This window comes from Methyloceanibacter caenitepidi, from assembly GCF_000828475.1.
GTDB classification, from domain to species: Bacteria; Pseudomonadota; Alphaproteobacteria; order Rhizobiales; family Methyloligellaceae; genus Methyloceanibacter; species Methyloceanibacter caenitepidi.
Genome location: NZ_AP014648.1, coordinates 2046567 through 2103386 on the forward strand (window position 1 = coordinate 2046567; position 56820 = coordinate 2103386).

At 61.8% G+C, this 56820-nt stretch carries 56 protein-coding genes, 1 tRNA gene and 1 pseudogene (2 of these 58 running past the window's edge); 43 read left to right on the forward strand and 15 right to left on the reverse strand.

The genetic code is table 11. The annotated features are described in order from the left end of the window. Together GL4_RS09480 and GL4_RS09485 are read right to left on the reverse strand one after the other, a co-directional pair. On the reverse strand, positions 1–420 hold the 5' portion of the coding sequence (locus tag GL4_RS09480; protein ID WP_045366932.1) for an arginyltransferase. It extends 336 nt beyond the left edge of the window; the window shows 420 of its 756 coding nt (coding positions 1–420); the start codon lies at positions 418–420; its stop codon lies off the left edge, out of view. A gap of 112 nt (positions 421–532) precedes the next feature. After that, positions 533–1036 carry an RDD family protein gene (locus tag GL4_RS09485; protein WP_052464329.1) on the reverse strand — a complete coding sequence of 168 codons (504 nt, stop codon included), beginning with the start codon at positions 1034–1036 and terminating at the stop codon, positions 533–535. A 168-nt stretch (positions 1037–1204) separates the two neighbouring features. Between GL4_RS09485 and GL4_RS09490 the strand changes: the two genes are divergently transcribed. Beyond that, positions 1205–1843 (forward strand): 3-keto-alpha-glucoside-1,2-lyase-like domain-containing protein, encoded by a 639-nt coding sequence (locus GL4_RS09490; RefSeq protein ID WP_045366934.1) that lies wholly within the window; start codon positions 1205–1207, stop codon positions 1841–1843. Positions 1844–1858: 15 nt separating this feature from the next. Here GL4_RS09490 and hemB read toward each other — a convergent pair whose 3' ends face one another. Beyond that, the gene (hemB, locus tag GL4_RS09495; RefSeq protein ID WP_045366936.1) at positions 1859–2875 is read right to left on the reverse strand and encodes a porphobilinogen synthase; all 1017 of its coding nucleotides are present in this window, start codon (positions 2873–2875) and stop codon (positions 1859–1861) included. A gap of 199 nt (positions 2876–3074) precedes the next feature. Further along, positions 3075–4457, reverse strand: a complete 1383-nt coding sequence (locus GL4_RS18025) for an extensin-like domain-containing protein (RefSeq protein ID WP_244462599.1) — start codon at positions 4455–4457, stop codon at positions 3075–3077. Positions 4458–4576: 119 nt separating this feature from the next. Between GL4_RS18025 and GL4_RS09505 the strand changes: the two genes are divergently transcribed. The 14 genes and pseudogenes from GL4_RS09505 (at position 4577) to GL4_RS09570 (ending at position 18490) form a co-directional block, all read left to right on the forward strand. After that, positions 4577–5653, forward strand: coding sequence for an enoyl-CoA hydratase/isomerase family protein (locus GL4_RS09505; RefSeq protein WP_045366940.1), 1077 nt, complete (start codon positions 4577–4579; stop codon positions 5651–5653). Between the two features lie 153 nt (positions 5654–5806). Beyond that, on the forward strand, positions 5807–6316 hold the full coding sequence (ldtR, locus tag GL4_RS09510; protein ID WP_045369885.1) for a transcriptional regulator LdtR: 510 nt from the start codon (positions 5807–5809) through the stop codon (positions 6314–6316). Positions 6317–6660: 344 nt separating this feature from the next. Then, on the forward strand, positions 6661–8037 hold the full coding sequence (locus tag GL4_RS09515; RefSeq protein ID WP_052464331.1) for a L,D-transpeptidase family protein: 1377 nt from the start codon (positions 6661–6663) through the stop codon (positions 8035–8037). A gap of 250 nt (positions 8038–8287) precedes the next feature. After that, positions 8288–8605, forward strand: a complete 318-nt coding sequence (locus GL4_RS09520) for an ArsR/SmtB family transcription factor (protein WP_045366942.1) — start codon at positions 8288–8290, stop codon at positions 8603–8605. Positions 8606–8634: 29 nt separating this feature from the next. Further along, positions 8635–9153 carry a rhodanese family protein gene (locus tag GL4_RS09525; protein ID WP_045366944.1) on the forward strand — a complete coding sequence of 173 codons (519 nt, stop codon included), beginning with the start codon at positions 8635–8637 and terminating at the stop codon, positions 9151–9153. A gap of 361 nt (positions 9154–9514) precedes the next feature. After that, positions 9515–10795 (forward strand): serine hydroxymethyltransferase, encoded by a 1281-nt coding sequence (gene glyA, locus GL4_RS09530; RefSeq protein WP_045366946.1) that lies wholly within the window; start codon positions 9515–9517, stop codon positions 10793–10795. A 43-nt stretch (positions 10796–10838) separates the two neighbouring features. Further along, complete coding sequence (nrdR, locus tag GL4_RS09535; protein ID WP_045366948.1) at positions 10839–11342, forward strand: transcriptional regulator NrdR; 504 nt, start codon at positions 10839–10841, stop codon at positions 11340–11342. A 15-nt stretch (positions 11343–11357) separates the two neighbouring features. Further along, positions 11358–12491, forward strand: a complete 1134-nt coding sequence (ribD, locus tag GL4_RS09540) for a bifunctional diaminohydroxyphosphoribosylaminopyrimidine deaminase/5-amino-6-(5-phosphoribosylamino)uracil reductase RibD (RefSeq protein WP_045366950.1) — start codon at positions 11358–11360, stop codon at positions 12489–12491. Further along, the gene (locus GL4_RS09545; protein ID WP_045366952.1) at positions 12464–13069 is read left to right on the forward strand and encodes a riboflavin synthase; all 606 of its coding nucleotides are present in this window, start codon (positions 12464–12466) and stop codon (positions 13067–13069) included. The genes ribD and GL4_RS09545 overlap by 28 nt, the downstream gene beginning before the upstream one ends. After that, the gene (gene ribB / locus GL4_RS09550) at positions 13066–14187 is read left to right on the forward strand and encodes a 3,4-dihydroxy-2-butanone-4-phosphate synthase (protein ID WP_425283171.1); all 1122 of its coding nucleotides are present in this window, start codon (positions 13066–13068) and stop codon (positions 14185–14187) included. The genes GL4_RS09545 and ribB overlap by 4 nt, the downstream gene beginning before the upstream one ends. A gap of 5 nt (positions 14188–14192) precedes the next feature. After that, positions 14193–14573 (forward strand): annotated as a pseudogene (gene ribH / locus GL4_RS17220) (6,7-dimethyl-8-ribityllumazine synthase); the annotation flags it as partial. A gap of 94 nt (positions 14574–14667) precedes the next feature. After that, complete coding sequence (gene nusB / locus GL4_RS09560; protein ID WP_045366956.1) at positions 14668–15165, forward strand: transcription antitermination factor NusB; 498 nt, start codon at positions 14668–14670, stop codon at positions 15163–15165. Positions 15166–15188: 23 nt separating this feature from the next. After that, complete coding sequence (gene thiL, locus GL4_RS09565) at positions 15189–16178, forward strand: thiamine-phosphate kinase (RefSeq protein ID WP_045366958.1); 990 nt, start codon at positions 15189–15191, stop codon at positions 16176–16178. 194 nt (positions 16179–16372) lie between these two features. Beyond that, a complete protein-coding gene (locus tag GL4_RS09570; protein ID WP_045366960.1) occupies positions 16373–18490 on the forward strand; it encodes a sodium-translocating pyrophosphatase in 2118 nt (705 codons plus the stop codon). Positions 18491–18568: 78 nt separating this feature from the next. Here the strand turns inward: GL4_RS09570 and GL4_RS09575 are convergent, their stop codons facing one another. Continuing rightward, positions 18569–19027, reverse strand: coding sequence for an outer membrane protein assembly factor BamE (locus GL4_RS09575; RefSeq protein WP_156137500.1), 459 nt, complete (start codon positions 19025–19027; stop codon positions 18569–18571). Between the two features lie 242 nt (positions 19028–19269). Here GL4_RS09575 and GL4_RS09580 point away from each other — a divergent pair, with 242 nt between their 5' ends. The 17 genes from GL4_RS09580 (at position 19270) to GL4_RS09660 (ending at position 33375) form a co-directional block, all read left to right on the forward strand. Then, positions 19270–19740, forward strand: a complete 471-nt coding sequence (locus tag GL4_RS09580) for a ubiquinol-cytochrome C chaperone family protein (protein WP_172653330.1) — start codon at positions 19270–19272, stop codon at positions 19738–19740. Between the two features lie 11 nt (positions 19741–19751). After that, positions 19752–20306, forward strand: coding sequence for a YceD family protein (locus GL4_RS09585; protein WP_172653331.1), 555 nt, complete (start codon positions 19752–19754; stop codon positions 20304–20306). 122 nt (positions 20307–20428) lie between these two features. After that, the gene (gene plsX / locus GL4_RS09590; protein WP_045366964.1) at positions 20429–21472 is read left to right on the forward strand and encodes a phosphate acyltransferase PlsX; all 1044 of its coding nucleotides are present in this window, start codon (positions 20429–20431) and stop codon (positions 21470–21472) included. 18 nt (positions 21473–21490) lie between these two features. Then, on the forward strand, positions 21491–22468 hold the full coding sequence (locus tag GL4_RS09595; protein ID WP_045366966.1) for a beta-ketoacyl-ACP synthase III: 978 nt from the start codon (positions 21491–21493) through the stop codon (positions 22466–22468). Positions 22469–22600: 132 nt separating this feature from the next. After that, on the forward strand, positions 22601–22918 hold the full coding sequence (locus tag GL4_RS09600) for an integration host factor subunit alpha (protein WP_045366968.1): 318 nt from the start codon (positions 22601–22603) through the stop codon (positions 22916–22918). 42 nt (positions 22919–22960) lie between these two features. Then, complete coding sequence (locus tag GL4_RS09605) at positions 22961–23410, forward strand: MerR family transcriptional regulator (RefSeq protein ID WP_045366970.1); 450 nt, start codon at positions 22961–22963, stop codon at positions 23408–23410. Positions 23411–23522: 112 nt separating this feature from the next. Then, positions 23523–23600 (forward strand) — tRNA-Pro (locus GL4_RS09610). 521 nt (positions 23601–24121) lie between these two features. Further along, on the forward strand, positions 24122–24652 hold the full coding sequence (locus GL4_RS18220) for a primase-like DNA-binding domain-containing protein (RefSeq protein WP_045366975.1): 531 nt from the start codon (positions 24122–24124) through the stop codon (positions 24650–24652). Positions 24653–25463: 811 nt separating this feature from the next. After that, the gene (locus GL4_RS09625) at positions 25464–26153 is read left to right on the forward strand and encodes an HK97 family phage prohead protease (protein ID WP_052464335.1); all 690 of its coding nucleotides are present in this window, start codon (positions 25464–25466) and stop codon (positions 26151–26153) included. Positions 26154–26157: 4 nt separating this feature from the next. After that, positions 26158–27324 carry a phage major capsid protein gene (locus GL4_RS09630; RefSeq protein ID WP_052464337.1) on the forward strand — a complete coding sequence of 389 codons (1167 nt, stop codon included), beginning with the start codon at positions 26158–26160 and terminating at the stop codon, positions 27322–27324. Between the two features lie 816 nt (positions 27325–28140). Then, a complete protein-coding gene (locus GL4_RS09635; protein WP_342016306.1) occupies positions 28141–28992 on the forward strand; it encodes a DNA-processing protein DprA in 852 nt (283 codons plus the stop codon). A gap of 295 nt (positions 28993–29287) precedes the next feature. Continuing rightward, complete coding sequence (locus GL4_RS17835; RefSeq protein WP_208430881.1) at positions 29288–29593, forward strand: hypothetical protein; 306 nt, start codon at positions 29288–29290, stop codon at positions 29591–29593. A gap of 742 nt (positions 29594–30335) precedes the next feature. After that, entirely contained in the window at positions 30336–31139 is an 804-nt protein-coding gene (locus GL4_RS09645; protein ID WP_045366981.1) for a hypothetical protein, read from the forward strand. Between the two features lie 161 nt (positions 31140–31300). Beyond that, the gene (locus GL4_RS09650) at positions 31301–31867 is read left to right on the forward strand and encodes a hypothetical protein (protein WP_045366983.1); all 567 of its coding nucleotides are present in this window, start codon (positions 31301–31303) and stop codon (positions 31865–31867) included. Beyond that, positions 31860–32087: a hypothetical protein gene (locus tag GL4_RS09655; protein WP_045366985.1), complete on the forward strand. Its 228-nt coding sequence runs from the start codon at positions 31860–31862 to the stop codon at positions 32085–32087. Before GL4_RS09650 ends, GL4_RS09655 begins: the two co-directional genes overlap by 8 nt. Beyond that, positions 32084–32386 (forward strand): helix-turn-helix domain-containing protein, encoded by a 303-nt coding sequence (locus GL4_RS18225; protein ID WP_082025600.1) that lies wholly within the window; start codon positions 32084–32086, stop codon positions 32384–32386. Before GL4_RS09655 ends, GL4_RS18225 begins: the two co-directional genes overlap by 4 nt. Next, the gene (locus tag GL4_RS09660; RefSeq protein WP_045366987.1) at positions 32272–33375 is read left to right on the forward strand and encodes a tyrosine-type recombinase/integrase; all 1104 of its coding nucleotides are present in this window, start codon (positions 32272–32274) and stop codon (positions 33373–33375) included. Before GL4_RS18225 ends, GL4_RS09660 begins: the two co-directional genes overlap by 115 nt. Positions 33376–33992: 617 nt before the next feature. Here the strand turns inward: GL4_RS09660 and GL4_RS09665 are convergent. The 4 genes from GL4_RS09665 to GL4_RS09680 all read right to left on the reverse strand — a co-directional run bounded on the left by GL4_RS09665 (position 33993) and on the right by GL4_RS09680 (position 38873). After that, positions 33993–35192 carry an O-antigen ligase family protein gene (locus GL4_RS09665; RefSeq protein WP_052464338.1) on the reverse strand — a complete coding sequence of 400 codons (1200 nt, stop codon included), beginning with the start codon at positions 35190–35192 and terminating at the stop codon, positions 33993–33995. Between the two features lie 85 nt (positions 35193–35277). Continuing rightward, entirely contained in the window at positions 35278–36825 is a 1548-nt protein-coding gene (locus GL4_RS09670) for an undecaprenyl-phosphate glucose phosphotransferase (RefSeq protein WP_045366989.1), read from the reverse strand. 173 nt (positions 36826–36998) lie between these two features. Then, entirely contained in the window at positions 36999–38084 is a 1086-nt protein-coding gene (locus tag GL4_RS09675; protein WP_244462600.1) for a glycosyltransferase family 4 protein, read from the reverse strand. Positions 38085–38201: 117 nt separating this feature from the next. Then, entirely contained in the window at positions 38202–38873 is a 672-nt protein-coding gene (locus tag GL4_RS09680; protein WP_045366991.1) for a polysaccharide biosynthesis/export family protein, read from the reverse strand. Between the two features lie 230 nt (positions 38874–39103). Here GL4_RS09680 and GL4_RS16760 point away from each other — a divergent pair, with 230 nt between their 5' ends. Continuing rightward, on the forward strand, positions 39104–42439 hold the full coding sequence (locus tag GL4_RS16760) for an exopolysaccharide transport family protein (RefSeq protein WP_052464341.1): 3336 nt from the start codon (positions 39104–39106) through the stop codon (positions 42437–42439). A 74-nt stretch (positions 42440–42513) separates the two neighbouring features. Here GL4_RS16760 and GL4_RS09690 read toward each other — a convergent pair whose 3' ends face one another. Beyond that, the gene (locus GL4_RS09690) at positions 42514–43737 is read right to left on the reverse strand and encodes a GNAT family N-acetyltransferase (protein WP_082025601.1); all 1224 of its coding nucleotides are present in this window, start codon (positions 43735–43737) and stop codon (positions 42514–42516) included. Positions 43738–43896: 159 nt separating this feature from the next. Here GL4_RS09690 and GL4_RS09695 point away from each other — a divergent pair, with 159 nt between their 5' ends. Then, positions 43897–44958: a polysaccharide deacetylase family protein gene (locus GL4_RS09695; protein WP_045369896.1), complete on the forward strand. Its 1062-nt coding sequence runs from the start codon at positions 43897–43899 to the stop codon at positions 44956–44958. Between the two features lie 22 nt (positions 44959–44980). Here the strand turns inward: GL4_RS09695 and GL4_RS09700 are convergent, their stop codons facing one another. After that, positions 44981–45184, reverse strand: coding sequence for a DUF2842 domain-containing protein (locus GL4_RS09700; RefSeq protein ID WP_045366995.1), 204 nt, complete (start codon positions 45182–45184; stop codon positions 44981–44983). 72 nt (positions 45185–45256) lie between these two features. On the opposite strand from GL4_RS09700, the gene GL4_RS09705 reads away from it, so the two are divergent. Next, entirely contained in the window at positions 45257–46387 is a 1131-nt protein-coding gene (locus tag GL4_RS09705; protein WP_082025602.1) for a COX15/CtaA family protein, read from the forward strand. Here GL4_RS09705 and GL4_RS09710 read toward each other — a convergent pair. Continuing rightward, complete coding sequence (locus tag GL4_RS09710) at positions 46366–47652, reverse strand: O-acetylhomoserine aminocarboxypropyltransferase (RefSeq protein ID WP_045366997.1); 1287 nt, start codon at positions 47650–47652, stop codon at positions 46366–46368. The genes GL4_RS09705 and GL4_RS09710 overlap by 22 nt on opposite strands. A 117-nt stretch (positions 47653–47769) precedes the next feature. Then, positions 47770–48291, reverse strand: a complete 522-nt coding sequence (locus GL4_RS09715; protein ID WP_045366999.1) for a CoA-binding protein — start codon at positions 48289–48291, stop codon at positions 47770–47772. Positions 48292–48359: 68 nt separating this feature from the next. Between GL4_RS09715 and GL4_RS09720 the strand changes: the two genes are divergently transcribed. Further along, positions 48360–48824: a hypothetical protein gene (locus GL4_RS09720; RefSeq protein WP_045367001.1), complete on the forward strand. Its 465-nt coding sequence runs from the start codon at positions 48360–48362 to the stop codon at positions 48822–48824. Positions 48825–48891: 67 nt separating this feature from the next. After that, on the forward strand, positions 48892–49935 hold the full coding sequence (locus GL4_RS09725) for a hypothetical protein (protein ID WP_045367003.1): 1044 nt from the start codon (positions 48892–48894) through the stop codon (positions 49933–49935). A 6-nt stretch (positions 49936–49941) separates the two neighbouring features. Here GL4_RS09725 and GL4_RS09730 read toward each other — a convergent pair whose 3' ends face one another. Then, on the reverse strand, positions 49942–50739 hold the full coding sequence (locus GL4_RS09730) for an enoyl-CoA hydratase (protein ID WP_045367005.1): 798 nt from the start codon (positions 50737–50739) through the stop codon (positions 49942–49944). A 214-nt stretch (positions 50740–50953) separates the two neighbouring features. Here GL4_RS09730 and rplM point away from each other — a divergent pair, with 214 nt between their 5' ends. The 3 genes from rplM (at position 50954) to argC (ending at position 53072) form a co-directional block, all read left to right on the forward strand. Further along, positions 50954–51418 (forward strand): 50S ribosomal protein L13, encoded by a 465-nt coding sequence (rplM, locus tag GL4_RS09735; RefSeq protein WP_045367007.1) that lies wholly within the window; start codon positions 50954–50956, stop codon positions 51416–51418. Between the two features lie 5 nt (positions 51419–51423). Then, complete coding sequence (rpsI, locus tag GL4_RS09740; RefSeq protein WP_045367009.1) at positions 51424–51909, forward strand: 30S ribosomal protein S9; 486 nt, start codon at positions 51424–51426, stop codon at positions 51907–51909. 113 nt (positions 51910–52022) lie between these two features. Continuing rightward, the gene (argC, locus tag GL4_RS09745; protein WP_045367011.1) at positions 52023–53072 is read left to right on the forward strand and encodes an N-acetyl-gamma-glutamyl-phosphate reductase; all 1050 of its coding nucleotides are present in this window, start codon (positions 52023–52025) and stop codon (positions 53070–53072) included. 20 nt (positions 53073–53092) lie between these two features. Here argC and GL4_RS09750 read toward each other — a convergent pair whose 3' ends face one another. Further along, entirely contained in the window at positions 53093–54940 is a 1848-nt protein-coding gene (locus tag GL4_RS09750) for a PHA/PHB synthase family protein (protein WP_342016307.1), read from the reverse strand. Between the two features lie 154 nt (positions 54941–55094). Between GL4_RS09750 and GL4_RS09755 the strand changes: the two genes are divergently transcribed. The 3 genes from GL4_RS09755 to GL4_RS09765 all read left to right on the forward strand — a co-directional run. Beyond that, the gene (locus tag GL4_RS09755; RefSeq protein ID WP_045367013.1) at positions 55095–55334 is read left to right on the forward strand and encodes a hypothetical protein; all 240 of its coding nucleotides are present in this window, start codon (positions 55095–55097) and stop codon (positions 55332–55334) included. A gap of 114 nt (positions 55335–55448) precedes the next feature. Continuing rightward, on the forward strand, positions 55449–56681 hold the full coding sequence (locus GL4_RS09760) for an LL-diaminopimelate aminotransferase (RefSeq protein ID WP_045367015.1): 1233 nt from the start codon (positions 55449–55451) through the stop codon (positions 56679–56681). An 8-nt stretch (positions 56682–56689) separates the two neighbouring features. Continuing rightward, on the forward strand, positions 56690–56820 hold the start of the coding sequence (locus GL4_RS09765) for a homoserine dehydrogenase (protein ID WP_045367016.1). It continues 1201 nt past the right edge of the window; the window shows 131 of its 1332 coding nt (coding positions 1–131); its start codon is at positions 56690–56692; the stop codon falls past the right edge of the window.

Sequence of the window (56820 nt, forward strand, 5' to 3'; positions counted from 1 at the left end):
GCTGTCCTCGACCATGAGCGAGAAGTCGAGAACGCTCATTTCGGCCATGCCGCCGTCTCCGTGCCGCGCCTCGATGTAATCGCGGAAGAGGGCGTATTGCTCGGAGCTGGGGGTCGCGGCCTGGCGTGTGACCACGAGATCGCTGTTGGCGCGCGCGATCCGTTTCAGCGACCGCTTCGGCTCGAATTCGTTCACCAGCAGACGCACGGGAACGCAGGCCGAGCAGGAGTCGCAATAGGGCATGTAGGCGATGTTCTGGCTGCGCCGGAAACCGCCCTTGAGCAGATTGTCGATCAGGAAGCCGGGCTTGTCGCGGGTCAGGTGCGTAAAGAGCTTCCGCTCCATCCGGCCGGCCAGGTACGGGCAGGGCTGGGGGGCGGTGATGTAGAACTCCGGAAAATTGTTCTTGTGTTCTGTCACGGGTACCGGACCGGAAGCGAATCCACGTCAATCCTCCGACAGCTTAAGCGAGGATTGGCGGCGGGCGCAATCGGCGCCGCGCCCGCGCCGCACAGAGCTTGGATAACCCGGGTCAGACGGTCTCCGCCGACCCCGGCCGGTTGATCACCACGACCCCCGCTAGGATGTCGTGCAGGCAGCGCTTCCGGGAATCGAAGAAGCACCACAGCAGGATCGGGAAGAACAGCGTCAGCGAGAACCAGAACAGGAGCGCGTGGAACGCGGCGATCAGCGGCGTCACCTTGCCGCCGTACCACATCGGCACGGCCAGCCCCATCATGCGCTGTCCGGGCGTGGACGACTTCGGCCCGCCGATCGTGAAGGCGTTGTAGGCGAGGCCGACGAACGGAAAGATGAGACCGAACAGGAGCCAGCCAAGCCCCAAGGTCAGAACGCCGAGCACCGCCACGACCACGAATGCGATCACGGTCAGGATGGCGATCATGACGGCGTCGATTAGAAATGCGACACAGCGCTTGCGGATGACGGCGCTGAAGAGCTGCGGTTCCGTCACCGGGTTGTAGACATGCATTTGTCCTGGGACGGTCGCGGTGGTGGGAGTCATGGGGTCCGACATTGGGTCTCCAAATTGATGCATGAGCATTTCTCATATGGGAGGTGCACGCGGTTTCCGCAACGTGAGCGCCTGTCCGCGGGGGCGTCGGTTGCCGTCCGTCAGGCGACGTCCTAGGCTCACCGCAACACGGATTCGTCTCTGATTCCCGAAGATTGGAGGGAGGCACGCATGCGGAGAACGGTTTTTGCAGTCGCGGTCGTGGGCCTCCTCGCAAGCGCCGGTCAAGGCCTGGCATGCGAAGGCAGCGACGTCATTTTCGAGGACACGTTCCAGGACAACGGGGGCGGCTGGTCGCAAAAGAAGACGGTCGCGATCGGCGATGGCGCGCTGACATTCACGCTGCCGGCCGACGACATGCAGTCCAATCTCAACGTCATGTTCTCAGTGGAGGACGCCGATGTCTGCGTCGAAGCGGTATGGCCGCATGGCGTCGGAAACGGTGAGAACAACGGCCGCATCCTGGGGGCAGGGCTCTTGTTCTGGGGCGAGAACAACCGGACGTATTATCAGTTCGGCATTCTCAGTAACGGCCGCTATTGGATCGCGCGCAAACAAGACGGCGCCTGGGTCGGCACGATCGCTGCCAATATCGACAGTCCCGCCATCAAGACGGCACCCGGCGCGGCGAACACGCTGCGTGTGGATGCCAAAGGGAACCAGCTTGCCTTCTACATCAACGGCACGAAGGTCCGCGAGCTCAGGGGACAGGCCCCGAAGGGAAGTTGGCGCTTCGGCGTGTCGGGCGACAATTTCGACAAGTCGAACGAGGCGACCGTACTCTTCACCAATATGAAGGTCACGGACTAGAGGCGCGTTACGCCGTCAGAATTGGCTTTTCAGCAGCCGCGCAACTTCGGGCGCGAAATAGCTGAACACGCCGTCGGCGCCCGCCCGCTTGAACGCGAGCAGCGTCTCCAGCACGACCCGTTCCCGGTCCAGCCAGCCGCGCTCGGCGGCTGCAACCAGCGCCGCATATTCTCCGGAGGTCTGATAGGCGAAGGTCGGCAGGCCAAACGCTTCCTTCACGCGCCAGACGACGTCGAGATAGGGCAGGCCGGGCTTGACCATGACCATGTCCGCGCCTTCAGACACGTCGAACGCGACTTCGCGCAGCGCCTCGGCACCGTTGGCGGGATCCATCTGGTAGGTCTTCTTGTCCCCGCGCAGCTGCGCGCCGGACCCGACCGCATCCCGGAACGGGCCATAGAAGGCCGAGGCGTATTTCGCCGCATAGCTCATGATCTGCGTGTCGGTGAAACCGTTGGCCTCGAGGGCAGCGCGGATGGCGCCGACCCTGCCGTCCATCATGTCGGACGGCGCGAGCACATCGCAGCCGGCTTCCGCCTGCACCAGCGCTTGGGTGACGAGCGCTTCCACGGACCGGTCGTTGTCGATCCGGCCCTCGTCGTCCATAAGCCCGTCATGACCGTGGCTCGTATAGGGGTCGAGAGCGACGTCGCAGACAATGCCGAGGTCCGGCACGGCCTGCTTGATGGCGCGCACCGCACGGCACACTAGATTGCCCGGATTGAAAGCCTGGCTGCCCGCTTCGTCCCGCAAGGAGGGGTCCGTATTGGGGAACAGCGCGATCGCGGGCAGGCCGATCTCCGCGGCGTCCTCGGCAGCACGCACGGCCAGATCGATCGACAGACGGGCGACGCCCGGCATCGCATCGACTTCCTCGCGGGATCTGTCGCCGTCGATCACGAAGATCGGCCAGATCAGATCGTCGGCAGTCAGCTGCATTTCCCGGACAAGACGCCGGGACCAGTCCGCGCGCCGGTTGCGCCGCAGGCGGGACGCGGGATAGCCCGGCCGCAGTTCCTTGGGCGCATCCACGGTGCCGCGCTTGGCCCGTTCGGTACGGAGCGAAACTGTCTTGTCGTCAGATCGTGGTGCCACGCGATACACATCCCTCGATTGCCGGGCTGGGCCCGAAGAGGTGTTGAAGGGGCGCGAGACTATCACCCAATGGAGGTGTCCCGCCAGGGCCCGGAGCCGACATGGTTTTCTCCGCTCTTCAGGCTAAGTCCAGGGCCTAATCGCAAATTCTCACATAGCGCCGCTTGCGCATATCGAGATGGAAGTGGTCGCGGTGCGCGGCGTTCGCTTCCGGACCCAGCACCGTCCAAAAGACCTTGCAGGCATCCCCGTGGATCGTGTGCAAGAAGCTCTTCGCCTCGTCGCGGCTGAGATTGCCTTCCGGCACCGGTCCCTCCGGCTCTTCGTTCTCCAAAGCGGGCAGTTCATTGGGAGCCGCGAACACCGGCTTGAAGAACGGGTGCGTCTCCATTTCCCCGAACTCGTCCGCCTCCATGGTGAACGACTTATAGTCGAGGTCCTGGTTCAGGACGCTGAGGCCAGGGGTGCGGCTTCGCGGCGGCAAGGTGGAGTGATTGCGCAGCGGGTTCGGCCAAGGGGCTTCCGCCAGTTGCGGGCGGGTAGGCCGGTAGCCGTAGGGCCAATTCCCGAGCACCGGGATCGTCTGACCCGACGCCATCACGAAGGCCTTGATGTCCAGCGCATTGGCTTTGGCATGTTCGCTGAGCTTGGTGTCGGACCGTCCATACTGGTTCCGGCACATGTACGACGCCGCGTTCTTGATCTTCACGACGCTGGTTCCGAGCGCCTCGGCCGTGGGCTGCACGGAGGTCTCGAACCATTTGTGCAAGGTGGCGGCGACGGAGCAGTTGACGGTGGCCGGGGGAGACACGGTGATCTTCGGATGCGATCCGATCGATTTCAGTTTGATCGGCGCCAATGACCCGCATGCGCCTCTTCGGATCGTATCCAGATGCTCGTATTCCAAGTCGAGCCCGTCCAGGAGTTTCACGCATTGCTCGAGCGCCGCCGCGACTTTGGGGTCGACAGCGGCGTCCGGATCCTCACCGGTCCGCACTGGATTGCGGGGCGGCTGCGGGGCCGGTTCGATTGCATCGTCAGACGCTGAAGCCTCCTCAGAGTCCTCGGGTGCTGCCAGAGGTTCTGCGGAAGCTTCAGCGCTTTCCTCTGCGCTCTTTGCGTCCTCGGCAACGTCCGCCGCAGGCACCTCTGTCTCCGCGGTGGCGGCTGCCGCTGACGGGGCGGGAACCTCTGTGGGAGCGGCAGGGACGTCAGCCGCCTCGGTGGCAGTTTCTTCGGCCGCGCCGGGCGCGGCGTCGGCTTCAGCCGAAGGAACCGAAGGTTCCGGTTTCCGCAAGGGCAGTCCGGGTTGCGCCGGGGCGGGCCTCTGTGGCGCGGCGCGGCGTTTGGGACGCAGATCCGGAACCGTCACGCCAAGGGTCTGGAAGGGGTTGAGCGGGCGCGCGAGGACCGGCTCGGCGATCGCGGCGGCAACATACAGGCCTGCCAGGGTCGGCGCCCACAGCATCGTTCCGCGGCGACGCGCAAGCCGCCACCCCCGGTCCCTCCGTGCAGTCATAGCGGCCCCCGTCCGAAGTTGCCGCATGCGGACGGCTTGTGGTTTGGGCCTTGGAATGGTAGCTGCGCCGGACTATCCAACCCCGCATCTTTCGCAGTCATTGTTGAGGGCTTACGCGTTTGTCCGAACCGCTTGGGATCACATTCGAGGAGCACGACCGCGCCGGCGTCGTCACGCTCGACCGGCCCACAAGGCTTAACGCGCTCACGCGCGAAATGTTCGAAGCCTTGAGCGCCAACTACCGGCGCTGGGAACCTGCTGCGCAGATTTACGGCGTGGTGATGGAGTCGACCCATCCCAAAGTCTTCTGCAGCGGCGGCGATCTGAAAGTCCTGAACCAACTGAACCATGACGGGGCCGTCGACGAGATACGCGAATTCTACCGTTCTGCTTATACCCATGTCTGGGTCCTTGAGAAATTCATCCGGCCCAACGTCCCGCTGATCAACGGTCTCGCCTTCGGCGGCGGCATCGGAATTTCCTTGCTTGGGACACATTGCATCGCCGGCGAGGGCTACCGCTTCGCGATGCCGCAAGTCGGGATCGGCTTTCTGCCCGACATCGGGGGAACCTACTTCCTCCCACGCCTGGACGGTTGGGTCGGTACGTATTTGGCTCTCACCGGAGCTGAGATCGGGCCTGCGGATGCACATCGACTACGCCTCGTAAGTCACTATATCCCATCGGCCTATTTCGATGTGATCAAGAGAGCGCTGGCCGACAACCATCCGATTGATCGCCTGCTCGACGGTTTGCACCAGGACCCTGGCGAAGGCGACCTCGTCCGGCTCACACCCGCGATCAACCGCATTTTCTCCGCTGAGACGGTCGAGGAGATTCTTGAGCGGCTCGATGCTGAGCCTGAAGGACCCTATGAGACGTGGGCCAAGGAGACGGCGGCGACGCTGCGCCAGAAGTCGCCCACCTCACTCAAGATTGCGCTTCAGCAGATGCTGCGCGGAAAGTCGCTGAGCCTGATAGAGGCCCTCAAATTGGAATTCCGTCTCGCCTCCCACCTTGTCACGATGCCTGACTTCAAGGAGGGCATCGACGCCAAGATCGCCGGCAAGGGCCGAGCCCCGAAATGGACGCCGGAAACGGTGGCCGGCGTCGACGACTCCCGCATCGAAAGCCTATTCGAAACGCCAGTGGATGGTGAACTCGAACTTAACGAGCCCAAGCAGATTTTCCAATAATTGTTGGAATCGAACGGGGTCGTGCAAACATCAACAAGAATTAAGCTTAGAATTTTATCGACTCTTAAGCGTTCCAATTAAGCGCATCTTAGTCGGGAGGATTTTATACTCATCGCCAAGTTGGGGATAAACAACAACTAAATGGGGTTGGCGATGAATGTAGCTCTGAAAATTGGGGCTGAAGAGAGTCCTGTCGAGGAAAAAGACCTCAAGTCTTCTTATATCGGCTCGTTGAAATTGATCGAGCAACTACACCGGTTGCTTTTGGACGTCATCAAGGATGAGTTCGAGCGTCTTGGCCGCACTGATGTCAATAGTATCCAGGCATTGCTGCTTTACAATATCGGCGATGATGAAGTCACCGCCGGAGAATTGACGGGCCGCGGCTATTACCTTGGGTCCAATGTTTCTTACAATCTCAAGAAGCTTGTTCAGGCGGGCTTCGTGAATCATCAGCGTTCGACCACCGATCGACGTTCGGTGCGCGTGAGCCTGACAGAAAAAGGGCGAGAAGTGTCCGACGTGGTCAACCGCTTGTTCGAGCGTCAGCTCGGCTCGCTGGAGCAGGTCGGCGGCGTCGCCCATGACGATCTCGAGAGGCTGAACAAGTCGATGTTCCGCCTGCAGCGTTTCTGGTCGGACCAGATCCGCTATCAGCTCTAAACAAAGCCCACAACTGAAGGCTGTGGCCGGCCGGGAGCAGTAGGGCTCCCGGCAGTGCCGCTTGCCGTCGGCACGTGCCTTTAAGGCACGGCACGTAAATTCGCCTAATTTTTCCGTCACATTGCCCGAATGACACGGGTGCCGCGCCTTCGCGCGGCATCGAGGGACCAATCTAGTCCATGGGCTGCAGATTGATCGGGCGGACCGGAGCAGGGCTCACCTTGCGCTGGTTAATGGTTTGTAAGGCTTCCGCCGGATTCAATGGCGCCCGAAACGGGTAGAGCTACGGCAGCATTCAGCTATACTGAAGCGAATGGAGTTGCCGCAGCTGACGGGAGCGGCGCATGCCCAAATTGAAGGTTTTTTTTAAGTACGGGTCACGCCTGACGATCGGCGGGCTCGCGGTGACGCTGCTTTGCGTCAGCGCGCAGCCGCTGAGCGCCGGTCCGTTCAACATGTTCAAATCCCGCGACGACCAGGCAAGTCCCGTCACCCAAGGGACCACTAGCGGCAGTGGCGGTCTTTTTGGCGGCCTCTTCAACGGCGGCTCGCGCAACACGCAGCCGCAAGGGGAGATCACGCGCTCCGAATTGCCGACCGGCGATCCCGAAGTCGCGATGATTCTCAATCCGGGGCTCGGTACGCCGACCCTCGCACGCGGAAACGTCGCGGCAACCAAGACGGCCATTCAGCAGTACGAGGCGATCGTCGCCCAGGGCGGCTGGCCGATGGTTCAGCCGGTCGCCATGAAACCCGGACGGCGTGGCACCAATATCCAGACACTGCAACGCCGGCTTCAAATCAGCGGCGACCTGACGACCGCGTTCGAACCGGGCCGCTACGACAATGCCACGGTCGCGGCCGTGAAGCGCTTCCAATACACCCACGGTCTTCCGGCCACTGGCGTCGTGGACTCGAAAGCGACGGTCGCGGCACTGAATGTTCCGGCGAGCACGCGGCTGGCGCAGCTTCAGGCGAGCCTGAAGCGTCTCCAGAGCCTCGCTGGCAAGACGACGAACCGCTACATCCAGGTGAATGTCCCGGCGGCGCAGGTGGAAGCCGTGCGCGGCGGACGCGTCGAGCTGCGGAATACGGCGGTCGTGGGCAAGGTCGAGCACCCGACACCGACCCTGTCGAGCAAGGTCTCGCAGGTGAAGTTCAACCCCTATTGGAACGTCCCGACGAGCATCGTCAAAGCCGACCTGATCCCGAAGGGACGTCAGTTCGCCAGCCGCGGAGAAGACATGCTGGCCGCGTACCATATGGAAGCGCTCGATCGAAACGGTCAGATCGTGGATCCCCGCACGATCGATTGGTATGGCAACGAGGTCTACACCTACCGCTATCGCCAGCGGCCGTGGGAAGAGAACTCGCTCGGCTACATCAAAATCGATTTCCCGAACAAGGACGCGGTGTACATTCACGACACGCCGCTGAAGAGCCTGTTCGGCAAAGCCGTACGCTTCGAGAGCCACGGCTGCGTCCGGACGCATAATGTCGACCGGCTGGCAGCTTGGGTTCTTGACAACAACCCGTCTTGGAACCTGTCGCGCATCCAGTCGCTGCGGCATACGTCGCAGCAGGAGAACGTTCCCGCCACGCAAACGATCGGTGTTTACTTCACCTATATCAGCGCGTGGGGCACGCCCGACGGTTTGGTGCACTTCCGCCCGGACATCTACAATCTCGATACGCGCGGAACCTACGCCTCGAACTACTAGGCGCTCAGCACGGCAGCGCGCGATGCGCTGACAAAAACGCTCAATGTGGGCCGTTCCGGTTTGAAGCCGGAGCGGCCTTTTCATTTGGGGCTGTCATTCGGGGCTGCCTACGCAGGGATGGCGGCGCGCGCCCGAAACCTCCCGCCAGTGAAGCAGAAGGGGCCTTCGAATGGGCGCCAATACAACTGCTTGACTATTATATTAGTGAGGCCTAAATTAGCTATAGCTAATGAACGGCCAATAGAGCACCATGACACGCGCCCCAAAGGATTTAGCCACATTCGAAGCCAATGCCGCCCTTGTGGCGGGCATCTTGCGCACGCTCGCGAACGAGCGCCGCTTGATGATCTTGTGCAAGTTGGCGGAATGGGGTGAGGCCAGCGTCAGCACGCTGTCGGAGGCTGCAGGCCTGTCCCAATCGGCAACGTCTCAGCATCTCGCCAAGATGCGGGACGAGGCGCTCGTCGATTTCCGCCGGGACGGGCAGACGGTTTGGTACCGGATTGCCGAGCCGCGCACCGAGCTCCTGCTCGGGTACCTCCAGAAGCTCTATTGCCCCAACGACTAACTCCAATTTTGGATCAGGAGCACCTAGAGATGAGCCTTCCCACTATTAGCCCAAAAGACGCCAAGCGCCTGATCGACCAGGGCGGCACGCTGGTCGACATTCGCAATGCCGACGAACGCGCCCGCGAACTCATTCCGGGTTCGAAGCACGACCCCCTCGCAAACCTTACCCAGCTGTCGGAGGCATCGGCGCCCATCATCTATCATTGTCACTCCGGCGCCCGTACGGCGCAGAATGCTGCGCGTCTCCGGGCGGCGGCGCCATGTGAGGCGTACATCCTCGAAGGAGGACTGGAGGCCTGGCGCAAGGCCGGACTGCCGGTGCATACCGACAAGAGCCAACCCCTTCCGATGCAACGGCAAGTGATGATCGGCGCGGGTAGCCTGGTTCTCTCCTTCGTCCTTCTCGGGCTGTTCGTTTCGCCTGTCTTCTTTGCCTTCGCGGGCTTTGTTGGCGCAGGCCTCGTCTTTGCCGGTATCACCGGAATCTGCGGCATGGCGAAAGTGCTGGCGTTCATGCCCTGGAACCGCGGTGCGGCCAGCGCCTGACGGACACGTCCTTCGGCTTGGCGCCCGCATCCCAATTGGATGGAGCGGGCGCACTGCGGGCCATCTTCTCCACCGCTAGATCTCCCTGCGGGTCCGCGTTAGCGGAGCCGGCGCCGACGCGCGTCGTGCGACAGGCTGAACCAGGGCCCGAATTTCACTTGCTTGTTGGCTGGGAAACGCTTGTTTTTTATTGCTCGCCCATTATTTCGCGCAGCCACGTTCTACCGTTTGGGTGTTGCTAGCGTCGCCGCGCGACATGTGGTAGAGCCAGCCAAATCAGCCTGAACCCGCCACCTGAGCTCGTTTCAGCAGCGGTATTTCGCAGGCCCAAAACAAGTTTGAGCTCAAGGAGCAGTTTGAGATGACGGCCAGTGATTTTTTCAGCAAGCGTGCAAAGGATACCGACCCGGCAGTTTGGGGCGCGATCGAGCGCGAGGGACAACGCCAGCAAGACGAGATTGAGCTGATCGCGTCGGAGAACATCGTCTCGCAGGCCGTGCTGGACGCCGTCGGAACGCTCCTGACCAACAAATACGCGGAAGGCTATCCGGGCCGCCGCTACTACGGCGGTTGTCAGTATGTGGACGAAGTCGAAACGCTGGCCATCGACCGGGCGAAGCAGCTGTTCGATTGCGAGTTCGCCAACGTCCAGCCCCATTCGGGCTCGCAGGCCAACCAGTCCGTCATGCTCGCGCTGATCAAGCCGGGCGACACCATCATGGGCATGAGCTTGGCCGCCGGCGGCCACTTGACCCACGGCGCGCCGCCGAATGAATCGGGTAAGTGGTTCAACGCCGTCCAGTACGGCGTGACCAAGGACACCAATCTCATCGACTATGACGAGGTCGAGCGCCTGGCCAAGGAGCACAAGCCCAAGCTGATCATCGCCGGCGGCTCCGCCTATCCCCGTCAGATCGATTTCAAGCGATTCCGCGAGATCGCCGACGCGGTGGGCGCTTATCTGCATGTCGACATGGCCCACTTCGCCGGTCTGGTCGCCGCGGGACTGCACCCGAGCCCGCTGCCCTATGCCGACGTTTGTACCACCACGACGCACAAGACCCTGCGTGGGCCGCGTTCCGGGCTTGTGGTGTCGAACAACACCGATATCGGTAAAAAGATCAATTCCGCCGTCTTCCCCGGTCTCCAGGGCGGCCCGCTGATGCATGTGATCGCGGGCAAGGCGGTGGCCTTCGGCGAGGCGCTGCAGCCTTCGTTCAAGGCCTACGCTCAGCAGGTCGTGGACAACTGCAAAGCGCTTGGTGAGACGCTGGTGGACGGCGGTCTCGCGCTCGTTTCCGGTGGCACTGACACCCATCTCATTCTGGTCGACATGCGTCCCAAGAAGCTGACGGGCAAGGCGGCGGAAGAGGCGCTCGGCCGCGCCTTCATCACCTGCAACAAGAACGGCGTGCCGTTCGATCCCGAAAAGCCCATGGTCACGTCGGGCATCCGCCTCGGGTCGCCCGCGGGCACGACGCGCGGATTCGGCGTGCCGGAGTTCAAGGAGATCGGCGGCATGATCCTCGAAGTGCTAGATGGTCTCGTCGCCAATGGCGAGGAAGGCAACGGCGCCGTCGAGGAGAAGGTGAAGAAGCAAGCCATCGAGCTTTGCGGCCGCTTCCCGATCTACAAGGTCTAAGCGCAGTCGGGCTTGGTGTTGACGAAGAGGAGGGCTGTCGCCCATGCGGTGCCCTTATTGCGGCAGCACCAACACGCAGGTTAAGGACTCGCGGCCCAGCGAGGACAACACGACGATAAGGCGCCGCCGCGTCTGCGCGGACTGCGGCGGCCGCTTTACCACCTTCGAGCGTGTACAGCTCCGTGAGCTGACGGTGATCAAGCGCAGCGGTCGCCGCATTCCCTTCGATCGCGACAAGCTGATGCGCTCCGTCCAAATCGCGTTGCGCAAGCGGCCGGTCGACCCGGAACGTACGGAGCGTATGGTCAGCGGCATCGTCCGCCGACTCGAGAATATGGGCGAGAGCGACATCCATTCGGAGACCATCGGTCATCTCGTGATGGAAGCGCTGAAGGGGCTCGACGACGTCGCCTATGTCCGCTTCGCCTCGGTCTACAAGAACTTCCGCGAAGCCAAGGATTTCGAGGCGCTGCTCGGCGAACTGGCCGGAACCGAAGTGGAAGACGGCGAGGACGATGCCGGCAATTCGAATGCTCTCGACGACTGAGCAAGGCGTGCTGTCATGACTTCGCGCGATGCGCATTTCATGTCCCAGGCTGTCCGGATCGCAAGGCGCGGCTTGGGACTCGCTTGGCCCAACCCTGCCGTGGGCGCGGTCGTCGTCGCGCCGGACGGTGAAATCGTCGGGCGGGGATGGACGGCGCCGGGGGGCCGGCCGCATGCCGAGGCGATCGCTCTGGAGCGGGCCGGTCAACGTGCCGAGGGCAGCACACTCTACGTGACGCTCGAGCCCTGCAATCACGAAGGCGGGCGTGGCGCCCCGTGCTCCAGTGTTATCATTGCAGCAAAGGTCTCGCGCGTCGTCGTCGGCATTCGGGATCCCGACCCCCGGACGGCAGGATCGGGCGTTGAACGGCTCAGGGCCGCGGGTATCGAAGTCACCGAAGGAGTAGAAGCCGCTCAGGCGGCGTCTGTGACCCTTGGGCATCTGATGCGGGTCACTGAAGGCCGCCCGGCGGTGACGCTGAAACTCGCTGTCGGGTCCGACGGACGCATTCCTCAAGGGGATGGCGAGCCCGTTTGGACCACCGGGCCTTTGGCCCGCGCCCACGGCCATCTGCTCCGTGCGATGAACGATGCCATTCTGGTGGGGCGGGGCACCATCGCGGCCGACAATCCGTCCCTGACCTGCCGGCTGCCGGGTATGTCGTGCCGTTCGCCTGTCCGCGTCGTGATGGACCGGTGGCTGCGCACCCCGCCGACCGCGACCCTTTTCGAGGATGTGATGGTGCCGGTCTGGCTGCTCTGCGCGGCGGGCGAGCCTCAGCCCAATGCGGACCTGCTGCATGACCACGGCGCGGAGATCGTGTCCGTTCCGGTCGACGATCTCGGCATGATCGATCCGCAGGATGCGCTGGAGACTCTCGCGCATCGCGGGATCACGCGCGTCCTTATCGAAGGCGGGCCGTCGATTGCCGAAGCATTCGTCGGGGCCGACCTTGTCGACGAGGCAGTGATCTATCAAAGTCCCAATCCCGTCGGGGAGGGCGGCTTGATGCCATTTGGGGGCGAAGGTCTTGATCGCCTTGCCGAAAGCGGGCATTTCACGTTCATAGCCACGCGCAGGTTCGGTCCCGATCGAATGACGCGCTGGCGCAGGATAAGATCATGTTCACTGGAATTGTCAGCGGCCTAGGCACGCTTGTGGGACGCAAGGGCGGCACCTTCGAGATCAAGACACCCTACAAGAGCAAGAGCCTCGAACTGGGGGCCTCCATCGCCTTTGACGGCTGCTGCCTGACTCTTACCGAAATCGAGAAGGTCAAAGGCGAGGGAACGATCGTAAAGGTGGACGTCTCGAACGAGAGCCTCAGCCATACGACCATGAACACGTGGGAGACGGGGCGACGCATCAACCTCGAGCGCGCCTTGGCGCTCGGCGAAGAGCTGGGGGGTCATATCGTTACGGGACATGTGGACGGCGTCGCGAAGATCGTTTCACGCTTTCCCGACGGCGACAGCACGCGCTTCCTGCTCGAAGTGCCGGCCGAGTTCGCCAAATACGTTGCTTCCAAGGGATCGGTTGCCCTCAACGGAGTGTCGCTGACGGTCAACGAAGTCGAGGGGGCGCGTTTCGACGTAAACATCATCCCCTTCACGCTCGAACACACGAGTTGGGGAGACCGGCGCCCCGGCGATCTGGTAAACCTGGAAGTCGATTTGCTGGCACGCTACGTGGCGCGGCTGGCGCAAGCGGAAGGATTGCATTCGTGACGGCTCTGACTGCGGCGGAAACCACAGAACTCAAACGGCTTCTGTCGCCCATCGAGGAAGTGATCGAGGATGCCCGCAACGGCAAGATGTTCATTCTTGTCGATGCGGAGGACCGCGAGAACGAGGGCGATCTCGTCATCCCGGCTCAGATGGCCACGCCCGACGCCATCAATTTCATGGCCAAACACGGACGCGGGCTTATCTGCCTGTCCATTTCTGCCGAACGCGCCAAACAGCTCCACCTCGAGCTCATGTCCCAATCGAACCGATCGCGCCATTCGACCGCGTTCACGGTTTCCATCGAAGCACGCGAAGGCGTCTCGACGGGCATCTCCGCCCATGACCGTGCCCGCACAATCGCCGTCGCAATCGATCCGACCAAGGATCATCGCGACATCGTCACGCCCGGTCACGTGTTTCCGCTCCTCGCGAAAGAGGGCGGCGTGCTGGTGCGCGCCGGACACACGGAAGCGGCCGTCGACATCTCGCGCCTTGCGGGACTCTACCCGGCGGGCGTGATCTGCGAGATCATGAACGACGACGGCACCATGGCCCGCTTGCCGGACCTTGTGACTTTTGCCGAGCACCACAATCTGAAGATCGCGACCATTGCTGACCTGATCGCCTATCGCCTGCGCTACGATCACCTGGTCGAAGCCGTAGCCGACACCACGATCGCGGGGCCGCATGGCGAGCCGTTTCAAGCCAAAGTCTATTCTACGACGGTCGATCCGGTCGAGCATGTCGCGCTCGTCAAAGGCGACATCAGCGCTGGTGGCCCGGTTCTCGTTCGCGTGCACGCTGTCAACACGCTTGAAGACATGCTCACGCCCGGTTGTGACAATTGCGTCCGCAAGGCCATGGACATCATCGAGAGGGAAGGTCGGGGCGTTGTCGTCCTGATCCGGGAGTCCCGGCCCGACGCCATCTCGGCCAGCCTCAAGAAGGGAGCCAACGGCGACACTCAGCCGCGGCTGATGGACTACGGAATCGGCGCGCAGATCCTTTTGGACCTTGGCGTCCGCGAAATGGTTCTGCTATCGAACTCGCCCGCACGAAAGATCGTCGGGCTTGAAGGCTATGGATTGACGGTCGTTGGTCATCGCGGCCTGGAGTAAGATGTATGAGCCGCAAAGGCCCCAATTCCGTTCTCATCATCTCGGCGCGCTTCTATGAGGATATCGCGGACGAGCTCTCACGCGGCGCCACCGAGGAACTGCGCGGCAATGACGTGGAATTCGAGGAGATTTCTGTGCCCGGCGCGCTGGAGATTCCCCTGGCGCTGAGTCTTGCGCTCGGCAATGGGTTTGTCGGCCGCGCCGGCCGTCATCGGGCCTGTATCGCCCTTGGCTGCGTCATTCGTGGACAGACCAGCCATTTCGATATCGTCGCGCGCGAGTCCGCCTCTGGCTTGAGCCAGCTTGCTCTCCAGCATGGCGTCCCCATCGGCTCCGGGATCATCACCTGCGAGAACATGGAGCAGGCCTGGGAGCGCGCCAGCGTCGACGGGCGTAACAAGGGCGGCGACGCGGCCCGCGCCTGTTTGACCCTGTGTGCCTTGAAGAGCAGTTCTCTTCCGCGAGCCGGCGCTAACGATCATGACTCGCAAGAACAAGACCACGGACCGCGCCAGTTCCCGGAGCGCGGCGCGCCTTGCGGCTGTCCAGGCCCTGTACCAGATGGACATGACTGGCATCGACCTCAACGATGTGATTGCGGAGTTCCAGACACACCGGCTCGGCCAGGTCGTCGAGGGGGAGCACTATCACGAGGCCGAGGCCGAGTTCTTCCACGATCTCGTGGACGGCGTCGTTCGGGAACAACGCCAACTCGATCCCATGCTCGATCAGCAACTGGCTGAAGGCTGGCGCCTTAATCGCGTCGATTCCATTCTACGGGCCCTGCTTCGTTCGGCCGCGTTCGAACTCTATATCCGCGACGACGTTCCTGCCCGGGTGGTGATCAACGAGTATGTCGACATCGCCCATGCCTTTTTCGAAGGCGAGGAGCCCAAAGTGGTCAATGGGGTCTTGGATCGGCTGGCCCGGAAGGTAAGGTCGGAGGAGTTCGCCCGCGCCGCATTGGGTGAGGGCTGACCTCGGGAAAGGGAGCTGGCGCCATGGCACTTGCGGGAGAGTTCGACATCATCGCCCGCATTTTTGCGCCACTTGCCAAGGAGACCGGCGCGCTCGGCCTTAAGGACGACGCCGCCGTCCTGACGGTCACCGACGATCATCAGCTCGTGGTGACGTGCGATACGCTCGTCAGCGGGGTCCACTTCCTTCCCGACGACCCGCCGGCGGCCATCGGCTACAAGTCCCTGGCAGTCAACTTGTCGGACCTGACGGCCAAAGGCGCCCACGGATATGCTTACACGCTTTCTCTCGCCCTCCCGCGCGATACCGAGATGGAGTGGCTCGAAGCCTTCGCGGAGGGGCTCGCCGAGGTCCAGGAACTGACGGACATCTCGCTGATCGGCGGCGACACCACCGCCACGTCCGGCCCTCTCACCATCACCATCACGGCGCTCGGCCTTGTGCAGCACGAGGCTGCAATCACGCGGCTTGGCGCGAAGCCCGGCGACCGCCTCTATGTGGGCGGCACGATCGGGGACTCCTGCTTGGGATTGAGACTTCTGAAGGACCCCTCGCTGGCGCAGAGCTGGGGGCTTTCGGAAGATGACGTCGCCTATCTCACGGAGTGCTACCGTCGTCCGCCGGTCGGGACGGTCGAGGCGCTCCTGGTCCGGAACTTCGCCAAGGCGTCGATCGACGTGTCGGACGGGCTGGCGGCGGATATCGAGAAGCTTTGCACCGTCTCGCACGTGGGAGCCGAGATCGAGACCGGCCGCGTACCGTTCTCAGCGGCGGCAAGGAAAGCGCTCGAGGCCGCGCCGGATCTGCTGCCGGACCTCCTGACGGCCGGCGACGACTACGTGCCTGTGATCGCCGTTTCGGAGTCCTCGGCGGACCTTTTCGAATCAGAAGTTGAAGAGTACGGCGTGGACTTCACGCAATTAGGCATAGTCACGGCCGGCGACGGGATTCGCGTGTTGGATGAGCGCGGCGCTGAACTGACCCTGAAAAACAAGGGCTTTAGCCACTTCTAGGCTCGGAAGCAGCCGTCTACACCCTTCGTACTAGGACCACGCGCGTCTGTTGCGTCGGTGCGACAACTTTGGCATTTTCCGCGGCGGCATAAGTCCACTCACGGGGGAAACAAGCGGCGGACACTTGCCATGTCATTCAAGCAGCCGCGATTCATTCAAAGTCCAACAAATTCAATAATCAGGGACGGTCTTCTATGACATGGGTTCTCTATCTCATTATGGCCTGCGGCGCGCTTTCGATCGCGTACGGGGTTCTGACCAGGAACGCGATCCTGGCTGCCGATGCAGGCACACCCAAAATGCAGGAAATCGCCGCCGCCATCCAAGAGGGGGCGCAGGCGTATCTTTCCCGCCAGTATCAGGCCATCGGCCTGGTCGGGGTGGTGATCTTCATCATCCTCTTCTTCCTGCTCGGCATCCTGCCGGCCATCGGCTTCGCAATCGGCGCCATTCTTTCCGGCATGGCAGGCTTTGTCGGCATGAACGTCTCGGTACGGGCCAATGTGCGCACCGCTCAGGCCGCGACCAAGAGCCTCGCGGACGGTCTTAGCCTCGCATTTAAGTCGGGCGCCATCACCGGCCTCCTTGTGGCGGGCCTCGCGCTTCTTGGCGTCGCAATCTATTTCTGGATCCTGACGACGATCCTCGGCTACGAGGCTTCGTCCCGCAACGTGATCGATGCGCTTGTGGCCCTCGGCTTCGGTGCCTCGTTGATCTCCATCTTCGCCCGTCTGGGCGGCGGCATCTTCACCAAGGGTGCGGATGTCGGCGGCGATCTAGTCGGCAAGGTCGAAGCAGGCATCCCCGAAGACGATCCGCGCAACCCCGCAACGATCGCGGACAATGTGGGCGACAATGTCGGCGATTGCGCCGGCATGGCTGCCGACCTCTTCGAGACCTATGTGGTCACGGTCGTGGCGACGATGGTCCTGGCATCCATTTACTTCACCGGCGCGCTGACCGAGCCGATGATGCTGTATCCGCTCGCCATTGGCGCCACCTGCGTAATCACCTCGATCATCGGCACCTACTTCGTCCGGCTAGGCGCCAGCAAGTCCATCATGGGGGCGCTCTACAAGGGCGTCATCGTGACCGGCATCCTGTCACTGATCGCGCTGTGGCCGGTCACGGCTGCGATGATCGGCATGGACACGACCATGTCGTTCGGCACCGTCAGCTTCACAGGTATGTCGCTTTATCTTTGCGGCGTGGCTGGGCTTGTCGTGACCGCCCTGATCGTGGTCATCACCGAGTACTACACCTCGACCAAGTTCCGGCCTGTGCACTCGATCGCGAAAGCGTCGGTCACGGGACACGGCACGAACGTCATCCAGGGCCTCGCGGTGTCGCTCGAGTCCACGGCGCTGCCCGCGCTCGTGATCATGGCGGGTATCATCGTCACCTTTAACCTCGCAGGCCTGTTCGGCATCGCCATCGCTGTGACGACGATGCTTGCGCTGGCGGGTATGGTGGTCGCGCTCGATGCCTTCGGCCCCGTCACCGACAATGCCGGCGGCATTGCGGAGATGGCGGGACTGCCGGAGAACGTGCGTGAGACCACGGACGCTCTGGACGCCGTCGGCAACACCACCAAGGCCGTCACCAAGGGCTATGCCATCGGTTCGGCGGGCCTCGGCGCGCTGGTGCTGTTTGCAGCGTATACGGAAGACCTCAAATATTTCGCGGCCAACGCGGCGAAGTATCCGTATTTCGAGGGGGTCGATCCCGCCTTCACGCTGTCGAACCCGTATGTGGTGGTCGGCCTCTTCCTCGGCGGTCTGCTGCCGTATCTGTTCGGCGGCATCGCCATGACGGCCGTGGGACGTGCGGGCTCCGCCATCGTCGAAGAGGTGCGCCGCCAGTTCAAGGAGAAGCCGGGCATCATGAAGGGCGAGGATCGCCCGGACTATGGCCGCGCCGTGGACCTGCTGACCAAGGCGGCGATCAAGGAGATGATCGTTCCCTCGCTGCTGCCGGTCCTGTCTCCGGTGATCTTCTTCTTCCTGATCGACTGGATCGCGGGCAAGAGCGCCGCCTTCTCGGCGCTCGGCGCGATGCTCCTCGGCGTGATCGTCACGGGCCTGTTCGTCGCCATCTCCATGACGGCGGGCGGCGGTGCCTGGGACAACGCCAAGAAATTCATCGAAGACGGCAATCACGGCGGCAAGGGCTCCGAGGCCCATAAAGCCGCGGTGACCGGCGATACGGTCGGCGATCCTTACAAGGATACTGCCGGCCCCGCCGTGAACCCGATGATCAAGATCACGAACATCGTGGCATTGCTGCTCCTCGCTGTGCTCGCACACCAATAGGTGCAGACGGCCTTAAAGCCGCTGACGTAGAAAACCGGCCCCGTTCCTTCATAAGGAGCGGGGCTTTTCATTGTGGACTTAGATGCCGGGAATACCGGAAGCGCCGGCGCCGGTCTGATCCTTGAACAGCTGGCGATTGGCGAGGTTGCCGAACATCTGCTCGAGGAAGCTCAGGTCCTTGCCGCGGGCCGGGGTCTCGCCCTTGTAGAAATTGACGACTTGGCCGTCCTTGATGCCGTATTTGGCCACCTCGGTCACACGCTCGGACCCGTTGAAGTACACGGCCACGACCTGACGGTCGATCTCCCTGGGCTTCATGAAGGCCACGGTCTTCATCGTCGAAGAGATGTAGTAATAGGCGTCGCCGCCAATGGCGCTCGTCGTGTCCGGCGAGCCGAGAACGGTCTTGACGTCGGCCTTGGACATGCCGGGGCGCACCTGATCGAGATCCACATCGATGAAGACATGGCCGTGGCGGTCGACCTGACCCGCGCAGCCGAGCATGGGGGCCGCACCGAGGAACAGTGCCGCAAGCACGGGCCAGGTTGCCCTTGTCGGTGCTGGCTTGACGTTTCGCAAAATAGAGCGTTCCCCTCGGACGAACAGGATCCTTCAACAGGCCTGAACTGGCCAAGAATCTCTGGTAGAAGCTAGACGAAATGCCTTGGTCTCTAAAGCCTTTCGCCAACCTGCTGCCTTCAGCCAAATCTTGGGCCAAATCTTGGGCCAAAGCCTGGGGCAGCGGCGCTCCTCATGCAGACGATCTTTATGATGCGATTATGGCGCAGGCGCGACTTCCAATTTATTACCAGACACTTGGGGTTCCGGATACGCTTGAAGGCCGGTTCTCAATCCTCACGATCCACCTCTTTGCCGTCTTCCGGCGGTTGAAGAGCGCCGGCGCGGAGGCGACAGCCACGGCCCAGGCCCTGGCGGACCGGTTCGTAGCCGACATGGACACGGTTTTGCGCGAAATCGGGGTCGGCGATCTATCCGTGCCCAAGAAGGTCCGCAAGCTCGTGGCGGGCGGCGCAAATCTCATAGAGAGCTATGATCGCGCCGCCGCTGCCGGTGGACAGGCGCTGGAAACGGTGATTGCCGATAGCCTGCCGCTGGACGGGGAGGAGGCCAGGGCGGCCAGCGCCAAGCTGACACCGTATGTAAATGCGATGCTGGAAGACCTGAAAACACAACCGATCGAGGACATTTGCGCCGGCCGGATACGTTTTCCGGACGTTCCGGCCGCATGAGACCCAAAACGATGACTCAATCTCAGAACGAAGACCTGCAACGCTCTCCGCTGACTCACAAAGTCAAGATCGCGACCATGGAGCCGGGCGTGGAGAAGACGATCGAGATTGCAGAGGACGAGCGCAGGGCGATCATGGGCCTTCTCGACCTGCTCGATCTCGATGGGCTCAGATTCGACTACCGCGTGCGCCACGGGGCCGGGAAGCGCGTGCATGTCTCTGGCCGGCTGAAAGCCGACGTGGTGCAGACATGCGTGGTGAGCCTCGAGCCGGTCCCCGGAAGGATCGACGTATCCGTCGAGGCCGAATTCTGGCCACAGGAGAAGATCGAAGCACTGCAGGCACGCGCGGAGGATCCCAGTCAGGCCGGCGAAATCGACTGGCCAGAGCCCATAGAAGGAGATGCCATCGACCTCGGCCCGCTCGTCTACGAGACCCTCGCCACCGCGCTCGATCCGTATCCGAAAAAGACAGGTGCCGAGTTTGCTTGGTCGGACCCCCAACCGATGGCTGAAACGCCAAAAAACAACCCATTTGCGGTCCTCAAGGACCTCAAGAAGTCCTAGGTTCCCCGTACAAACATAAAATCAGGTTGTCACTGACCGGCATTTACGTCTATTCGGGTTCGGTTTCCGGGGGTGCCACGGCGTATGCGCCTGGCCTTAATCTTCCAGATCGGTAGTGGAGAATGGCTGCTCCAGTCACCATAGCGCTCGACGCCATGGGCGGGGACCACGGCCCTAGCGTGGTCATTCCTGCGGCGGCACTCGCCCTCGTCCGGCATCCGAACATGCGCTTCATCCTTGTGGGCGATCAGGCTCAGATCGAGGCCGAACTGCAGGGCCGCGCCGAGCTCGCATCAAAGTGCGAGATCATCCATTCGGACGTCGCCATTGCCATGGACGCCAAACCCAGCCAGGCGCTCCGTCACGGGCGTTGGAAATCCAGCATGTGGCTCGCGATCCAGGCCGTGAGGGACGGCCAGGCGCATGCTGTCGTCTCGGCCGGCAATACCGGCGCTCTGATGGCCATGTCCAAGTTCTGCCTGAAGACGGTCAAGGGCATAGACCGGCCCGCCATCGCCGCCATTTGGCCCACCGTGGACGCGGAGTGCATCGTGCTCGATGTGGGGGCCAATGTGGGCGCCGACACGCGCCAACTGGTCGAATTCGCCCTCATGGGCGCGGCCATGGCGCGGGCGCTTCTCGGCATGGAGAAGCCGTCCATTGGGCTCCTGAATATCGGCGTGGAGGAGGTCAAAGGCGTCGAGCAGATCCGCGAGGCAGCGGCCTTCCTCAAGGCGGCGCCGCTCCCCATCCTCTACCACGGATTTATCGAAGGCAACGATATCGGCCATGGGGCCGTGGACGTCGTCGTGACCGACGGCTTCACCGGGAACATCGCCTTGAAGACCGCCGAGGGAACGGCTAAGCAGATCGCTCAATATCTGAGAGCGGCCATGGGGCAATCGTTCCTGTCCCGGCTTGGGGCGCTGCTGGCGCAGGGCGCATTCCGGGCCTTGAAAGAAAAAATGGACCCCCGGCAACTCAATGGCGGTATCTTCCTCGGCCTGAACGGAATTGTCGTGAAGAGCCATGGCGGGACCGATGAGACGGGTTTCGCGAGCGCGGTCGACCTGGCTTACGAAATGGCCTTCAGTGGCGTCGTCGAACGCCTTGGCGCCGACGTCGCGCATTTCCACGAGAAGCTCGAGCTCGACGGCGCGGCTTAAGCGGGCGGAGTAGGTTACTTGTCGAATTTGCGGTCAGTGGTGAGAGGTGTCGGCGGTTATCTGCCCGACCGTATTGTCACCAATGAAGACCTGACCGCGACCGTGGACACGTCCGACGAGTGGATCGTGGCCCGGACGGGCATCCGCGAGCGCCGCATCGTCGCCGATGGCGAACTCACGTCTCACATGGCGATCGAGGCCGCGAAGAGGGCGCTCGAACACGCCCAGATCGATGCCGAGGATATCGACCTGATCGTGCTTGCCACCTCAACGCCGGATCAAACCTTTCCGGCGACCGCCGTCACGGTCCAGGCGGAGCTTGGGATCACGGAGGGAGCCGCCTTCGACGTTCAGGCCGTTTGCTCGGGCTTCGTTTTCGCGCTGGCCACGGCCGACAATTACCTGAAGGGCGGCCAGTTCAAGCGGGCCCTCGTGATCGGCGCCGAAGCCTTTTCGCGCATCCTCGATTGGGAGGACCGGTCCACGTGTGTCCTGTTCGGCGACGGGGCCGGGGCGCTCGTTATCGAAGCGCAGAAGCCCAATGGCGCGCTTCTCGAAAGAGGGGTGCTGGCGACGACCTTGCGGTCGGATGGGCGGTATCGCGACAAGCTCTACGTGGATGGCGGACCGTCCTCAACCGGAACGGTTGGTCATCTGCGCATGGACGGACCGGAGGTCTTCCGGCACGCCGTTACCAAGATTAGCGACGTAATATTGGAAACTTTGCAAAAAGCGGAGTTGACCCCAGCCGACATTGACTGGTTCGTGCCGCACCAAGCGAACAAACGCATCTTGGACGGCGCCGCCCGAAGACTTGGTCTGGAGCGCGAACGGCTTGTCATGACCGTCGACAAGCATGCGAATACATCGGCGGCGTCCATACCACTTGCGCTCATGACGGCGTGCACGGACGGCCGCATCAAGGAAGGCGACCTGGTTCTGTTGGAGGCGATGGGCGGCGGCTTCACGTGGGGCGCCTTGCTGATCCGCTGGTAAGTGCTGCGAAAGCCACACCTGTCGAGATTATGACGCAAAATCAGGAATTTGATACGACGGGCAATTGACCCGTCCTTGCCCGCTCGGCTAGCATCCTTGCTCGTCCCGCGACTTTGGGGGAGCAGTACGACGATGGGCGGGAAGACATTGACACGGGCGGACCTCGCGGAAGCCGTGTTCAAAAAAGTTGGCCTTCCGAGAAATGAGTCGGCGGAAATCGTGGAGCTGGTGCTCCGCGAGATCGTGTCGAGCTTGGAGAACGGAGACCAGGTCAAATTATCGTCCTTCGGGTCGTTCGGAATCCGCGAAAAAGGCGAGCGGATCGGCCGGAACCCGAAGACGGGCCAGGAAGTGCCCATTACGCCGCGGCGCGTGCTAGTCTTCCGGGCCAGCAACATCATGAAGCAGCGGATCAACGAGTCGTTGTCCGGGGGCAACTCCCAAGACTAGGGGTCCCAAGACGAGCGCTATCGATCCGCCAGGAGGAGTGCTTTGGACAAGGCACCCGAGGCCTTTCGCACAATCAGCGAAGTCGCGGATGAATTGGACGTCCCTAAACACGTCTTACGGTTCTGGGAAGCCAAGTTCAGCCAACTCAAACCGATGAAGCGAGGCGGCGGCCGCCGGTACTACCGTCCGGAGGACGTGGCGCTCCTGAAGGGCATTCGGCTGTTGCTCTATAGCGACGGTTACACCATTCGCGGCGTTCAGAAGATCCTGCGTGAGCAAGGGCCCCGCTACGTGATGGAGTATCAGGGGCTTAGCGACTCGGCCGGCACCGACGATGAAACCACGGCGAGGGATATTCCCGACGTGGCCGCCGAGGTGGTCCGAAGTGCGGTCTCGCAGGGGTTCGGCTCGAACGAGGACGATTTCACCGCGCTGATCGACGAGCTCGAGTCCTGCCGTCAGATCCTTGCGAATGCCGACCGTCAAGACTGAAGACCGAGACGGATCATCACGACCGCAGACGAAGAATTCCCCGGCATTGGGCTGCTTTGGCTTGTCTATGATGCGCGAACCGGTATATGCAGGTCGCCCAATACCGGAATGTCGGAGCGTAGCGCAGCCCGGTTAGCGCACCGGTCTGGGGGACCGGGGGTCGGGAGTTCAAATCTCCCCGCTCCGACCACTTTCCCCCCAATTCTCAACGGGTCTCAGGACTTGGTTGTTGCCGCCATTCAGGCGCAAATGGGAACGAAAGGGCGTCATCCGGAAGGGATGAGCGCAAAAACTCCCGAAATAGTCCCGAAGGATGTTCAACGGACGTTCTGCTCCCGTCGCGTTTAGACGCGTCGCGAGACGAGCGCAGTGACGCGCCTCGCGGCCCTTGCCGGGAGTGTGGGGCTCACTTTGCCGGGCGTCGCTCCCAAGGCTTCTGTTCAGCTCGATGTCGGCAATCTTGGCACAACCGCCGTATGGCCCGTGGTGCGGAGATGTACGACCTCCTAATGGCCATGCGCTTCGATCGAGAGGCCGCCCGCGACGCGGGCGCTTGGTCGTTCCTCTGCCGCATGGCTTCAGAGTTTAAGCGTCTCGATCAACGCGATCGGGAAGGGCGTCGCTCGTGGGATCCGCCGGCGACGGTCAAGGCGCGCCATCCTCGATTGGCGGCGACCGTAGTCGGATTGAACGTGGCAGGGGGGCGACGCGATGTCTAAGCGTCCAACTGGACAGTCGGAGGCTCGTCGCTTGCGTTCGAGCGGCGGGGGCGAGCAATTCCACAAGGCGCGCCCTGACGAAATCCTCGCGGCTCTCGAGGTGGTGCGCGAAGCCCACAAGCTCTTCGGCAAGGCTGCGGCAGTCGAGATCTGGAGGCGCCAGGCCGTGCTTCCAACTCCCGGCAAATTCGCAGACCCGCCGCCTTCTACGCCGGCGTCGGCCACGGTTAGAGATTTCGTCGCCAAGCGGACGTCGCCCAAAGATGGGGTGCAGTTGAACGCCCAAACCTTTTACCGGGCCTATGTCGAATGGACTGAGGCGCACGGTCATCGCCCCGTATCGCAGACGGCCTTCGGCCGCGCATTGCGATCGTTGGGGCTTCGAAAGGTGCGCAGTGGTTGCGTCTCTTACCTCGATATCAGGCTGCGAATCCCCCGGACCCCCTCGGTTAGCCGCGCACGACCTTCCGACGATCCACCAAAGAGCAACATGTCCCGGAGGGTTCGGAGGGTCGGCAAATAGGTGTCCGGGCCGTGGAAGCGGCTAAACGCAACGGGTTCCGGACGGTTGGAAGGTTTGGACAGTTTTCCCTTACGCGTATGCGCGCAATGGCATGAGTCATAGCGAGAGAGAGAGAAAGATTTTTCCATGTGTCTAGGAAATAACCCTCCAAACCCTCCAACCCTCCAGATTGGGGAGGTAGGTGGTTGATCTATCTTGAGAAAGAGAGGGCGGAGGGTTTTCGAGCTTCTTCCCCCAACTGTCCAAACCTTCCAGAAGGTGTTGGAAACCAACAGATGCAGCAAGAAGCGCCGTTGGTTGGACATCAATGTCGGCATGTCGGCGACCTCGAGGCGAAAACCGGTGCGCCAAAGGAACCGGTTTCATCCGACATCGGAGTAAGCCCTTCGATCATCCCACGGGTTTGGAAGGCGCGGGGCATTGGACAGGGTCAATCAGCGGAACTCAGGCCTCAGATCGGGGCGAAGGGCCGGGGGGTCCAAGTCTTCGGGCGGTGGGGGTGCCCTGACCGCACGGGGGGTCACGCTCACGATTTTTTTTCTGAGCCAGAGTCGTTGGATTTTTTGCGTCGAAATCAAAGAAATCAAACTTGGTCGGAACGGTGTTGCGCCGTGCCCCGGCCTTCGATGTTGACAGAATCACCGGCGCGACTCATCTTGAGGACGGCTGCTTCGGTCAGTGCGTTCGGGACGAATGCAACGACCTCCAATCGAGCCTTCGGGACGAAGGCGCGGGCGGATCACAAAAGCCATGTGATCTCAAAGGACCGCTACAAAGCCGGTCCTCCGCTGCTCGATAGGAGGAATTTGACTTGAGCACCAATCACACAATCGCAGAGCGTGTCGGCACACCGATCGAGTTCAAGTTCGCGAGCACAGCCTCGTCCGGCGCACTCGATGGCTATGCAGCCGCCTTCGGCAATGTTGACTCGTATGGCGATGTCATCGAGCCGGGTGCCTTCACCAAGTCTCTCGCGCAGATCGGCCGCGACCCTGTTCCGATGTTCTGGAGCCACAACCCATCGGAGGTCATCGGAAAGTGGGATCAGCTGTCCGAGGACGCTACTGGGCTCCGCGTGCAAGGAAAAATCACGCTCAGCAATACCGCCGCTCGAGAGATCTTCGAGCTTGTCAAGGATGGGGCAGTTAGGGGGCTCAGCATCGGCTACCGTACGAAGTCGGCGGAACGTACCAAGCGCGGCAATCGACTTCTGACCGAGATCCAATTGCTCGAAGTCAGCCTGGTCGCTTTGCCTGCCAATTCGAGCGCCAAGCTGATCTCGGTGAAGTCGGCGCAGGCGCAAGATCCCGCCATCACCGAACGAATTTGCGAAGAGATCCTGCGGGACGCTGGGTGTTCGCAAAGACTGGCCAAGGCGATTGTCGCACAGGGCCTGAAGTCGGCATTGAAGCAGCGGGATGCTGCGGATGTACCGGGCCGAATCCAGGAGGCGCTGACAGCCGGCGCACTCAACATCCGCAACATCACAAAAGGACTTTAGAAAGATGGACCCTGAACTGTTGGAAAAAGCGGTTGAGGACATGACGAAGGCCACATCGGAAGGCTTCGCCAAACTCACTGCAAAACTCGATGACGAACGCAAAGAGCGCGAAGCCCTTGAGGTTCGCATGCAGCGCCAGGGCTTAGGCTCAGGCCCCACTGCCACCGTCGGAAAGGATACGATTGATCGTGCCTCCTTGGCGGATGAGCTCAAGGCGATGGACAAGTTTGCCCGTAGCGCCGGCAACGGCGATGTCAGCGAGATCAAGGCGCTCTCGGTGGGCAGCGACCCCGACGGAGGCTACTTCGTCCTTCCACAACGCAGCACGCAGATGATTACGCGGCTATTCGAGGAATCGCCGATCCGCCGACTCGCGCGTATCGAGACTTTGGATGGCGGAGATTCATTCGAGGAAGAGATCGATCTCGATGAGGCCGGTGCGACGTGGGTTGGCGAAAATGCTTCCCGGCCGGCGACAGACACGCCCAGGGTCGGGGTGCTCAAGGTGCCACTGTGCGAAGTTTATGCAGCACCAAAGGCCACACAGAAGCTGCTGGATACGGCGCATCGCGATGTCGGCGCCTGGCTCGATGGCAAGATCAACGACAAGTTCGCCCGTTCAGACGCTCGCGCGTTTATACTTGGCGACACGCCCCTGCAGCCGCGTGGGTTCCTGGCGCATGATAAGAGCCTCGATGACGATTTCACGCGACCGTTCGGCACGCTCCAATACGTGAAAACGGGGCATGCCAGCAATTTCAAAACCAGCAATCCGGCGGACCAGCTCAAGCAACTCATGTGGTCGCTGCGGGCACCCTATCGTCGAGGGGCTACTTGGCTGATGAACTCGAACACAGCGAGTGTGATCGATCAATTCAAAGACGGGCAAGGAAACTATCTCTGGCGGGACGGGGCGACCGCCGGTGCGCCGCCCTCATTGTTCGGCTACCCCGTCGAGTTCGATGAGAACATGCCGGACCTCGGGGCGAATGAGTTTCCCGTCGCGTTTGGGAACTGGATGCATGGCTACCTCATCGTCGAGCGTCCGGGTTTGAAGCTGCTGCGAGATCCCTTCACCGACAAGCCAAACGTGATCTTGTACGCGTATCGGCGTGTCGGCGGTGACGTCGCCAATTCGGATGCGATCAAGCTGCTCAAGTGTGAGGCTTAGGGCTAGGGCCGCCGCTTCATTGCCGCGGCGGCCGGGCCATCCAAGGGGGCGGAGACAGTGGTGAGGGTCTCCGTCCCCGTCAGATGTTTCGCGATTTGTAGGCAGAGCTAGGCCATGCAGAGAATAAAACCCTCGATCCCTGATCGCCCTCCGCAACGCACACACAAAGCTGGCGGTGCGGTCGAAATCATTGCTCAGCCGCATCCGTTCGAAAAACCAGTGTATGCGGACGCGGCGGAAGGGCAGTCGATCGCTGAGATGCTCACGGGGCGACCGGGCCCAGTGACTATGCCGCTTCACGTCTTGGCCGGCGATCCTAGAGGCCGTCCGCGCCGAGTTTCCGGGAGTGAGTTCGGCTGATGCCATCAGGCCCGACACGGACGGCGTGAGGATCATGGAGATCCAGCGTCGTATTCAAAACTCTGCGGGTCGGACAGAGGTTGCCGGGAACGTCACTCTCACCAGTGTACGCACGGATGCAATTGTCTCGCGGGTGGTGCACCGGTTGGGCGAATGACTTGGGTAGAGCGGCTGGGACGACGAGCAGAGTGGGGATCAAACGCCATGGTCAGGGCGTTAGGCATAAGGAGCATGGGCATAAACAAAACAGGAACATTCTGGTATCCTACGGTCCTGTGATGATTCTGCATTGTCCCCGCTATCCACACATCATCCACGGGAGATGTCCGATGACCCAGGGACTCGAACAGGAGTGTAGTCGTAAGTTGTGTAGCGTCACTGAGACTTTCAGAACCCATGCTTAGTTTTGCACGAAAGCCAGATCCAGCTCATGCTCCGATCTCTCCCCTGAGGGAGTTGGGCGCCTATGAGGCATTGTGGCTTAGGAAGGGAGCGACCTTCAAATCCATTGCCGAGAGATTTGCGGCTGACAAGGACGCGTTACCCTCTGATTTCGTGCCGCCGAGTGAATCCGAAGAATGCACAAGTGAGGTGCTGCAAACCTTCGATGCTGCTGGCGTTGGGCGGTTCGGGGTGCGCATCCATCATGCTGGCGACTATCCCCAAAAATTGCGTGACGCCAAACACCCTGTTGAGCTTCTGTACTTCAGAGGTATTTGGGACGTTGCTGAGACCCGATGCGTAGCTGTTGTTGGGAGCCGGAAGCCGAGCGAGGAGGGCGTGCAACGGGCTCGAATGATAAGTCGGGAGCTTGTCCAGCACGGCTTTACGGTGGTTTCCGGGCTTGCGACTGGAATTGATACTGCTGCTCACACAGCGGCGCTGGAGGCTGGAGGCCTAACCGTTGGGGTCATCGGAACACCAATTCACACGTCGTATCCGAGAGAAAACCGACAGCTCCAGGATGAGATTGCGCGAAACTACCTGCTGATTTCACAGGTTCCAGTGCTCCGCTATCTTAGGCAAAAGCCGCCGCAAAATAGGCTCTTTTTCCCAGAGCGAAACGCCACGATGAGTGCGCTGACCGAAGCAACAATTATCGTTGAGGCGGGAGAGACGTCAGGGACGCTGACGCAAGCGCGAGCAGCCTTGTACCAGGGCCGCAAGCTGATGATTTTGGACAGCTGCTTCAACCGCCCAGAACTGACCTGGCCCGCCCGGTTCGTGGAGCAAGGCGCAATTCGTATCAAAACGCTCGATGACATCTGGCATGCCCTTGACCAAAATGCCGCGTCTACAGCGAATTGAAAGCATTCATCTCCCTGATCACCCGCGATTGACACCAGACGATCGGTGTTGGTTTCTGCACGAGTACACGTCCCGCGGGGGGTTTAGCTACAGTCCAACCAATGATCTCATTAGCAATCTGAAAAAGAGCCCTTCCAAGAGAGGACGTCCCGAGTATGCGTACAAAAGACGAGCGATAGCTCGCTGCTCGAGGCTTTTCTCATGTGCCCTGGACGAACGTTGGCTCGCAAAAGCAACGCTCGTTCCAACCCCACCGTCAAAGGCACGCGATCATCCCGAGTATGACGACCGAGTGGTGCAGATTTGTCAGGGCATCAACGCGGATGTTGAGATTGATCTTCGCGAGATCGTTCGTCAGACGACATCGATGGATGCGTTCCACGAGTCGGACGTGAGGCCAACCGTGGAAGACTTGCTGGAGTGTTACGAAATCGATGAATCTCTTTGCGCGCCGCCACCCAAACAGATCGGCATAATCGACGATATGTTGACGGCTGGAACGCATTTTCGGGCTATGGAGATTTGCCTTCGCAACCGGTTTCCAGGCGTTCGGATCGATGGGGTCTTCATCGCCCGGCGTGTGTTCTTGCCCGACGATTAGGCTGTTCGGACACACGAAGTCTAAAACTAGTCCGTATCCTGTGTGGGCCGGGAACCCGCCGGCGGAACTCCCGGGTCATTCTTGTCAGCATCTTCGTCCGGTTCGAGCATCCGCAATATTCTCTCGGCAATACGCTCGACTTCTTCGGCTTCGGCCTTGTTCAAAGCGAAGCCCGAATTAATTCTATTTCCACGCCCTGATGCTCGGCTCATCGATGGTCGCCATTTCGTGCTCTGCTCAACGAACCAGCAAACTCTATCACCACAGGTTGTGGCAGCAAATGTCCGTTGCAGCGGGTGCGCAAGCGTTACCAACCTGGAGAAACCGCAATAGGCGAGACCCCCAGAGGGGCTTGTCACCGTTCACAAATCAGTGGAGCATGTCCGGTGGGTGTAGGAACCCGGACTGAGATAGGCTCCCCGTTGGCGCGGGGTAAGCCGAAGGGACGGCGCATTGGCGTGCGCGCGTCGACCTGGCCGCATATTGGCCGGGAGCGGTGCGCCATGTCCAGGGGTAACCTAAAAGCCACCGACCTGTCTCTCAGTCAGGTTCCTAACTCCCGGCTGCTGGTGCTGATTACCAGCGCGGCTGTAGGAAGCCCAACTGAGAGAACCAATCCATGAAAACCCAACTAGCAAGACGTGACGTGATGCGCGCAGGCGTCGCCGGCGCAGTAGCATGCTGTGTACCTGCCGCCGCTGTGGCGGATGGATCACCGAGAAAAGTTAGTAGGGAGAGTGTCATGAATGTTTGTACGACGACGTCCGAGTTCGAAGGACGGCCGCTGAACGCGGACGAATTCGCGCGGCGGATCTGGCAGCGCTACATCGAAGCGAATGTCGAATATATGAGGCTAAACGACGCCCATGAGGACGCGCGGTGCGGCACTTCCGAGGAAATCAGAGAACTCGAATGTCCGTGGACTCCCGACAGCGCCGGTCACATGGAGTGCATCCAGTTTGAGAAAACGGAAAACCACCTGCTGTATGAATTGGATCGCGTTGATCCGGTAAAGTGTGAGGACGGAATCTGGCTCGTTAGGGAGTTTCGTATCAGCAGTTCCGAGGCCGCGGCCATATTCCGATCTGCAAAGCGTTCGATAAAATGCCCGAGAAGGCCTGGCGGTCTTTCAGAAGACATGCTGCGATGGCAGCCGTATCCGGACGCCAACAGTGAGCAGGATGCGCTGGACACATCGAAGCGGCTCGCGGAGAAAGAATGGCGCTCTTGGAAAAGGAGAGTGTCGGCTATCCGGCGGAAGTACCGGGCCGAAGCGTTGGAGCAAGAGCTTCTTTGCTGGTTCGATGAACAAGTCTGCGGGCTGGCGCAGCAGATAGCCAACATGGATGTGACGGGAGCTGCTAGCAGGGCCGTCAAGCTGGCTCTGTATAGTGCGATCGAGGGTCGGTATGACATGGAAGCGATCGAAGCCACCGAAAGCGACACCATAGATGACATCGAGTTGGCAGCCATTGGCTCGGTATATCGTGAGGCCGCTGCAGCTGCTGGTTTCGATCCCATCGCCGAGTTCCGAGCGAACGCCTAGGTAGATTTTGGCTGATTGGCCGGCCGGGCGCCTACAGGCTCGGCCGGTGCACAGCTGCGAGCTCCCTTGCATTTGTGGGTAATCGACAGAATGACCATTGACTGCAGCCGGACGGATCCCTAGCCTCGCAGTTGTCATTATGACGACAGAGGCGCGAATCCATGAACTCACGTGAACTAGAGGGCCTGCTTGCCGCGCTGTCTGGCTATCCGCCTGGCGAGGTGGACAAGCGCATTCGTCCTTTGCGTGAGAAGTCGTTGATCCCCCACGGTCCCCGAGGCCCGTACGCATTTCAGTTGGAACCAATCCACGCAGCCCTTTGCGTGCTGTGTATGGCGGCACGACGCACCGTCGATGCAGCGTCGGTGGCGGTTCGCGCTATGGACCTCCAGCTCATTCCGCGGCCTGGATGCCCACTTGGGCCCAAGATGGCTCTGACAGTGGCGCTCGCAACGGCGTTTGTCGCCGGCTCTGAGGTTGTGCGACAGGTCGATGTCGCATCGGACGGGTCGATGGCTTGGATAGAGATGATCGTCGAGGGTGAGAAGTATCGCCTTGCGTTCACCGACAGCGAGAAAGTCAGACGCGCTGTGGCGCGACGCCCCGATACCTACGATGCGGTCGGAGCGGGCTGGTGCGGCCACGTTTTCACCATGCGGTCCGCCGCCATAGATCAGGTCATGCTGGCACTCAAAGAAGACGAGAGAGCAGGGTATGCGGATGGTTGAGCCATCGGTCAAAATCATCCCGCTGCGCAGCGTTCGGCTCGGGGAGCATCCCAGTTGCACCGGAGATGTGCTCGTCGTGGTCAACCAAGGCGACAGTGACGAATGCGTTTACCGGATCAGCCCAGAGGATCTCGACTCTACGGGTGAAATGTTCGTCTTGGCGGCCCAGCACCTCATCGCTCAAAACATTGACACCGACGATGAGGTCTGTGGCGCATGAGACTTCTCACGCCATCCGAAGCGGCGGCCCGCCTTAACGTCTCGAGGAAGACCCTCGACGCACACGTCAAGGCTGGCGAACTGCTCTTCATTAACGTTGGACGCGGAAGCAACAAGCCGCGACGTAGGTTCACCGAGTCCGATTTGGCGGACTTTATCGAAGCCCGAAGGGAGCGCGAGATTCCATGTCGGTCTACCGACCGAAAGGCTCGCCGTTCTACCACTACGACTTCCAAATGCGAGGTCGTCGCTTTCACGGCTCTACAAGGTGCAAGAGCCGACGGGAAGCAGAAGCGGTAGAGCGCGGAGAGCGCGAGCAAGCGAAGGATCTTCTGAAGCTCGCGTCAGGCGGGGCGGCGGCGCTCACGATCGACCTCGCGGCAGGGCGGTATTGGGCGGAGGTCGGCTGTCATCATGCGGACTCCGCAGGCACTTGGCGGGATATCGAACGGCTCATTGGCTATTTCGGCAGAGAAAAGCGCCTGGCCGATATCAACGACGATGAGGTAGCGCGGCTAGTCGCGTGGAGGCGCGGTCACCGGGTCAAGGGCAAGCCGAATGCGCCGCTCGTTTCACCGGCAACGGTAAACCGCTCCACGACACAGGTCCTGCAGAAGATATTCACCCGAGCAAGGCAGTCTTGGGGCATGCGCTTTGACCAGGAACCAAACTGGCGCACGCATCGCCTTAAAGAGCCGGACGAGATCTCGAGAGAGCTGAGAAGCGACGAAGCCGAAAGGATCGATGAGGCTATGAGAGCCGACTACGAGCCCTTTTTCGACTTCGCGCGAGCGTCAGGCGCCCGCTTGCGGGAGTGTTTGCTCCGGTGGTCAGAGATCGATTGGGGGACCGGGCAAATCACGAAGCGCGGGAAGGGCGGGCGCACCATCACCATACCGATCACGCCCGCTGTCCGAAGCATCCTTTGGCCATTGCGGGGCATGCATCCCGTTTGGGTCTTCACATACGTTGCGGCCCGCAGCCGCGACGGCCGCGTCAAGGGGCAGCGCTATCCGATCACGTACAGCGGCGTCAAAACCCAATGGCGCAGGCTCAGAGCGCAGGCTGACGTTCAGGGGTTTCGCTTCCACGACTTCCGCCATGACCTCGCAACGAAGCTTCTCCGAAAGACTGGAAATCTGAAACTCGTGCAGCGAGCGCTCAACCACGCCGACATCAAGACAACGACACGCTACGCACACGTGCAAACGGAAGAAGTAGCCGACGCGCTGGACGGCGTTCAAAAGTCCCGAAATTTGTCCCGAACCAAGCGTCGGAAAGCAAGCTAAGTCCATGGACAATCGAGAAGAAAAGCCATTGCAACGTCCGGTCTGGGGGACCGGGGGTCGGGAGTTCAAATCTCCCCGCTCCGACCACTCTTTTCCCTCACAAATAAATTGCGACGCCTGTGCCGACGTAGACTGCCGGCGCAGTGCAGACGGGCGCATGGCCGCTCTGCCGGCCAAAGGACGACCGTTCTCAAGATACGAGGATTGTTAGGGGTGGGGCGTTATTGGCGCTCTAACCAGAAGAAGCCCTGCCAGATGGCAAGGCTCCCTCCGTTTCCCTCGTGTGCCCCCGCGTCAACGCGCGTTGGGGCAATCTTACCGTCCCAATCTGGGCGAATATCGGGCAGCAAGACTCTTTGATGAGAAAGTCCCCAATCTGTTGCAGATGGGTGACGCCCCGACTGTCCACAGACCAGGTCTTGGGAACACAATTTTGTCATTTTCTTGAGGTCCGGGCTGGTGCTATTATCCGTGCCAGTGACGGAGTTTCCCTCCTCCGTCCAGGTTCCCCCCCAAACAGGAACCGGTTTGAAAGCCCCGGCAGCCCCCCGTCCGGGGCTTTCTTTTTGTCCGCTATCTCAATATTTAAACGCGAGCCTCTCAGGCGGTGTCTGCCGCTATGGCAAGGGCCGTCGCCTGGAGGAGGGCGCCAACGCCATTCCCCATATCAGCGCCATGATCAGGTAGAAGTGCCGCCAATGGTCGGTGTCGACAACAAAGCCCTCCACAGCAATTCCGAGAAACGCGGCCAGCACCACGATGCCGATGCCGTCACCCCCGCGGCCGCGGAGGACGAGCCGCAGCCCGAGAGCAATCGTCGTCAGCACCAGCAGTAGATAGAACGTCCCGCCGAGCCACCCGGTGTTCAGGTACATGTTGAGATAGACCTGATGCACATCCTCGGGATGATGAAGCCGGGCGAATTCCAGCGCGCCGATGCCGAGCGGATGCGATGCCACCAGCGCAGCCGCCTTCCGCTGGCCGCCGAAACGTCCTTCCGGCCCGACGTCATAGGACTGCTCCAAGCTCGCACGTTCGCCGAGCCTCTCGGAGATTTCCGGAACCGTCGCGATCGCGACCAAGCCGCCCACGACAACGAGGGCGCCCATGATCCCCAACGCCAGCAGCCTCACGCGCTTGCGGTTTGAGTCCGACATGACGAAGGCAAAGAACCCGTAGGCCAGCAGCCCCACGGCGGCATTCATCCAGGCGCCGCGTGAGAAGCTCAGCAGGGTTGCCAGGAGCAGCAACATCAGGACGGCGCTCCATAACAGCGCGCGCGAAGCGCGGCCGTTCAGCATGCCGTTCAAGGCGTAGAGGATCGCGGGCACCAGAAAGGCGCCCAGCACATTGGCGTCCTTGAAGGTGCCGCGCGCCCGGCCGAACTCGGTCAGGATGTCGTAAAAGGCCGGCACCAGGTTGAAATAGCCGATCAATGCGGCGAGGGAAGCAATGAGCCCAGCGGTCACGTAGGCCGACATGATCAGCTTCGTGTGCGGCGTCGGGTTTTTGGCGATGAAGGCGGCGAGAACGAACGAGGTAAGAGCGAGATAGAGCGTGATGGTGACGTGCTTCACCGGCACCTCGAAGAGACCTGCCTGAGTCGAAGCCACGAAGCCGCCCGCAACGATGCCGCAAAGCAGGAGCAGGTAAACGGACAACCCGCGGGGAAGGGCGATGAGGCCCGCGACAGGCAGGGCGATCGTGGCGCCGAGCAGCAGAACGTCATAGGGCGACGGTTCCACATAGACGAAGCAGCCAGTGACGATGACCAGCCAGAGATAGATCAACACCAGGCGCTTGAAGCCGGGCCGCACGTGACCACCAGATTGGCCTACCGAATGCGCAGTGGCAGGGACTTGAGCATCTACTCCGCCGAAGGCCAGGGACACGGCATCGCTCCTAGTAGGCGTTCTCGCCGCGGATCAGGGCGAGCGGCGTCATCAGGAGGATGTACAGGTCGAACGTCACGGACCAGTTCTCGATGTAGTAGAGATCGTGTTCCACGCGGCGTTCGATCTTTTCCGCCGTGTCGGTTTCCCCGCGCCAGCCGTTGATTTGCGCCCAGCCGGTGACGCCGGGCTTCACGCGGTGGCGTGCGAAATACCCATCCACGGCGTCATGATAGAGCTTGTCGGCCGCCTTCGATTGAAGCGCATGCGGGCGCGGGCCCACCAGGGACAGATCGCCCTTCAGCACATTGAAGAACTGCGGCAGCTCGTCGAGGCTGGTCCTGCGCAGGATGCGCCCGACACGGGTCACCCTTGGATCGTCACGCGTGACCTGTTCGAGGCCGTCGGGGCTTTCGCCCTCGACATACATCGAGCGGAATTTGAGAACGTCGATCGTCTCGTTGTTGAAGCCCAAGCGCTTCTGCCTGAACAGGACGGGACCTTTGGAGTCCAACTTCACGGCGATGGCGATCAGCGCCATGACCGGCGCCAGCGCCACCACGGCGAGGAAGGCGACGATCTTGTCGAACAGCCACTTCTTGACGACGTCCCAATTGGCTATGGGCTTGTCGGTAAGATCGATGAACGGCACGTTGCCGATATACGAATAGGTCCGCGGACGGAACCTGAGCGGGCTTCCGTGCACCGACAGGCGAATATCGACGGGCAGAACCTGAAGCTTCTTCAACAGGTGCAGCAAGCGCTGTTCCGCCGTGATCGGCAAGGTGACGATCAGCAGGTCCAGGCGCGAATTGCGCGCATATTCCACGAGCTCGTTGATATTGCCGAGCTTGGGATAGCCGGCGATGATCGGCGCGACCCGGTCGGCGCCGCGATCGTCGAACACCCCGACGATCCGAATATCCGCATCGGCGGACGCCTCGAGGGCCTTGATGAGATTCTCGGCCTCCGGGCCGCCGCCCACAATGACGGCGCGTCTGTATAGCCGTCCCTCCTTGAGCCATTGCCTGGCCGTGACCGAGACGATCAGCCGTTCGGCGAAGAGCACCCCGAGCCCGGACACGTACCAGGTGGCGATCCAGACGCGGGAGAAGTCGGCGCTGATCTTGCTGAAGAAGGCGATGCTCATCAGGCCGGCTATCACAATGGTCCAGGCGAAAACGACGCGCGTGAAGCTCGGTACGAAGGTATTGAAGGAGGGAACTTTGTAGAGACCGAACACATCCGCGATCATCATGTAGCCCAAGGCGGCAACGAAGATGGCGGCGAGATAGAAAAGGTGGGTCCGGCCTCCCTCGTATTCCACATAGCCGAGATAAATCGCCAGCCCCAGGAGCACGATGAGAAGGAACTCGGCGGCACGGACCACGCCCGAAACCACGACCGGCGGCAATAGTCGCAGCGTGCCGCCCCGGCGAATCTCTGCAAGCGGCGGGCGCGGCGCCTTGCGCCGATCCGGGAAGGGGGTTTCGTTGCCGCCTTTTTTCGCCCGGCGGTCTTCGGTGCGCTTGTGTGCGGCCGCGTCTAACTCGCTCATCCTTGATCGATCCCGAAATGCGGCATCTGCGGCCGCTCAAACCCGACACAGCGCACCGTCCGGCGGCGAGCTGTCGCATTGTCCCGAGCGGAACTATCGCATGGAGCAGCTTTTGGATCGGTTTAGCGTACAGCCAATCGGCCGACTGAGTAAGGCCAGGGTTAAGAAGCAGTTTAGGCGGTGCCGTCGGGGATTTTGTGCAGGCCCGCGCCGAGATCGGTGATGTAAAAATCGACCACTTCCCGGGTCATCATGTCGACCGAGAACATGTTCGCGACATGCTTCTGCAGTTCGGCGGCCCGCCGCAAATACGGTCTTGGGTCCGAAAGGAAGCTGCGCAATTGGCCCGCGAGCGCATCGACGTCTCCGGGCGGGATGAGCGGCATGGGAATGTCACCGATGATTTCCGGGATACCGCCAACCTTTGTGGCGATGATCGGCATCTGCGCGGCCGCCGCCTCCAGGAGAATGTACGGCAACGATTCAGCGAGCGAAGGAATGACCACGCAACGGGCGCGCACAAACGCGGTCCGCGCGGGCTGCGGGCCCGAGAACGTCACCTGCTTTGCGAGCCCCAGCTTGCGCGCCAGCCGCTTGAAATACTTCTCGTCAGGCCCCGATCCGACGATGATGGCCCGTCCGGGAAAGACGCTCTGCTGCTGAGCCAGCGCCTCCAGGAACACGTCGACGCCCTTGAGCTTGCGCAGTTCGCCGACAAACACGAAGTCGACGGCATCGTCGGCAAGGAGAGATTCGTAGAACTCGTGCCGGTGCAGCCCGTTGTAGATCACCCGGGCCGGGCACTCCGGGCGGCCGACGAGTTCCGCGTAGCGATTGCCGGCATACATGCTCTCGAAGATGAAGCCGTCGGTCATCGGCATGAGCTTGCGCTCGAGCTTGAAGTAAAGTTTGCCCGAAAGGGACGAGGGCGAATAGTGGACGACGCCGCCGTGGGGCGTGTACACGACCTTCGCATTTCTCTTCTTGCGAAGCGACTTTCCCGCCAGGCGCGCATAGGCGCCGCCTTTGGCGCCGTGACCGTGGAGCACGTCGACCCCCAGCTTGCGGCCAATCTTTGCGATCCGCCGGTAGACGCTCCAATCGCTGAGGTGAGGCTTGCGCGCCATGGGGATCCGCGTGAGGCCCAGGCTGCAACTGTCTTTCAGCCGGCTCAGCGCCACATCGCTATCCGCATCGCCCGTGGTGGAATCGCAGACAATACCGACTTCCGCCCCGAGTTCCGCTTGTCCCAGCGCCAAGTCGTGTACGTGTCGAAAGAGTCCGCCGACCGGCGCGCGCAGACAATGCAGTATTCGGAAATCTGAGCTCACGGGAACCGGAGGGCTTGAGGAGAAGTGGCGATCTCGCTCAGAGCATTAAAACACGCGTTGGAGGACGTAAATAGTGTCGCCTGGCTGGACGGGATAGTCGGTGGGGACCATGACGGTGGACATGACGCCGTCGAATTTGCGCGTGAGGCGGACGAAGCGCTGCTTGGCGCGCGGCGTGTAGCCTTCGGCGATGGCGACGGCGTTCTCGACGGTGAGGCCCTGGGCGAACGGATATTGGCCCGGGCGCGTGACCTGGCCGAGGATGTAGAAGGGCCGGTAGGTGATGACCTCGGCGGTGACCTTCGGGTCCTTGATGTATTGGCTGCGCAGGCGGCTGGCCACTTGGCGCGCGAGTTCGTCGGCGGTGAGGCCCCGCGCGCGAACCTGTCCGATCAGGGGCACGGCGACGGTGCCGGAGGCCGAGACCGTGTAGACGTTCGAGAGGTTCTGCTGCCCGAACACGATGATGCGGACGCGGTCGCCTGCATCCAGCGTGTAGTTGGCGTGGGGCACGACGGGGACGCCGGGCGGGGCGCGGCCTGCGCCGGGCGGGAACAGCCGGCCGGGGCCGGGCAGGGGCGCGGGCGTGGAAAGAGCGAGATCCGGCGTCCTCAGCCCTGGGATGGCGCCGCCTTTGCACCCCGACAGGCCGCTCGCGAGAACCACGAGCAAGAGGGTGAGGATTTTGGCACTGACCGTGATACGGCACGTGGTCATCAAGCGGCTCCAGGACGTCGTCGAACGACGCCCAAACAGGCGCCGATACGTCCCGAACCTACCCCCGGCATGGTTAATAAATGCTGATTTTCCGTGTCATTATGGTTTGCGCCACAATCGCCAAGCTCAGAAAACAGCCGTGCTAAACCGATGCGGCGCTTAAAGCTTTGGTTACGGCAATCTGGGCTTATTGCTAATGATTTGTTGATTCAAAGAACGAGTCTTGAACCGTGACGAACTCCTCAAGCGTGCCGCCGGCGGACGACATCGACCTGGGAAGTCTTGGGGCTGCGCTATGGCGCGCGAAGGGAAGGATCATCGCGCTGTCGTTGTTGGCCGGAGCGATCACTTTCATCGCACTGTCGATGATGCGTCCGCTCTACACCTCCGAAGCGCGCATTCTCGTTCAGAATGAGGAAACGGCGTTCACCCGTCCGACCAACGACCAGTCGACAGTGAACTATCGCGTCACCGTCGACGAGCAGACAGTCCAAAGCCAAGTGCAGGTTCTGAACTCGCGCGATCTCATTCTGCAAGTCGTCAAAGATCTCGATCTCACACAGAACGCCGCCTTCCTGCGCGATGCAGGGGGCAGCCCGATCGTCCGTCTGCTCAGAGCCATCGGCCTTGGGGGCTCGACTCAGGAGTCGCTGGAAGAGCGCGCCGCGAATGCCGTGGCCGAACATCTCACCGTGTTTCAGCTCTCGAACTCGTCCGTGATCGCGATCGAGTATACCTCCGGCGATCCGCAGCTTGCCGCGCAGGTCGCCAACAAGTTGGCGGATGTGTACATCACCTGGCAGCGTGACGCGAAGATCGAGCAAACTAAAGACGCGACCGCCTGGCTCGACGCGCAGATCAAGGCACTCCGCACGGCGACAGCCGAATCGGAAGCCGCCGTGGAGACGTTCAAGGCGTCGGAGGGTTTGTATGCCGGGAGCAACAACGTCACCCTCAACGCCCAACAGCTCTCGGAGCTCAACAGCCAGTTGATCCTGGCGGAAGCGCAAGAATCGGAGGCGCAGGCCCGCGCCAAGCTGATCAAGCAGATGCTGGCGACCAGCGGCGACATCGATGCAACCCCCGAGGTGCTGAATTCGCAGTTGGTGATCAATTTGATCGAGCAACGGGTTCTGGTGCAGCGCCAGCTTGCGGAACTGTCGGCGACCTTGCTGCCGTCCCACCCGCGCATCCAGCAGCTGAGATCGGAACTGGCCGACGTGCGCGCGCAGATCCGCACAGAAGCAAAGAAGGTGGTTCAAAGCCTGGAGAATCAGGCGCAGATCGCCGCGGCCCGCGAGGCCTCCTTGCGGGCAAGTCTCGAAGCCGCAAAGAGCCGGTCCTCGGGTCAATCCGAAGCGGAGGTCAAGCTCCGCGCCCTGGAGCGCGAGGCGAAGGCGAACCGGGACCTGCTGGAATCGTATCTTGCGCGTTATCGCGACGCCTCGGCGCGTCACGACGTCGGCGCAGTGCCGGCGCAAGCGGCGATCGTCTCGCGCGCCCACGCATCGGTCCTGCCGTCCTTCCCGCGGCGCGGACCCATCACGCTTCTTGTCATCGCTGCGACCGCGCTCCTGTCCATCGGGACCGTGCTTGCGAAAACGATCATCGTCAGCGGCGCGCCGCCGCGGCGGGAGACACCGTCGGACTTCTACGCGGGCGAGGAACTCGTCCCCAGTGAACCCGAGTACATGTCCCGTGCTGAAATGTTGGCCCTCACCAGGATGAACGCGCCACCGGCCAAGCCGGCCCCGGCGCAGCCGGCGCCAATCAAGCCGTCGCAAGGCAAGCCCAAGGGGGCCGGTGGCAAGCCGATCATCGAGGCTCGCCGGACATCCGAAACGCGCGGAAAGACGAAGGCCAAGCAACCTCCTTCCCAGCCGCAGCAAGCTAATCGGCCACCGGACGCAGCGAAGGGCCCGCAGTCCGACGCGGAGGCTGCCCGGGACAAGGCGCCTATGCCGCAGCCCACGCAAGGCTCAGTGAAGCCCAATGATGCGGGCGTGCCCAAGCAGACCGCCCCGGCAGGCGTCGTCGCAGCGGCGGCAGCGCCAAAGCCAGACACAGAGCGCGAAGCGGCACCAGCCGAAAAGCTCGCGGAGACGCCGAAGCGGGACGAGACCCAGAACAAGCGCCAGAGGTCCAAATGGCGCACGTCGAAGCCGGCAAAGCGGCCGTCATGGCTCGCGGTCAGCGAGCCCCGAAGCGCAACGCTCGATGCGCGGGAGCAAGCCACACCGGAGCAGGCTACGCCGGAAGCCGCCAAGCCGGCCGCGCCGTCGCCCGATAAGCAGGCTCAGCCTCCAAAGGCAGCCTCTACTGGGCCGGCCGAACCCCAAAATGCATCGGCACAGGGCGCATCGGCGCAAGAAGCGTCGGAGCGCGCCGAGACGCAGACCGAGGAAGGCACGAGCAAGGATACCGACGTTCTCGCGGCCCTAGCGGCTCCGGCCGCCGCCGCTGCGGCCAAAACCGCCATGTCCAAAACCGCCATGTCCACACCGGAAAAAACAGCCAGCCCCCCCAAGGAACCCGCTGCCAACAAACCGGCCAGCGAAGAAGCGGAAGACAACGCCGCTTCCACGTCCGAGCCACCGGCTTCGTCGACTACGGATTTCGTTCAACGGATCCGCCGAGACGCGATCAAGCGGAGCGAGGCGGAAGAGGCGGCTTCGTCCGCGAAAGGCCTGGCAGCTGGATTGTTCGGCCGCTTGCGCGGGAAGCAGGCGAAGGAAAAAGCCACGGAGAGCACCGACGAGTCGGCGGTCGCCTCGAAAGCGGCGCGAAACGATCATTCACAACTGCATGAAAACGAGAGTGAGATGGCAGCCCTCAGTCCCAATGACCTGCGTCATTACCTGACGCAGCGGATCGCGGCCTCCGACGAAGTTGACGAGCCGGAGATGCAGACTACCGCCGAACCGAACATGGAGCTGCCGGGGCCCGTGGTGGGGTCACTTCAGGAGGTCGTTGGCACGGTACTGAAGAGTTCGACCGGCGGTCTTCCCCGTGCGTTGCTTGTCTCCGGAACATCTGCTCGCTCGCCGTCACCACAGGCGGCCATCGACATCGCCCGGGATCTCGCGAGCCGAAACGAACAAGTCGTGCTTGTGGATCTCGCCAAGGGCGCAGCCGTCGTTTCCGGACGCTTGAACATGCCGCGCGTACCCGGCTTTTCCGACCTTGCCGCGCGCGCAGTGGATTTCGCCGATGTTGTCAATCTCGACGACGGAACGACGCTCCAGATCATTCCGGCAGGCAATCCGACCCTCAACGACGGGTACGATGCTCCGGACAACTTCATGCGGGTTTTCGAAGCGTTGACACAGACCTACGACTGCGTGGTCTTGCACGCCGACATGGGAGCCATCGATAGCCTGATGCCGGCCCTCAAGTTCGAGCTTCCGGTGGCCGTCGCGGTCTTGCCGCCGAGGACAACGCCCGAGGATCAACGGGAGCCGCTATCGGTCATTCAGCGTCTGGGATGTCCAATCGTTGTTAACGGCACGCCCATGAAGCACAGGCAGCGGCGCTTCTCGCTGTTCGGCCGCAAAGTCGCGGTTTGACCAACCCGTTCCACCCAGCCGGACCGCAAGCATCAATTTGAGATTTGGAAACTACCGCAATAGAACAGCGCGTCTTAGGCGTGACCGCCTTTGATCGTTCTGCGCACCGTCTGAGCCAAGGCCCAAAGACGCGGGTTCGATTTTATCGTGCGCTTCAAGGCGCTCTTGACCGTAAAGGGCAAGGTCACGGCAAGTCCCTGGGGCTTCAGCGCGAGATAGCTGTCGAACAACGGATAGACCTCATTGCTCCATTCCGATTTGTGCCGCGCCGCCCCGACTCCGAGGTCGAAATAGGCGAGGCCGTCATTGCACGCCTCTTCGATTTGGTGGCGCAGGAGCTGCGCCCCCGGCGACTGGCGCTGGAAGGGGCTGTCCGCCAGAGACGACAAGAGCACGTTCACTCTGTCGTGAACGACCGTTCCCGAAAAGGTAGCGAGAATCTCGCCGTTCAACGCGACATAGCCGAGCCGTAAGCGGCTTGGGCTGTCCTCGGGCAACATGACCAGCGCAGCGTAGAAGGCGCGCGCTTCGGGCGTGAAGATATCCGTCACACCCATGGCGGCAAACTGGGTTGCCTTTTGGGCAAAGAACGTCTCGAGCACCTCACGCTTCTCCTGCGTGGTCTCGGCCCAGCCATATTCGAGAGTACCGGCTTCCCAAAGACGCCGTTCCTTGCGCAACAGGCTCTGACGCGCGCGCTTTTTGTACCGCTCGCAATAGAGTGTCTCGAAGTCGCCGAGCCGAACCGCGAAACCGCTATTGGGCGCGGGCTGGTGCGAGAGCAGGCCAAATGGATTGGGTGTGCCGCCCCAGTCGAAAGGTTGGGCCTCGAGTGCGGCGACCGACGCTCCCGACCACCGGCCGACTTCGTTGAGGATGCGGGATAGGTCCGACTTCGAAAGCGCCGAAGCGAATGCGAGACGAAACAGGCCGAACAAATAGTTGGCGTGGTCCTGGCTAAGCCAGCGCAGCACCGTCAGGCCGCCGACCGTCTTGGTCTCGAACGGCAGTAGAAACTGAACTTGCCCGTCGCTCCCATATCCAATCGCGACGACAGGCGACCGGCCTTGCGCGGCGAGCACATGCGCCGACCACGCACGAGCCCAGTCGAACGTCTGTGCGCTGGTGCAATACACCGCAGCCTCGATTGCGCGCCACTCCGAAGCAATGGTTTGCAAATCGGAGGTCATCTTCATCGAGACGAGACCCGCGGACGTCTCGAACGAGAGGTCGTCCGTTCGAACCGCTTCCATGTCGGATGTCTGCGCGCCAGATCGAGCCAAAGCCGTAAAACCCATCGATTGAACCTTATCGCGACAGTTTAGTAGATAGCGGTGAGAACCGTTTGTTTCGTAGCAATTCTTTCGCAAGAAACCGGCGTCAGACTAACCACGACGATGCAGGGACCTTGGCAGAGCGAGGTTAACGGTTGATGCTTGTGAATGCGGGAGACAACGATGGCGAAGGGTAAAGCCGCCGTAATGCGCGCCGCGCTCACGGGCCTTCACCGAACGGGAGCCGGCCGCTTGCTTGCGCCGTTCACCCAAGGCCAGGGACTGATCTTCATGCTCCATCGGGTGAGACCTGAAACAGGTGTCCCGCGGGAGTACGCGCCCAATCGCATTTTGGAAGTGAGCCCGGAGTTTCTGGGTAACGTCCTGGATCAGGTTCTCGAGGCAGGGCTCGATATCGTCACACTCGACGACGCCGCCGAACGTCTCCGGCATGGGGCAGGGGGGCGCTTTGCCTGCTTCACCTTCGACGACGGCTATCGGGACAACAAGGAACATGCTCTGCCGCTGTTCCAGGCCCGCAACGTGCCGCTTACGCTCTACATTCCGACCGCCTATCCGAGCGGCCATGGCGAGTTGTGGTGGGTCGCGCTGGAAGAAGCCATCGACCGCGCGCCCGACGAGATCTCGATCGACCGCGACGTCGCCCCGTGGCGGCTTCCAACCGGGACTGACGCGGACAAGACCCGCGCCTACGAGAAGATCTACTGGTGGCTGCGCGCGCTCCCCGAGACAGACATGCGCGCCAAAGTCCGCGAGCTTGCCGAACGCCATGGCATCGACCTTTCGAAACAATGCCGCGACTTGATCATGACGTGGGATGAGCTTCGCGACATGGCGGCCGAGCCGCTCGTCACGATGGGCGCCCACACCAAGGATCACTTCGCCCTCGCGAAGCTCCCCGAAGACGAAGCGCTGGCGCAGATCGTGGAAAGCGCCGACCGTCTGGAGGCCGAGCTTGGCACGCGGCCGGCCCATTTCGCCTATCCCTATGGCGATCCGGGCAGCGCGGGCCCACGCGATTTTGCGCTGGCTGAAGGCGCCGGCTTTCGCACGGCGGTCACCACGCGCAAGGGCATGCTCTTTCCTGCCCACAAGGACCACCTCACGGCGCTGCCGCGCGTGTCGCTGAATGGGGAATTTCAAGACCTGTCCTATACGGCCCTGTACCTGACCGGCGCGCCCTTCGCCATTTGGAACGGATTCCAGCAGGTGGATGCCGCTTGAGGCGCGACGGTTCTCGACGCCCCTAGTCGGGACGGGCCATCCACCGGATGAGCAGCGCTGCGGGAGCGACCCACAGAAGCCCCGCGACCAGGAAATAGAGGAACTGGAAGACGCTATTCGTCTCGGCAATGCGGCCGGAGCCGATTGCCGCCGCAATCGCGATATAGACGACGAGAAAGACCAGCAGCATGATCGTGCCAACGAACTTGCGCACCGGTCCGCTCATGTCGTCGCACCCCGCAACACGGATGCGGCCCGGCCATTGAGTTCCAACGAAGAGGCCATTATCACCGCGCCCATGAGTGTTTCCGCCACGCAGCCCAGTACAGAGCCCGACGTGCAGCCTGTGGTAGCAGCATCCGGCACCGAAGCGATGCCGCCATGGCATGTCCGGGCGTTGCGCCTGTGGCTTTCGTTTGTCGCGCTGCTCATCGTCGCCATGATCCTCGTTGGGGGCGCCACGCGCCTCACCGATTCCGGCCTGTCCATCACGGAATGGCAGCCGATCGTCGGCGCCATACCGCCTTTATCCGACGCCCATTGGCAAGAGGCATTCGACGCCTACAAGCAGATCCCCGAATATTCCCAGGTCAATCAGGGCATGGATTTGCAGGGCTTCAAGGCGATCTATTGGTGGGAGTGGGCCCATCGCTTCCTCGGCCGCTTCATCGGGCTCGTCTTTTTCGTACCCTTCGTCGCTTTTTGGTTCGCGGGCTATGTCCCGCGGCCCTTGCTGCCCCGTCTGCTGGGTCTCTTCGTTCTCGGGGGCCTCCAGGGTGCGCTCGGCTGGTACATGGTCAAGAGCGGCCTCGTGGACCGGGTCGATGTGAGCCAATACCGTCTGGCGGCTCACTTTGGCGTCGCGGTCCTGATTTTCGGCTACACGCTATGGCTCATCCTCAATCTCGGACGCGGGCCTAGAGGGGCTGTGGCCGCGAGAACGCCGGCGCTTGTCGCCGGTGTTGTCCTCGTCCTGGTATACCTACAGCTCCTGGCAGGCGCGCTCGTCGCCGGCATCGATGGGGGCATGGGCTTCAATACCTGGCCGCTGATGAACGGGGCCGTCATTCCAGCCGGTCTCGGCGCCGCGGAGCCGTGGTACCTCAATATCTTCGAAAACCCGCTGACGGTGCAGTTCGACCATCGCGTGCTGGGGTACACGGTCGTCCTCGCGGCCGTGCTTCAGGCCGTTTGGCTGGCCCGCAACCCCGATACCGATGGCTTGCGGCCCAGCGCGACGGCGCTTGCAGTTCTATCGCTGCTGCAAGTCGCGCTCGGGATCTGGACGCTGCTCAGCTTCGTGCCGATCGAACTCGGCCTTGCCCACCAGGCTGGCGCCATCGCCGTCTTTGCAGCCGCGCTCTACCATTTTTGGCGGTGCGTAGCCGGCGAAGCGCCGGCACGCAGTCAGACAGCCGCGAGCGCCTGATCCAGATCGGCAATGATGTCGTCGACATCCTCGAGGCCGATGGACAGCCGCACGACATCTGCACCCGCACCGGCACGCTCGCGCGCTTCATCCCCGAGCTGACGATGAGTCGTCGAGGCCGGATGAATGATGAGGCTCCGCGTATCACCGATATTTGCGAGGTGGCTGAAGAGTTCCACTTTGCCGACAAGGGCGATGCCGGCTTCGTAACCGCCCTTCAGTCCGAACGTGAAGACGGCACCGGCGCCTTTCGGCGCATAGCGCTGGGCAAGCGCGTGAAAGCCGTTGCCGGGAAGACCGGCGTAGTTCACCCAGGCCACCTTTTCGTGACCGGACAGCCATTCGGCGACCTGCTTGGCGTTGTCGCAGTGTCGCTGCATCCGCAAGGGCAATGTCTCGATCCCGTTGAGAATGAGGAAGGCGTTCATGGGCGAGATCGCGGGCCCGAGGTCGCGAAGCCCGAGCACCCGGCAAGCAATGGCGAACGCAAAGTTGCCGAACGTCTCGCCGAGCGTCATGCCGTGATAGCTGGCGCAAGGCGCCGACAGGGACGGATAACGGTCGGTCGCCATCCAGTCAAACGTGCCGCAATCGACGATGACACCGCCGACCGAATTGCCGTGACCGCCGAGGAATTTGGTGAGTGAGTGCACGACGATATCGGCGCCGTATTCCTTCGGCTGGGTGAGATAGGGCGTCGCCAGCGTATTGTCGACGATGAGCGGTACGCCCGCTTCCTTGGCGACGGCCGAGATCGCTTCGAGATCCGTAACGATGCCGCCCGGGTTCGCGATCGACTCCACGAAGATCGCGCGGGTCTTCGGGGTGATGGCCGCGCGGAACGACTCCGCGTCCGTGGTATCGGCCCATTTGACGTGCCAATCGAACTTCTTGAAGGCTTCGCCGAACTGATTCATCGAGCCGCCATAAAGTTGACGTGCGGCGACGAACTCGGCGCCTGGCTCCATGAGCGTGTGGAAGACGATGGCTTGCGCCGCATGACCGGATGCGACGGCGAGGGCGGCCGTGCCGCCTTCCAACGCCGCCACGCGCTCCTCGAGAACCGCCTGGGTGGGGTTCATGATCCGCGAATAGATGTTGCCGAAGGTCTCGAGATTGAATAGCGCGGCGGCATGATCCGCGTCGTCGAACACATAGGACGTGGTCTGATAAATGGGCGTCACCCGCGCGCCCGTCGATGCGTCCGGCTGCGCGCCGGCGTGAATGGCGAGTGTATTGAATCCAGGGGTACGCTCTTCCGACATTGTTTCCTCCCACGAGCTGCCGATCTAACCGTCGAGCCTTTGCAAGCCCGGCGAGATTAGGGGATCAGGCCCCGCGCGTCTTGTGTTTTACAGCGACGAACGCTTGGAACTTTCGCGCTAAGTGTCGTCGCGCAAAGTTCTCTGCTGTCCGCCTTTCGCGGCAAGGACGGGCCGCCTGCTTGAAAGCGTGCGGGAGTTCACGCCCGCCCAGCCGATCTCGCCGGACAGCCGCCCGTACTCAATCTTCGGACAGCGATCCATGACGACCTTGAGCCCGGCATCTTCGGCGAGATGCGCGGCCTCGTCGTTCCGCACGCCGATCTGCATCCAGACCACCTTCGCACCGATGCGAATGGCGTCTTCGGTGATGCCAAGCGCCGCTTCTGAATTGCGGAAGATATCCACAACGTCCACGGGCCGGCCGATGTCGTCGAGCGATGCACTGACGGTTCGGTCGACAACCGTCTGTCCGCCGAGACCCGGATTCACCGGGATCACGTCATAGCCCTTGGACAGGAGATACTTCATCACGAAGTAGCTCGGCCGCGTCGTCTTCGCGCTGGCGCCGACCACGGCGAACGTCCGGTGCTTAAGGAGAATGTCGCGAATGTAGGAGTCCGGATAACTGTCGTGGTTCATTACTATTCCGCGTGCACATTGCCTGAAAACACGTAATGCGTGTATAAAGACTCTTGGGGGATCAGAGCATGAAACTCTATTCCATTACCAAGAGCACAGTACGCGCCTACGTCATCGCCTATTTCGCGCGTGGGCGCCGCATGCCCACGCCGGGGATGAACGTGCGACGGGCCTACGGCTATTCGGATAGAGCGTGGGCGGAAGTCGCAAACGACATAAACAAATACGGTTGGATGGACCAGCTCGGTGTCTTGCTGGATGCCCATGAGATGGCGCCGCTCAAGACAGTCGAAGAGATCGTGGATCTCATCTGGTCCAAACGCTCCGCCAGGAAGGCCGGCAGCGGCACGCGAACACGAAAATCAGTCCGAACGGCACAAACGGCGAAGCGAAACCCGCGTGCCCCCAAATCGCGGCGCAGGACAGCCATTCAACGCAAACCAACGACCGGCAATGTAGCCGAAAGCAAGAAGGCCGTGCGCGTAAGGCGCCGCACCTCATCGCGCGAGAAAGCCGCCCACGGGGAACGCTAGCCTAGGACGAGCCAACGAGGAGCACGACGAACCGTTTCGCCAGAGTACCAACAGGGGGGTTCGGACAATGGCAAAAGGCATTTTGGCAAGAGGCATTCTGAGGGCACTAGCGGGCGCCGGCATCGTTATCGCTGGTCTTGGTGCGGCTGAGGCGCAGACCGAATGGCCGGAACCTCTCCGGATTTCAGCTGCCACGGATGTTACGGCGGAGGTATTGACTGCTGGACCGCTCGCATCGCTATTCGGCGGCGACTGCGCCGGAACAATCCTCCTCCGGCGGTCGAAGGATGCAATCGGCAGCATCATCTCGCCAACGTGTTTCGAAGATGCCCAGGGCGCACAATTCGCCTGGGCCGACGACGCAATATCAAACGATGAAGTCTGGTCTGCACAGGGTGTCGTCGCGGCGCGGTTCATGCACCGTGGGCAGACACAGCGCTATAGCCCTTACGTGCAGAACCTCGCGTTCGCCCCTTACGCCTATTTCGACAGGGTGGCGAGCGGCGGCAGCGTCGTCGACGGTATCGACAATCTGACGTATGGAGCCGTGTTCGAACTCTCCGTCGCCAATGTGTTGGGCGCGACGCACTATTTCGACATCGATGCCGAAGTCGTTTCGAGCTTCGACGGCAGCGCCAAGAACTGGTCCGTGGGCGCCGAGTGGCAGCCCATCGGCTATCTGCGCACCGGAAAGACGGTCCTGCGCTATTTCGGACAGCCAATGGGCTTTGGGCGCAACTTCCTCTGGACCGTCACGCCGAAGATTTACGGCGAGTATGTCTCGGAGTTGTCGGAAGCGGCATTGCAGCCGATCTTCGCCGACCGGAACGAGGCTCTGCGGGTAGGGCCGGCGGTCACCGTTAACCTCTATGGCATCAAGGAATTCGTTGACGTTCCGTGGTGGGCCCAAAGGTTCAGTCTCGAAGTCACCTACGGCTGGCTCTACGACACACTGTCCGAACTCGATTACGAGCTTTTGGATTCGTCGGTCACGATGGCTCTCGACGATAAGGGCCATCTCGGGCTCACGCTGAGCTACCGTAAAGGCCAACTCCTCGAGACGGGACAGGACGTAGACTTGGCGAAGCTCGGGCTTTCGCTCAGTTACTAGTGGGTGCTAGCGCGGCCAGTTCGGCTCACGCTTGTCGAGAAAGGCCCCGATGCCTTCTTCGGCTTCGGCATCGAGCATGTTCTCGACCATGACCGAAGCGGTGTAGCGGTAGGCCTCGTCGAGCGGCATCTCGGCCTGGCGGTAGAAAGCTTCCTTGCCGATCTTCAGCGTCCGTCCTGGCTTGCTCGCGATCGTGCGCCCAAACGCAACGGCCTCGTTCACAACCCGGTCGGCGGCGACCACCCGGTTCAGGAGTCCAAGCCGCATGGCGTCCTCGGCGCCGACCATCTCGCCCAGAAGCAACATCTCCATCGCCGCCTTCCGCGACACGTTACGGCTCAGCGCTACCATGGGTGTCGAGCAGAAGAGACCGATATTCACGCCCGGCGTGGCGAAGCGGGCATCGGTAGCAGCGACGGCAAGATCGCAGGTCGCCACGAGCTGACAGCCGGCCGCCGTCGCAATCCCGTTCACCGCAGCAATGACGGGCTTCGGCAAGCGAACGATGGCCAGCATCATCTCTGCGCAGGTGCGCATGGTGTCTTCGTAGAAGGCACGGCCCTTGTCCGGGTCGTTGCGGTGGGCCGTGAGCTCTTTCAGGTCGTGGCCGGACGAGAAGGCGGGTCCCGCGCCCGTCAGCACGACGGCGCGGACGCTATCGCTCTCCGCCGCGTCGGCCAACGCGCCGCGAACGGCCGTCATGAGATCCATCGACAGGCAGTTCCGGGCCTTGGGCCGATTGAGTGTCAGCACCCGGACCGCGCCTTGGTCTTCGCTCAAAAGGATGTTCTCGTCGTCGCTCATCGTTGCCCCGGATTGCTTTCTTTGGGTTTGCCGCCAACTCGCTTACACCAACTGGAGGAAAACTCACGTAGATTCAGCCGTCTCTATGGAGGTAATTTAATACCACATACCTAGTATATTGATTTTACGTGCTTAATTAAATCCGCTTGACCGCCTCCAAACCAACCGTTAGAAGCGCCGATCTTTCGGTTGAGACGCAAGAGTGACGCGAACCATGAAAACCTTTTCCGCCACGCCCAAGGACATCGAAAAGTCCTGGGTTCTGATTGACGCCAGCGGCCTTGTGGTAGGCCGACTCGCGGCGCTTATTGCGACGCGGCTGCGCGGCAAGCACAAGCCCGGCTACACGCCTCACTTGGACGATGGCGACAACATCATCGTCATCAACGCCGGCGACGTGATCTTCTCGGGCAACAAGCGCGCCGAGAAAACCTATTACTGGCACACCGGCCATCCGGGCGGCATCAAGAGCCGTACCGCCGAGAAAGTGCTCGATGGGAAGCATCCGGAGCGCGTGCTGCATAAGGCCGTCGAGCGCATGCTCCCGCGCGGCCCGCTGGCCCGCCAGCAGCTGAAGAACCTCAAAGTCTACGCGGGCCCCGAGCATCCCCACGAGGCGCAGAACCCCGTGCCGCTGGATGTCGCTGCCCTGAACACGAAGAACGCAAGGAGCGTCTAGGAGCCATGAGCGAAACGAACACGCTAGAAGATCTGGCTCAGCTGCAGACCGAGGGCGACGCCCCCGCATCCGAGCAACGCGTCTACGAGCGCAAGGTCGACGATCTCGGCCGCGCCTACGCCACGGGCAAGCGTAAAGACGCCGTCGCCCGTGTCTGGGTGAAGCAGGGCCCCGGCAACATCACCGTGAACGGCAAAGACCACACGGCCTATTTTGCCCGTCCGGTGCTTCAGATGATCCTGAAGCAGCCGCTGGTGACAGCTGCCCGCGAGGGACAGATCGACGTGGTCTGCACGGTTTCCGGCGGCGGTCTTTCCGGCCAGGCCGGCGCGGTGCGTCACGGCATTTCCAAGGCGCTCACCCATTTCGAGCCGGAGCTGCGCTCCGTTCTCAAGAGGGCGGGCTTCCTGACCCGGGATGCCCGTACGGTCGAGCGTAAGAAGTACGGCAGAGCCAAGGCCCGCCGCAGCTTCCAGTTCTCCAAGCGCTAGTAACTCTCACGCTTGTTCTGAATTGTTGCGGGAGAGGGGCGCTGCCTCTCTCCCGTTTTTCGTTTTGAGCCGTCAAAGCCCGCCGGAGGCGGGTCAACCTTTCCGGGGTCGACATGACCAGCACACAGACGATCCGGGCCGCCGTGCTCGGCGCTTCCGGGTATACCGGCGCCGATTTGATCCGGCTTGCAGCCAGACATCCCAATATCGAAATCACGGCGCTGATCGCGAAGGCCCATGCCGGCCAGCCGCTCGCGAAGGTCTATCCGCACTTCGCAAGCCTCGACCTGCCGGCGCTCGTGACGTCGGACGAGGTGGACTGGAACGAGGTGGACGTGGCCTTTTGCGGTCTGCCGCACGGCACGGCCCATAGCGAGATCGCCAAGCTCCCCGAAAACGTCAAGGTGGTCGACATGTCCGCCGATTTCCGTCTGCGGGATCTCGGTACATACGCGCAGTGGTACGGTGGGGAGCACGGCGCGCCCGAACTGGCCGACGGCGCGGTGTACGGCCTGACCGAACATTATCGCGACGCCATCGCCGATGCCCGTCTCGTCGCTTGTCCCGGGTGTTATCCGACGGCGGTGCTACTGGCACTTCTTCCGTTGGCAAAGACCGGGCTCATCGCGACAGACGGCATCATCATCGATGCCAAGTCGGGCGTCTCCGGCGCGGGCCGTTCATTGAAGCAGAACATTCTGTTCTCCGAAGCCGGCGAAGGGCTATCGCCTTACGGCGTCGGCACGCATCGGCACGTACCCGAAATTGAGCAAGAGCTCGGCGCAGCGGCCGGCACCTCCGTGACCGTGAACTTCACGCCCCATCTCGTGCCCATGACGCGGGGGGAGCTGTGCACCTGCTACGTCCAGCTCGGCACCGGCAAGACTGCGGACGACGCCCGTCAGGGGCTTGAAGACGCTTATGCGGGCAGCCCGTTCGTACGCGTGGTCGAGGAGGGCGTCATTCCGGCGACACAGCACGTGCGCGGATCGAACTACTGCCATATCGGCGTCTTCGCCGACCGGATTCCCGGCCGGGCGATCGTGATCTCCACGATCGATAATCTGGTGAAGGGCTCGGCCGGCCAAGCGCTGCAGAACTTCAACGTGATGTACGGCCTTGACGAGACCACCGCGCTGGAACAGCTGCCGCTGTTCCCGTAGGCGACGACGCCTGTCGGGAATTAGTCGTGGGCCTTCACATAGCTGCCGGGAGCGTCCTCAATCGGCGGGAACAGCCCCGTCGAGGGATCGCGCGCCGGCACTTTCTCTCCCGACAGGTTCTGGAGCCACGCCGCCCAGTCGGGCCACCACGAACCCGGCACCTCCTTGGCGGCCTCGACCCACGCCTCGAAGGTCTCGGCGGGCTTACCCGTCCAGTACTGGTACTTCTTCTTCGCGGGAGGATTCACAACGCCCGCAATATGGCCTGACCCGGCCATGACAAGACGCACATCGCCGCCATAGAGCTGGCTTCCCCGGTAGACCGAGGCAGCAGGGGCGATGTGATCTTCCCGTGTGAACAGTTCGTAGATCGGGATCGTGATCTTCGAGAGGTCGAGCTTGACCCCCCCGAGTTCCATCTCACCCTTGCTGAGACGGTTCTCATGATAGAACTCGCGCAAATAGAACGCATGGTTCGCTGCCGGCATCCGCGTAGAATCGGCGTTCCAGAACAAGAGATCGAAGGGGAAGGGCTTTTTGCCCAGGAGATAGTTGTTCACGACGTAAGGCCAGATCAGGTCCTTGGGCCGCAGCATGTTGAACACCGCCGCCATGCGCGAGCCGTCGAGATAGCCGCGCTCGGCCATCATCTCTTCCAACGACTTGAGCTGCGCGTCGTCGATGAACATCAGGAGGTCCCCGGCCTCCGTGAAATCGACCTGCGCTGTCAGGAAGGTCGCGGTTGCGATCCTGTCGTCCCCCTTTGCCGCGCAATAGGCCAGTGCGGATGCGAGCAGCGTGCCGCCCACGCAATACCCCATGAGGTTGACATGATGCAGCCCGAGCTGCCGGTTCACGACCTCCACGGCTTTGAGAATGCCTTGGTGCATGTAGTCTTCGAAGGTCTTTTGCGCCAAGTTCGAGTCGGGGTTCACCCAGGAGATCATGAAGACCGTGAAACCCTGGTCGACCGCATATTTGACCAGTGACTTCTCTGGCTTGAGATCGAGGATGTAGTACTTGTTGATCCACGGCGGCGCGATGATCAGCGGCGTCTTCGAGACTTCCTCCGTGGTCGGCTCATACTGAATCAGCTGGATCAGCTCGTTCTGGTAAATCACCTTGCCTGGCGTGATCGCCAAATCCCGACCGACTTCGAAGGCCGACAGGTCGGTCTGGCTCACACGCAAAAGGTCTTTGGACTGACCGATGTCCTCGGCGAGGAGCGCCATGCCCTGAACCAGATTCTCAGCATTGGTGGCGAGCGTCGTCCGGACCACTTCGGGGTTGGTGAAGGGATTGTTGGAAGGCGACATCGCCGACAGGACCTGCCCCAAATAGAACATGGCCTTGCGCCGCGTCTTGTCGTCGACGCCTTCCGTGTTCTTGGTCACGTCCTCAGCCCAGCGGGAGGTGATCAGGTAGGCCTGCTTCCAGAAGTCGAAGTACTGATTCTCCGACCAACCGGGATCGTTGAAGCGGTTGTCGCCGGGGTCGGGCTCTGCGACCGGCTCGACGTCCTCACCCAGAAACTTGCGGACGGAGCGTCCCCAGAGGTTTGCGTAGCTGCTGAAGAGGTCGCCCTGTGCGGCGGCCAGCTTGCTCGGATTCGAGACCAACGCCTGCGCCACCGACCCGAGGGTCTTGGCGGCCTCGCCGACCTCGGAAGCCACGCTGTAAGGGCTGTTCCCGCTCGACGCGTTGCGCTCGGCTAACGAGGAGGCGACCTTCGCACCCTGGTCGAACAGGCGCACCATGTTCCGCGCGAACGCATCGAAATTCATCGTGTCCTGCGCTTCGTCTTCGGTCTTGTCGCCGCCCGTGGGACCTCCCGCCCCAGCTTTTCCATCCCGGCCGTCGTCACGCATTGAAGTGCCTCGATCTCTCTCCCCAGGACCACATTTCCGCCGATTTGTCGTAGCGTGGTTGCGCCAGCTTCCGCCGAACTTGTCATTGTGCTATGCAATATAGCGATTTGGCGGGTCGGTTCGCCAGGGGAAACTCCATTAGAGCAAAAGCGTCGTGTATTTTTTACAGTCAGCTTACCGGCTGGCGGCAGTTCTGTCCGTCATCCTTTTGTCTGGATGTGCAAGCAGTCTGCCGGATCAGGGCCCTCTGCAGCGGTTCAGCGACGCCATCCGTAGCTACGACAACACGCTGACGAAGTCGGAGCGTGAAGCGGCGATTACGGATCTAAAGCAGGAGAAGGACCGGCAAGAGGCTCAGGTCAAACAGGTGAAAAGCACACCGAAAACGAACTAAAATCAAAGCGAACCGACCGAAGGTCTAAAGTCCGAGATGCTTGCCGGGCGGGGCCGTTTCGTGGTTCAACGTCAGACTCCCAATTTCAGAAAGATCGGGTGGGGATAACCGTCCGTGCAGAACGAATTTCATAGGATCAAGCGGCTGCCGCCGTATGTCTTTGAGCAGGTGAACAAGCTCAAGGCCGGTGCGCGCGCCCGCGGCGAGGACATCATCGACTTCGGGATGGGCAATCCCGATATGCCGACACCGCCGCACATTATCGAAAAGCTGGTGGAAACGGTCCGCGACCCCAAGGCCAACCGCTATTCGGCGTCGAAGGGCATCCAGGGCCTCCGCAAGGCGCAGGCCGCGTACTACGACCGTCGCTTCGGGGTGAAACTCAATCCCGACACGCAGGTTGTCGCCACGCTCGGCTCCAAGGAGGGCTTCGCCAACATGGCCCAGGCGATCACCGCCCCGGGCGATGTGATCCTGGTCCCGAACCCGACCTATCCGATCCACGAGTTCGGCTTCATCATGTCCGGCGGCGTGATCCGGCATCTGCCGGCCAGCACCGATTCCCAGTTCATGGTCTCGCTCGACAAGGCCATGCGCCACAGCGTGCCGAAGCCGTCGGTTCTCGTGCTCAATTATCCTGCGAACCCGACTGCCGTGGTCGCAAACCGCGATTTCTATGCGGATGTCGTCGCCTACGCCAAGAAGCACGACCTGATCGTGCTTTCCGATCTCGCTTATGCGGAGATCTACTTCGAGGGCGAACCGCCCGGATCGTTTCTCGAGATCCCCGGCGCAATGGATATCGCGGTCGAGTTCACGTCCGTGTCCAAGACCTATTCCATGCCCGGATGGCGCATCGGCTTTGCCGTCGGCAACGAGCGCCTCATCCAGGCCCTGACCCGGGTGAAGTCCTATCTCGATTATGGCGCGTTCACCCCGATCCAGGTGGCGGCCGCGGCCGCGCTGAACGGCCCGCAGGACTGCGTGGACGAGATCCGGGGCGTCTACCGGCGCCGGCGCGATACGCTCGTGGATGCCATCACCCGCGCGGGCTGGCCCATTCCGTCGCCACCGGCCACGATGTTCGCGTGGGCGCCGATCCCGGACATGTTCGCCCATATCGGCTCGCTTGAATTCTCGAAGCTCCTTCTTGAGAGAGCATCCGTCGCCGTGGCGCCGGGTGTCGGCTTCGGCGAGTACGGCGAGGGCTATGTGCGCATTGCGCTTGTCGAGAACGAGCAGCGCATTCGCCAGGCCGCCCGCAACATCCGCAAGTTCCTCACCGAGTCGGCCAACGAGCTGCACAACGTCATTCCTCTGGCCTCCAAAGCCCAGCGGACGCTATAGCTCTTTCCATGTCAGACCCTCTGAAGCTTGGACTGGCCGGAATCGGCACTGTCGGCACTGGCCTCGTGCAGTTGATCGCCGCGCGCGCGGACACGCTTGCCGCCAAGACCGGCCGGCCCATCGAGATCGTCGCCGTCTC

Bases quoted from the DNA above. Each gene is read 5' to 3' on its own strand.
- GL4_RS09725 (WP_045367003.1), top strand. From the start codon at position 48,892: ATGGCAAAAGGCATTTTGGCAAGAGGCATTCTGAGGGCACTAGCGGGC.
- GL4_RS09655 (WP_045366985.1), top strand. From the start codon at position 31,860: ATGGTTGAGCCATCGGTCAAAATCATCCCGCTGCGCAGCGTTCGGCTC.
- ribD (WP_045366950.1), top strand. From the start codon at position 11,358: ATGACTTCGCGCGATGCGCATTTCATGTCCCAGGCTGTCCGGATCGCA.
- rplM (WP_045367007.1), top strand. From the start codon at position 50,954: ATGAAAACCTTTTCCGCCACGCCCAAGGACATCGAAAAGTCCTGGGTT.
- GL4_RS09720 (WP_045367001.1), top strand. From the start codon at position 48,360: ATGAAACTCTATTCCATTACCAAGAGCACAGTACGCGCCTACGTCATC.
- GL4_RS09490 (WP_045366934.1), top strand. From the start codon at position 1,205: ATGCGGAGAACGGTTTTTGCAGTCGCGGTCGTGGGCCTCCTCGCAAGC.
- glyA (WP_045366946.1), top strand. From the start codon at position 9,515: ATGACGGCCAGTGATTTTTTCAGCAAGCGTGCAAAGGATACCGACCCG.
- GL4_RS09710 (WP_045366997.1), bottom strand. From the start codon at position 47,652: ATGTCGGAAGAGCGTACCCCTGGATTCAATACACTCGCCATTCACGCC.
- GL4_RS18220 (WP_045366975.1), top strand. From the start codon at position 24,122: ATGTCTAAGCGTCCAACTGGACAGTCGGAGGCTCGTCGCTTGCGTTCG.
- GL4_RS09600 (WP_045366968.1), top strand. From the start codon at position 22,601: ATGGGCGGGAAGACATTGACACGGGCGGACCTCGCGGAAGCCGTGTTC.
- rpsI (WP_045367009.1), top strand. From the start codon at position 51,424: ATGAGCGAAACGAACACGCTAGAAGATCTGGCTCAGCTGCAGACCGAG.
- nrdR (WP_045366948.1), top strand. From the start codon at position 10,839: ATGCGGTGCCCTTATTGCGGCAGCACCAACACGCAGGTTAAGGACTCG.
- GL4_RS09630 (WP_052464337.1), top strand. From the start codon at position 26,158: ATGGACCCTGAACTGTTGGAAAAAGCGGTTGAGGACATGACGAAGGCC.
- GL4_RS09670 (WP_045366989.1), bottom strand. From the start codon at position 36,825: ATGAGCGAGTTAGACGCGGCCGCACACAAGCGCACCGAAGACCGCCGG.
- nusB (WP_045366956.1), top strand. From the start codon at position 14,668: ATGACTCGCAAGAACAAGACCACGGACCGCGCCAGTTCCCGGAGCGCG.
- ldtR (WP_045369885.1), top strand. From the start codon at position 5,807: ATGAATGTAGCTCTGAAAATTGGGGCTGAAGAGAGTCCTGTCGAGGAA.
- GL4_RS09705 (WP_082025602.1), top strand. From the start codon at position 45,257: ATGAGTGTTTCCGCCACGCAGCCCAGTACAGAGCCCGACGTGCAGCCT.
- GL4_RS09580 (WP_172653330.1), top strand. From the start codon at position 19,270: ATGGCGCAGGCGCGACTTCCAATTTATTACCAGACACTTGGGGTTCCG.
- GL4_RS18225 (WP_082025600.1), top strand. From the start codon at position 32,084: ATGAGACTTCTCACGCCATCCGAAGCGGCGGCCCGCCTTAACGTCTCG.
- GL4_RS09750 (WP_342016307.1), bottom strand. From the start codon at position 54,940: ATGCGTGACGACGGCCGGGATGGAAAAGCTGGGGCGGGAGGTCCCACG.
- GL4_RS09660 (WP_045366987.1), top strand. From the start codon at position 32,272: ATGTCGGTCTACCGACCGAAAGGCTCGCCGTTCTACCACTACGACTTC.
- thiL (WP_045366958.1), top strand. From the start codon at position 15,189: ATGGCACTTGCGGGAGAGTTCGACATCATCGCCCGCATTTTTGCGCCA.
- GL4_RS09545 (WP_045366952.1), top strand. From the start codon at position 12,464: ATGTTCACTGGAATTGTCAGCGGCCTAGGCACGCTTGTGGGACGCAAG.
- GL4_RS09585 (WP_172653331.1), top strand. From the start codon at position 19,752: ATGACTCAATCTCAGAACGAAGACCTGCAACGCTCTCCGCTGACTCAC.
- GL4_RS09680 (WP_045366991.1), bottom strand. From the start codon at position 38,873: ATGACCACGTGCCGTATCACGGTCAGTGCCAAAATCCTCACCCTCTTG.
- GL4_RS09690 (WP_082025601.1), bottom strand. From the start codon at position 43,737: ATGGGTTTTACGGCTTTGGCTCGATCTGGCGCGCAGACATCCGACATG.
- GL4_RS09515 (WP_052464331.1), top strand. From the start codon at position 6,661: ATGCCCAAATTGAAGGTTTTTTTTAAGTACGGGTCACGCCTGACGATC.
- GL4_RS09700 (WP_045366995.1), bottom strand. From the start codon at position 45,184: ATGAGCGGACCGGTGCGCAAGTTCGTTGGCACGATCATGCTGCTGGTC.
- GL4_RS09485 (WP_052464329.1), bottom strand. From the start codon at position 1,036: ATGTCGGACCCCATGACTCCCACCACCGCGACCGTCCCAGGACAAATG.
- GL4_RS09645 (WP_045366981.1), top strand. From the start codon at position 30,336: ATGAATGTTTGTACGACGACGTCCGAGTTCGAAGGACGGCCGCTGAAC.
- GL4_RS09730 (WP_045367005.1), bottom strand. From the start codon at position 50,739: ATGAGCGACGACGAGAACATCCTTTTGAGCGAAGACCAAGGCGCGGTC.
- GL4_RS09525 (WP_045366944.1), top strand. From the start codon at position 8,635: ATGAGCCTTCCCACTATTAGCCCAAAAGACGCCAAGCGCCTGATCGAC.
- GL4_RS09650 (WP_045366983.1), top strand. From the start codon at position 31,301: ATGAACTCACGTGAACTAGAGGGCCTGCTTGCCGCGCTGTCTGGCTAT.
- GL4_RS09520 (WP_045366942.1), top strand. From the start codon at position 8,288: ATGACACGCGCCCCAAAGGATTTAGCCACATTCGAAGCCAATGCCGCC.
- GL4_RS09570 (WP_045366960.1), top strand. From the start codon at position 16,373: ATGACATGGGTTCTCTATCTCATTATGGCCTGCGGCGCGCTTTCGATC.
- GL4_RS18025 (WP_244462599.1), bottom strand. From the start codon at position 4,457: ATGACTGCACGGAGGGACCGGGGGTGGCGGCTTGCGCGTCGCCGCGGA.
- GL4_RS09695 (WP_045369896.1), top strand. From the start codon at position 43,897: ATGGCGAAGGGTAAAGCCGCCGTAATGCGCGCCGCGCTCACGGGCCTT.
- GL4_RS09715 (WP_045366999.1), bottom strand. From the start codon at position 48,291: ATGAACCACGACAGTTATCCGGACTCCTACATTCGCGACATTCTCCTT.
- argC (WP_045367011.1), top strand. From the start codon at position 52,023: ATGACCAGCACACAGACGATCCGGGCCGCCGTGCTCGGCGCTTCCGGG.
- plsX (WP_045366964.1), top strand. From the start codon at position 20,429: ATGGCTGCTCCAGTCACCATAGCGCTCGACGCCATGGGCGGGGACCAC.